Origin of the sequence: uncultured Desulfovibrio sp. (genome assembly GCF_902477725.1) — a bacterium.
Taxonomy (GTDB): domain Bacteria; phylum Desulfobacterota; class Desulfovibrionia; order Desulfovibrionales; family Desulfovibrionaceae; genus Desulfovibrio.
This window is the reverse complement of sequence record NZ_CABSIF010000011.1, coordinates 57,672-114,187: the sequence shown is the minus strand read 5'-3', so window position 1 is coordinate 114,187 and position 56,516 is coordinate 57,672. Positions and strand designations below refer to the sequence as shown.

Here is a 56,516-nt window from a genome sequence, read left to right as displayed (position 1 = left end):
TGTCGTCAATAGCGCCCTGCGAAGCCCCGGCCTTGTCAGGCCCTTTGAGTTCGCTGCGGCCCTGGTTGAATTCCTTGACCGCCTGACGTGCTTCATCCTGCAATTCCTGAACGTTCTTGCTGGGGTCTTTTTCAGCCGCGTCCAGAATAAGGCCCGTGGAAACATAGAGTTCCACCACCATTGCCTCAATCTGGTTCAGGGCAGAAACGACCTTTTTAATGCGCTGGCCTGTGATGTCCTGAAAGCTCAGGGCGGTCAGCACTGACGTGAGGTCATCGCCAAGGAGCTTGTTGTTTGCTTCCAGCTCGGCAATGGGGGTCGCATCCGCGCCGCCGCTAAGCAATCCTGCCAGATGCGCCGCATTCTGTTCTTGAAGATCCAGATGCCGCTCCACAATTTCCATGATGGTCATGGTGGCGCTTTCCGTATCTTTCAGCACTTCATCCAGCTGGCTTGATGCTTCCAGAAATAGCGCATCTGGATTTGGAGGGGGCAGGGGCTGGCCTTTGGAGGCAGTGGAGATGCGCTCAAAAATCTCTCTCAGACCCTGGCGCATTTCCGTGCTGATCTGCTTGTAAACTGCGGCTTCGGGCTTTTCGTCGCTCATGCCCGTCCCCTTTGCGCGCGGCGCGGTTTAATTTGTGCGTTTGAACCTTTGAAGGTGTATGGTCAAAGGTAAAAAATGCAGTAAAAAACTCCGCCGCGCGAGGGCGCGGCGGAGCCGGGATACTTACTTGTTGGTCTTCAGAAACGTCTTGGCCCGCGCAGCTTCTGGCGAGTTGGGATATTTCTTGATCAGCTCTTCCAGGCGGGTTTTGGCAGCCGCAGACTGATTGAGCTTGCTGAAGCTGATGCCCTGCTTGAGGTACGCGCCAGGCGCGCTGGAAGAAGAAGGATACTTTTTGATAACAGCATCGTACGCCAGGGCCGCATCCGCAAACTGGTTGCGCTGGAAATAGCACTCGGCCAGATAATACTGGGCCTCGGGAGCCTGGCTGTGGTCTTTGTAGTTTTTCAGAAAGTCATTGAAAGAACGCTGCGCCTCATCGTACTTGCGGGACTGGTAGGCGTTAACGCCAGCGTCAAAAAGCGCCAGCGAGATGTCCTTTTGGGGAGCCTGAACCTGCGGCTCGGGCTGGGGGCTGGGCTGGCCCCAGGTGCTGGAGCTGGGGTTGATGACGGGCTGTGGGTGTGCCGCTGCTGCGCCCTGATCGCCAGCGGCGGAGGCCGCAGCGTAGCCCACGGAACCAGCGGCCATGCCGCCTGCCGCTGCCTGCCCGTAAGAAGGCTGGCCATAACCCGGCTGGCTGAACGCAGGTGCCGCCTGGGGCGCCGCTTGAGGAGCAGCCTGGGGTGCCGCCTGCGCAAAGGGGGCTGCACCGCTGCCGCCGCTGGTCATGGGGTCGCCAAGGTTCAGGTTCAGCGCCATGCTGCGCTCCACCTGACGCAGAGCTTCATCGTGCGTTCTCACACGGCCCACCAGGGCCTTGGCGCCGCCTGCGTTTTGCAGATCGTCAATCTGGCCCTTGAGCGTGTTGACTTCCTGCCTCAGCGTCTGAATCTGGCTCCAGGCATCAGCCTGAGCAGGCTGCAACTGGCGCAATTGCACGTCTTGCTGTTGCACCTGCTGTTCCAGTGAGATGCTGCCATTACCGCTGCTGGTGCTGCCACCCATGCAGCCGCTCAAAGGCAGCGCCGCGCAAGCCAGAGTCAGGATGTACATAGTACGGAGTGTGCGCATAGTACCCTCTTTCAATTTTGCACTTTTCCCAGAACTTTTTTTCGTCCGGTGAAAATATAGATGATTCCCCCCACACATGGCAGAAAAACTACCAGCACAAGCCACAGGGCGCGCTGTTGCGGGGTTTCAAACTCATGTCCCCATATGTGCAGAATGCTCCACAATGTCGGGATCATGGGGAACATTACCACAAGCACATGCCACCAATGAAAGATCATGCGGTTCCTCCCTTGCCGGGGGTTGGTTTGCCGCCTTTGTCGCTGGCGACAGCCTGGGGCTTGCGCCAGAGAATCAGGCAGGCCAGCACCGCGCCCACAAATATGGCCGAGTCGGCTATATTGAAGGCTGGCCAGTGCCAGTCGCCCCAATAGACATCCAAAAAGTCCACCACGGCGCGAAAGCGCACACGGTCAATCAGATTGCCAAGCGCGCCGCCCATCACAAGCCCAAGGGCCGCGAACAGCCAGGGGTCTTCATCCGAGCTGCGCACCAGCATGACAATGGCCCACACAGCCACAACCGTGGCCGCGAGAAAAAGCCAGAACTGCCACTCAATGTCTGACCGGTTCAAAAAACCAAAGGCCGCGCCGCGATTGCGGATGTTGACCAGATCAAACAGCCCGGCAATGACCGTGATGGGCCTGTGCTCGGGTATGAACTGCATGACAGCCCACTTGCTCACCTGATCGAGAACAAGGGCGACAATGGCCGCTATGCCGAGTATGCAATAACGCCTTGGCATTCCTGTTACGCTTCCATGGCCTTGATAACGGCGGTGCAGCGGGGGCAGAGCGTGGGATGCTCCACATCGGTGCCAAGTTCCGTGCTGTAAATCCAGCAACGTTCGCATTTTTCGCCGTGAGCCTTTTCCACGCCGATGGCAAGCCCGGCGATTTCTTCATCGCAGTACGCGCCTTGCGGTGCGCTTTCAAGGGGCTGCATGGCGATTTGCGAAACAATGCAGAAGGCGCGCAGGTCAGTGTTCAGGCCCTCAAGGCGCTGGCGCAGTTCGTCTGCCACAAAGAGGGTCACGCGGGTGTCGAGTGAGTGGCCGATAACGCCATCGCGCCGCATGGGCTCAATGGCCTTGGTTACTGCCCCGCGCACGGCGGCGAGCACGTTCCAGTCATCGCGCGTGCCTTCGTCAAGCATAAGCGGGGCAGATTCAATGGGCTGAAGGGCAAATACCGTGGGTTCCGCACCGCGCAGGCCTTCGGGCAGATGCGCAAAGATTTCTTCCGCAGTGAAGGAGAGCACCGGGGCCATGTCGCGCAGCAACAGGCCAAGGATGTGCCACAGGGCGGTCTGGGCCGAGCGGCGTTCCGCGCTGGCGGGGCCGGAGGCGTAGAGACGGTCTTTCAGCACGTCCAGATACATGGACGAAAGGTCGGTCACGCAGTAGTTGTGCAGGGTGTGGTAGACCTTGTGGAAGTCAAAATCCATATAGGCCTGCTGCACACGGTCGTGCACCCGGGCCGCAGCGTCAATGGCAAAGCGGTCAAGCGGCATCAACTCGTTCAGTGGCAGCAGATCGTCCTTGCCGAGGCCTTCAAGGTTGCCAAGGATGAAGCGGCAGGTGTTGCGGATGCGGCGGTAGGCATCCACAAGGCGGCCAAGAATTTCATCGGAAATGCGGATGTCCTCGCGGTATTCCACTGAAGAAACCCACAGGCGCACGATTTCTGCACCGAATTTTTCAATGAGTTCTTGCGGTGCGATGACGTTGCCGATGGATTTGGACATCTTGCGTCCTTCGCCGTCCACCACATAGCCGTGCGTGAGCACAGCCTTGTAGGGCGCGCGCTGGCGCGTGCCTTCGCTGACCAGCAGGGAACTGTGGAACCAGCCACGGTGCTGATCCGAACCTTCAAGGTACAGATCGGCGGGGTAGGCAAGCTCGGGCCGCTGTTCCAGCACAGCGGCAAAGCTGGTGCCGGAGTCGAACCAGACGTCAAGGATGTCGGTCTCGCGCTTCCAGTGGTTGCCGCCGCAGTGCGGGCAGGCAAGGCCTTCCGGCACGATTTCCGAAAGTTCGGCCTCGTACCAGTAGTCACAACCGGTGGGGTGCTTGGCAAAGCGGTCGCAGATGTCGCGCATCCAGTTGGGGTCGTTCCATGCTTCGCCGCAGTCTTCGCAGAGCAGGGCCATGATGGGCACGCCCCACTGACGCTGGCGCGAGATGCACCAGTCAGGCCGGAATTCGATCATGTTGTGGATGCGTTCGCGGCCCCAGGCGGGGATCCAGCGCACCTGCTCGTCAATGGCCTTGAGCGCGCGGCCACGCAGGTCGTTCTTTTCCATGCTGATGAACCACTGGGTGGTAGCGCGGAAAATAACCGGCTGCTTGCAGCGCCAGCAGTGCGGGTAGGAATGCTTGATCTTGGCCTGGCGCAACAATGCGCCAACTTCTTCAAGTTTTTCAATAACCTTGGGGTTTGCTTCAAAAACATTCAACCCGGCAAAAAACTGCACCGTGGGCAAAAAGCGACCGGCGTCGTCCATGGGCGAATAGATTTCGAGGCCGTATTTGAGGCCCACTTCGTAGTCTTCGCGGCCATGACCGGGGGCGGTGTGAACGCAGCCCGTGCCAGCTTCAAGGGTGACGTGCTGGCCCAGGATGATGGGCGACACGCGGGCGTAGAAGGGGTGGCGGGCCTTGAGGCCTTCAAGCTGTTCGCCGGTGGCGCGGCCAAGAATTTTGGGTTCGCTCCAGCCGAACTGCTCCGCGCAGGAGGCGAGCAGTTCTTCGGCCAGCACGTACTGCGCGCCGTCCACTTCCACGAGAACATAGGTGAACTCGGGGTGCAGGCACACGGCCATGTTGTCCGGCAGCGTCCAGGGGGTGGTGGTCCAGATGACCACAAAAGCATGGGCGGGATCCGCAGCGGAGAATACCTTTTTCAGGCCATCGTCCTGCAAGGGAAAGCGCACAAAGATGGAAGGGGACGTGTGGTCATAGTACTCCACCTCTGCCTCTGCAAGGGCCGTATGGCAAGAGCAGCACCAGTAGATGGGCTTTTTGGAGCGCATGACGCCGCCCGTTTCCACAAAGTTGGCAAGCTCGCGGGCGGTGGCGGCCTCGTAGGTGGGCCGCATGCTCATGTAGGGATCTTCCCAGTTTCCGAGCACGCCGAGCCGGCGAAATTCCTTGCGCTGCACGTCAATCCACTTGGAGGCGTAGTCGCGGCAGAGCTTGCGCACCACATGGGCGGGCAGGGTCTTTTTCTTTTCTTTCAGTTCCTGCTCGACCTTGTGCTCAATAGGCAGACCGTGACAGTCCCAGCCCGGCACATAGCGCGAGGCAAAACCAGCCATGTTGCGCGATTTAACAATAATGTCCTTGAGAATCTTGTTCAGGGCCGTGCCCATGTGGATGTGCCCGTTGGCATAGGGAGGGCCGTCGTGCAGCACGTAGGTTCCCTTGCTGCCGGAAGCTTCAACCATTGCTTCGTAGCTGTTAATGGCATCCCATTTTTTCAGGGTTTCCGGCTCACGCTGGGCCAGGTTGGCTTTCATGGGAAAGGCGGTCTGAGGCAAGTTCAATGTTTTCTTATAATCGCTCATGCTGGCTCCCGGCACAGTTCAACTCAAGGACTTGGCAATATAGTACGGTGAAAAAATCGCTCTACTGTGGGCAAAGAGCGGGGCAAAGTCAAGAAGAGCAGGGCACTGCGTGCCTGCTGGCGTGGCCTGTATGTGCGCAGGCTGAGCATGAAAATGTCTGGCAGATCGCGCTGATACTGTGTAGCTGCATGGCAACCCGCCTTGCAAAATGCGCCTCTTCATGAACGAAAAAGCTGGCTCATACTCGTGGAGCACCAACAAAAAGGGCGTTTCAGACGCGTTGCGCGCAATAGTGAAACGCCCGGGATATTCTGTTCCGCAGCAATGACCGCACAGTTATGCGGACTAGGCCGTCAGAAGTTTGCCGGAGCGCCATCCATGGCCTGGGCCAGTTCGCGCAGGGCCGACAGACTGTCTTCAGCTTCTTGCGGCGTCATGGTGTGAAGGGCAAAACCGGCGTGTACGATCACATAATCGCCGACCTTGGGTTCTTCGGGCAGCAGCATGATGGAAGCGGTGAGAAAGGTGGAGCTTTCGCCCACGCGCACGCGGGCCATCCCCTCTCCCTGGAGTTCTTCAATTCTGGCTGGTATGGCAAGACACATATTGGGTACCTCTTGAAAGGCAGATAATCACTGAATGCCCGGTTGCAAGGCCGCGACTGTTCCGCAGATTTTCAGCTTATCAGCGCGGCAAGCTTCACGCAAGGTGCCTTGATGAAGTGGCGGCAGGGCACGCAACGGGCGGAACTGTTCGGATATGTGCAGTATCTATGGCTGTCTGCCTGTTGTGCACCCACTGCCAAAGCCGTCAGGGTATGCCGTGCTCTTATGAGCGCGATGCACGCAAACGTTTCCTTCATTCCCCAAGTTCCCTGTACATAGCCTCGGCATTCTGTATGGCGCGGTATGCCCCCTGATGCAGCGGATAGTCCCACGAGCCGCTCCGCAGTTCGATGCGACCGCCAAAGCCGACCTTGAACTGGTGCAACCCGTTGAAGGGGTGGGTGGCATTAGGCGTGGGCGAAACAGCCCCCATTTCATAACTGCGGCAGCCCAGTTGCCGCGCAATGCGTATGCCTGTCCAGTGCATAAGGCTGGATGCCATGTAGTTGCGCTTGATATTGCCCGATGCCCCGTACAGAAAGTTGGCGTGTTGCCCTGAGATGCCGATTATAGCGCCAGAAAGGATATCGCGCCCGTGCCGTGCCAGCAAGAATACAATATCTGCTCCATCCTTTGCGCCGAAATTGCATCGGAACATGGCCGAAAACTGCTTGCAGCTGCATGGGGCAAAGCCGTTTCTTCTGGCTGTCTGTTCGTACAGGCCGTAAAAATCAGCAAGGTTGCTGCTGTCCGCTTTTTCCACAGTCACGCACTTGCGTCTGGCCAGGCCGATATTGTAGCGGGTTTTGGGCTTCATTCTGCCAAGGATGTCGTCTTCGCTGCCGTCAAGATCAACCACCAGCGAACTGGCCACGGTCATGTCTGCGGAAGCCTTTTTGAAGTTCCAGAATCTGGTGCCCATGTTCATACGCATTTCGCGTATGCGCGCTTCAGGAAAGGCGCACCATCCCTGCTCCTGCATTTCGTCCGCATACAGGGATTTCCACGGCAGGTCGTAGCGGATAAAGGCCACGTCCGGTTCAAGCCGGTCTGCCAGGGCAACGGAGAGGTCTTCCAGATACTGTCCGTATGAATCCTCTGAAGGCGCATACTCCGGCCCCTGCGGCACAAGAGCCATCTTGTGCCCGCAATGGTCTTTTATCAGCACCAGCACGTCGCCCCAGGTTTTTGTAGAATGAATGTCAAAAGCCAGGGGGGCCATGCCCATATGCGATTTGACCTGCGCCCAGTAGGGAGTCTGAAACAGTATGTCTGTCGGATTCAGTTCGTTAGTCGCCTTGGCGATCACATCCACCATGATACCTCCTCGCATAGGTGGGGAATAAGGTTGTTCCGTTCCCGCTGGAATCGGCAACGGGTGTTGGAATGAGCTTACAGGTCGTAGTGCCCGGCGCGTTCCGGCTGGTCTTCCACTTCCTGCACCACGAGGTGCAGGGTTCCGCCGTTGGGGTTGGGCCAGCGGATGTCATCACCCTCGGAAAGCCCCAGCAGCGCGCTGCCCACAGGCGCCAGAATGGAAATGGAATCTTCGCTGGCGTCTGATTTGCCGGGGTACACAAGCTTCAGGCGGCGCTCTGTGCCAGAAGGCAGCATGGCAAAACGTACGGTGGAGTTCATGGTCACCACTGAGGGCGGCACTTCTTCTGGGGCAACAACATTTGCGCGGTAGAGCTCTTCTTCCAGAGCCTTGCGCCCAGGAAAGCCGTCGGCGGGCAGGGTCTCCAGCAGGGTTTCCAGCCGCGCTGCATCCTTGCTCGTGATGGTAATATTAGGATATTCTTGCATATTTACCTCCTGTGCGCTGCGTAAGGCAGCGCGCGTTGCATAAAAAAAGAGGGCGTAACCGGTACGCCCTCTTTTTTGTGAATTGTAGTTAAGCGGGCGTTATCAGGTTGCAAAAAAAACGCGAAGTTTTGTCACTTCGCTGGAAATGTTTTTTGCAAAAGAAACGCAGAAACGCATTGTATTATCCTGGCCTAAAAAAACGTTTGGATACAGAAAAAAGGGCAGCTATTCTTTATACGGAAAGCTTGCCGCCACGATTGCGCAATTTGTATCAGCTTAGCCTAACAGTTGGCCTGCGTATGTGCAAGCACAAAAGCAAAACTTCGTTTTAGGTGTGAAATTATCAATTAATATAGTGTGCATGAATTTTTCGGGCAGAGGTTGCCGCAACCAGCAGAACAAAAAACAAGGGCGGAGCCTTGCGGTTCCGCCCTTGTGATTCCGTACCCCGAGCAGGCTAGTGCTTGGAGTTGTTGTTACGTTCTTTCTTTTCGGGGAACAGGACGAAGTTCCAGTACAGCACATAAAGGGGCAGTACCACAAACATCATCACATAAGCCCAGCTCTTCGTGAAGAGAAAATACTGATAGAAAGTATTGAATTCCATGGGATTCTCCTCCTACGCGCGGCTTAGTGCTCGCCCTTGAAGTCTGGGTGTTCGTACAGCACCGGCATGTTGTAGACGATAAAGCGGTAGACCGTGACAATCATGGTCACCACAAACATGGAGATGCAGATTTCCCAGATGCTGGGGAAGTAGCGTTCCGCCGACGGCAAGTTGTAGTTGAAGGCGATCATGGAAACGTTGAAGCGGTTCAGCACGATGCCCAGCACCGTGTTGGTCGCGCCAATGCGGCACAGGGTCAGATTGCGGTCACGCGCGCCCTTGGCGTAGATCAGGGCGGGCATCAGCACAAAGCCCAGCATTTCCACCAGCCACCAGGCCCCGTAACCCGTGAAGAGGTAGGGGAAGTTGGCTTGCACAAGCATGTCGATAAGCTTGAGCATGAAGTAGGCAAAGAGAATGAACGAAGCCGCCCGGGCAAAGCTGAAGGTCACGTCGTCAGCTTCACGCAGGTGGGTTTTGTCCATGTAGTGGTGCACGCCACGGTGGGCCAGCATGCCTTCAAAGATAACCATGGACGCGCCAGCGGCCATGGAACTCACAAAGAAGAACATGGGCATGAAGGGCGAGTACCACAGGGGGAAAACCTTGCCGGGGGAGATCAGATAGAGCGAACCCAGCGAGGACTGGTGCAGGGTGGACAGGGTCACGCCGAAGATGGTCAACGGAATGGTGCACTTGACCACGATCTTGCGGATCTTGATGAGCCAGGGGTAGCGGCAGGACATCCATTCCAGCGGGGCCACCGAAAATTCGATGAGCAGCACGGAAACGTAGGTCGCCACGCACAGACCCACTTCAAACAGAACGGACGTGGTGCCGGGGAAGAAGAACATGAAGGGCAGACGCAGCGGATGGCCCAGATCGTACAGCAGGGCGATAACCACGAAGGCGTAGCCCAAAAAGGCTGTGGTGATGGCCGGACGCACCGCCGAGTGGAAGTGTTTCATGCCCATGATGTAGCAGGCGACAGTGGTGAAATAGCCGCCCGCTGCAAGGCACACGCCGCACAGAAGGTCAAAGCCGATCCACATGCCCCAGGGCTGCACATCGCTGAGGTTGGTGACGGAACCGATGCCCACGGTAAAGCGGATAACGGTGATAACAAAGCCCACGGCCAGAATGATGGCAGAAATGATGTTGCCGGGGGTGGGCGTCAGGAATTCGCTGATATTGAACAGCTTGTCCCTGGTGGGAATAACTATGCTGTGGTGTGCCATTTATTTATCCTCCCCGTGCTCCTTGCAGCACTCCGCTTCCCGAGCCTTCAAGGCATCGGTCATTGCGCGGCGGGCTGTGTCGGCAGCGCCCGGACCCTGGGTTTCCTCAATCTTGCGCACTGCTGCGTCAACGGCTGCGGCCAGATCGTCCTTGGTCTCCTTGACGTGTGCGTCCTTCTCCGCCTTGAAGATGGCGTCGCGGCGTTTGGTCATGGCGTAAGCACCGCCAAACAGCACAGGCCAGAAGGCCACGATCATGGGCACGGTACCCAGCGCGCCGTAGGTCAACTCGCCCATGGGCTGCGAGCCCAGGTTTTTGTCGAGCCCAAGCTGCTTGAGTTCGCTGGTGTCGGCGTGGGGATCATGGGCTTTGGCGTCCTTGGCGGCGGCAGGAGCAGCCACGGCGGGAGAAAGCACCATCCACGCGGTACCGCCGGCATCGTGTTCGCCGTAAACGTAGTTCACGTACTTGCCGGGATTTTCAGTGATCCGCGAGCGGGCAATCCTGATCAGGTCGCTGCGGCGGCCAAAGGTCAGGGCGTCCATGGGGCAGGCTTCCACGCAACCGGGCAGCTTGCCTTCCTTGAGGCGGGGTTCGCAGAAGGTGCACTTCTGCACCAGAGGATCGAACGCCTCGTCGTACTGGAAGCCCGGCACATAGAAGGGGCAGGCAACCATGCAATACCGGCAGCCTACGCACTGCGAACCATCGTAGGCCACGCTGCCATCGGGCAGCTTCTGGAAACATTTGGCAAAACAGGCAGAGGCGCAGGCCGGGTCGTTGCAGTGGAAGCACTGCAATTTGCGGAACACGTCCTTGCCGTTGACGTTGTACTTGTTAACCACTGTCCACTCATAGGCCGAGGTGCGGCGCTTGGTGGCAGTCACCGAAAGGTCGGTGAAGGGTTTTTTGGGCTTGGGCAGGTGGTTCACCGCGTTGCAGGCTTCTTCGCAACGGCGGCAGCCGATGCAGCGCGTGGTGTCATGCAGCACGCCGTAGCTGTCTGCATAGTAGGGGAAGGTGTGTACCCCGGCATTGGCCACCTTGGCAGTGCCCAATGCCGAAACCACGCCCGCGCTTCCCATGATGGCCAGGAATTTTCTGCGATTCATATGCGTTTCTCCGTGCAGTTGGCGCCCTACGGGCGGGCCTTATGACAAGTGGTGCAGTCGGTGTTCTTAGGACGACCCACGTTCATACCCTGGTGGCAGCCCATGCACTGGAGGTGATAGGCAGCTTTGAGGTTGGGACGGTTGGGATTGGCGGGGTCGATTTCCTTCGTGTGACAACTGCCGCACTTGGGAGGCGTAGCCGAAAGCGGGCTTCTGTGGTGGCACGTGGCGCACAGAGTCTCGGGCTTGTTGTGGAAAGCTTCGGCCAGCTTGTCGCCCTTGATGCGTTCCATAAGGGAGGCCATATGGCGGCGGTGCGTGAAGTTGCTGGGCTCGTACTTGTCGGCCAGCGCATCAATGCTCACCTTGTAGGGACCCTGCATGGCGGTAAGGGGCTGCACGGGCTTGTGGTTCAGCACGGTTTCAGCGGCCAGGGCTTCGTTCTGGTCGGGGGGCAGCTTGCCCTTGATGCCCTGCTGCATCTGCTCCGGCGTCATGGAAGACGTAACATTGTGGCAGGTGGCGCACCATGCCTGGTCGCGCTTGGGTGTCACAATGGCGTGACAGCCCGCGCATTCGCGCCGTTCTTTGGTTTGCTGTTCATGACAGCTCACGCAGCTCACAGGGGTGTTTCCCTTGGCGCGTTTGGCGATATTGGTGGCATGCATGGCGCGGTCAAGCGTCACGAAATTGCCTTCCGCCTTGCCTTCTGTAGTGTGGCAGGTGCTACAGGCCACAGGATCGCCGGTGTGGTGGCATGTTTCGCAGTTGGCAATCTTTTTCTCGTGTGCGAGATGATTGAAAACAGCGGGTTTCATGGCCGCGCCCTTGGGATTGGGCTTGGCGCTTACCGGAAACATGACAATGGCCGACGGCGCGCCGCTGTCTGTCGGCTCCAAAGCTGCGGCCGTGGCCGATCCAGCTCCGAGCGCCGTCAGACACGCCGCGCCCGCCAGGGCCAGAGCCGCCAGCAAAAGCAGTGATGTGCCGTTCCTCATGTGCTTGTCCTTTTGCAATCAGACATTACCCCAACGCCCGCCGCATACATTGCAGCGGGTTCCTCCGTACCCCCGATCCCTACGGGGGTGAACACGCAGATATTGCAACGGTATCCCAGCATGCAAGACACGTCAAGGAGGGGCCGTTGTTGTAATTGCTTCTTATGCCTTGGGAACAGGGAGCTTGGGATATTTTTCGCTAAAAAGAGCGTTCTATTGATTGTTCACGCAACCTACAGAAAACACAGATTGTTTGCGAAAAAACATTCGTATCGTGTGATTTTGGCCGAGCAAGGGCGTTCAGCAGAGCACGGAAGAGGCGAATATCTGTGCACCGGCAAACACTTCAAGATGTTTCTGCGTAATGTTCAGCGCATCAGAGACGTGTCCGGCGCCGGAAAAGCCATAAATAACAGTGAGCAGACGCCGGGGCGAAGATGTGTCCGGCCCGTCCTCGGCAATCATGGCCCGGCGGGAATCACTGCAAGGGCAGCCGAACGCGCCCTGATCATCCGCCAGAAGAGGCATGCGGCAGAGGTCGAGTTCGTCCTTGCCAATGCCCGCATAGGATTCGCCTTCTCGCCCCGCACGCAGCACGATATTGCCGCTCAGGCGGGCAAGATCGTAGGTGCCAAGCGAAAAGCCCGTTTCAAGCGAAACCAGATTGTTGGCATCCACTGCGGAGTTTATGCGGTACAGATCCTTGCCCTGCCGTACGCGGCGGTAGAGCGCCTCGGAGGAAATGCGCACCCGGCCCGGATCGCGTCCAAAAGCCTTGAATGCCTGGCGCGAGGCACCTATTTGCGGCATGTCGGCAAGCTCCGTGTGTTCAAGACGTTGGCGCAAACCGGGCAGCACATTCTGGCCGAAAAATTGCCATAGTCGCGGTTCTTCGGCCCGAACAGGAGCAGACCAGAAAACACAGCCGAGGGCGGTATCCGGCCAGAGTGAACGTAAATGAGGATCAATGGAAATGGCGGGCATGAGCATATCCACGGGTACTCCCTTGTAATGGCCTGAAACAGCAATAAAAGTTCCAGGTGGGCCTTGGCAAGCAAAGCATCCAACACCAAAATTTTAGCTGGTGCGCGCCTCCTGCCAGAAGCGGCAGGCGGCCTCCACCACTGCGGCGGGATCGTCGGGCGGCAGCCATTGGGCCTCGGGCCGGGCGCGAAACCACGTGAGTTGCCGCTTGGCATAGGCCCGGGTGTTGCGCAGCCAGAGGGAGCGGCAGTCCTCAAGCGAAAGACGGCCCAGCAAGTACGCCAGCGCTTCGGCACAGCCAATGCCTGACCAGCCCGGCGCGGCAGGGGCGGCGCAATGGCGCATGGCCGCGCGGGCCTCGTCCAGCGCACCGCCTGCAAGCATGAGGTCAAGGCGGCGGGCCAGCCGAGGCTCAAGCCATGCAAGGGGCGCGTCCAGGGTCAGCAGGGGGCCGACGCAGAGCGGCGTACTCATGGAATTGCTGTGCCACCACGTAAAGGGCCGCCCCGTGCTTTGGCAAACCTCCAGCGCGCGGATGATGCGCTGCCGGTCGTTGGGGTGGATTTTGGCGGCATAGGCGGGGTCGGTCTGCGCCAGTTCGGCATGCAGGGAGGGTGCTCCTTGCGCGTCCACGCGGGCGGTGATCGCAGCGGTGAGTTGCGGGTCAACAGGTGGAATTTCCGCCATGCCCCGCAGCAAGGCCTGAAAGTACAGCCCCGTGCCGCCCACCAGCAGGGGCGTTTTGCCCCGTGCAAGGATGTCGCGCACCTTGTCCACGGCGGCCTCTGCCCAGCGGCCTGCGCTGATCTTTTTTTCGGTAGGCAAAAAACCGTACAGGTGGTGGGGGCAGCAGGCGCGTTCTTCCGGCGAGGGCTGGGCCGTAATCAAGGGGAAATCGGCATAGACCTGGCGCGAGTCCGCGTTGATCACTTCGCCGTCAAGAGCTGCGGCCATGGCAAGCGCCGCCGCCGTTTTGCCCGAGCCGGTAGGCCCGGCCAGGCAGATAACCGGCAGCGGCGCAGAAGTCGTTTCAGGCATGATCACTTAACGCGGAAGCCGCCAAAAGGCGGTGCAAGACAGGGCGTGCCCTGACGCACTTCACCTTTGCGGTATTTATCCATAAGGGCCGTGCGCACGTTTTCAGGCACGAGGCCCTTGATGTCCGCGCCGTGGCTGGCGGCTGCCTTGACGATGGTGGAACTGATGAACAGCCACTGGTAGTCGGTCATCAAAAAGACCGTCTGGATGCGGCGTTGCAGGCGGCGGTTCATGAGCGCCAGCTGGAATTCGTACTCAAAGTCCGAGGCGGCGCGCAGCCCGCGCAGCAGGGCGCAGGCCCCGCGTTGGGCCGCGTATTCCACCGTGAGGCCGGAGAAAGGCTCCACCACGGCGCGCGGTTCATCCTTGAGCGCCTCCCGGGCCATTTCCACACGTTCTTCATGGCTGAACAGGGGGAATTTGGGCGTGTTGTCCGCCACGGCCACAACAATTTGGTCAAATACTTCGCAGCCGCGCCGTATAAGGCTCAGGTGCCCGTTGGTCAGCGGATCGAAGGTGCCGGGGTAGAGTGCTATTCTCATGGCAGTGTCCAGATGCATATGCGTGTCTGACCGAACAGGCGTTCGGCCTCAAGAGTCCATTCTGCGGGCAGGTTTACCCGTGCGTCTTTTTCAATTTCAGCCGTTACAAAAGCCCCCGGTGCAAGCCAGCGGCGAGTAGCCAGCAGCTTGAGGGCCGGATTGGCAAGATTTTTGCGGTAAGGCGGATCCATAAAAATAAGCGAATACGGCTCCGCAGGGGGAGTTTTGAGCACACGTAGCACATCGTCGCTCACAATGCGGGCCTCATTTTCCACCCCCAGGGCGGCGATGTTGGCCTTGAGGCAGCGCACGGCCTGGGGGGCCATTTCCACCATCAGGGCGTGTTCCGCGCCCCGGCTGATGGCTTCAAAGGTCAGGCTGCCGCTGCCCGCAAAGAGGTCAAGCACCCGTGCACTGTACCAGTCCATGCCGCGCGCGGCGAGCATGGAAAAAAGCGCCTCGCGCGTTTTGCCCATGGCGGGGCGATAGCCCTCGCCTTCAACAGTCTTAAGGTTGCGTCCGCCAAGACGCCCCGAAATAATCCGCATGACGGCCTACATGCGTGAGAGCAGGCGAGTGAGGGCGTAATCCATCTTTTCCATGGCCTCCTGCAGCTCGGTTTGTTCCACCCACGGGCGGTTTTCAACATCGGCCATCTTGCCTTTGAACATGCCCCATTTGCGTTCCACTTCGTCCGTGAGGAACGTCCAGTTGACGCGGGGATGGGCCTGGGTTTCGTGCTGCACGGTTTCGGTGAGCTGCGGCCCTTCAAGCACCATTTCTTCAAGATAGGTGGCAATAAAGGGGCGCTTGGCGAATTTTTGCTCAATGAGTCCGGCCAGCACGCTCTGGGCCTTTGTCTCGCCGTGGGTCAGCACCACCTGCGCGCCGTTGCCGGTCAGGGGTTTGAGCCATTCAATCAGCTGGCTTTGCCCGGCGTGGCCGGAAAATCCGTTGATGGTGAAAATCCGGGCGGCAACTTCAATATCTTCGCCAAAGAGCGTGATCTTTTTGGCCTTTTCCACCAGCTTGCGGCCCGGCGTGCCCACGCCCTGATAGCCCACAAAAACAATGCTTGCGCCGGGCTTCCAGATATTGTGGCGCAGGTGATGGCGTACACGGCCCGCATTGCACATGCCACTGGCCGAAATGACGATGGCAGGGCCCTTGTAGTCATTGATGGCCTGAGATTCGGCGGCGGAAAGCGTGTAGCGCAGGTTGGGCAGCGAGAAGGGATCATCCCCGCCGTTGAGCATTTTGAGGGCTTCATCGTCAAAAAGCTCACGGTTGCGCTCAAAAACTTCTGTGGCGCGGATGGCCAGGGGGCTGTCCACAAATACGGGCATATCCGTCGGCAGTTTGTTCTGCTTGGTGAGCATGTGCAGGCAATAGAGCACTTCCTGCGTACGCTCCACGGCAAATGCCGGAATAATTACCTTTTCGCCCTTGCCGTAGCTGTAGGCAATGGCTTCGCCCAGTTCGTCCACGCTGAGGTTTTCGTCCTTGTGGTCACGATCGCCGTATGTGGATTCCATGAACACGTAATCGGCCTTGGGCGGGGTTTCGGGGCTGCGTACAATGAGCGACTGCGGGCGGCCAATGTCGCCCGAAAAAATGAGACTGGTGGTTTTGCCGTCTTCATCGGCTTCAAGGCGCAACGAGCCGGAACCAAGGATATGTCCAGCATCATAATAGGTTACGCGAATGCCCGGTGCAGGTTCAAACACCTTGTGGTAATCAACAGTTTGAAAAAGAGTGGTCGTTTTTTGGGCGTCTTCAACATTGTACAGGGCCGTGGGGGGATTTTTAAGCCCGCGCCGCTGGTATTTGCGCGCTTCCCACAGGGCTTCCATTTCCTGAATGTGGGCGCTGTCCTGCAACATGAGGTCCAGCAGCTCGCTGGTGGCCTTGGTGCAGAAAATGGGGCCGGCAAAACCCTCCTTGACCATCTTGGGCAGCAGGCCGGAGTGGTCAATGTGGGCGTGGGTGACAAGAATAAAGTCAATAGCGGTGGGCTGATAAAGTTCAGCTTCGCGGTTGCGGGCTTCTATGGCCTTGTTGCCCTGGTGCATGCCGCAGTCAATGCAAAAGCGCTTGCCAGCTGCCTCAACCATATAACACGAACCGGTCACGGTTTGCGCCGCACCCAGAAATTGTACTTTCATCTGTTCCTCCACTGAGGGTTGGCGGCCTGAAAGACCGCAAGCCCCTTGCTGCCCGCGATACAAGGCGGAAAAGACGCAAGGAGACTTTTTTCCATAGCCGCAAGCGCGCCCCAGCGTCAAGCAAGGGCTCAGCCGACAATGTTCCCGCATTGCCTTTGGCCGAAGGCCCACATATACTGAAAGTTGCTGGCCCGTGCGGCGTCTTTTGCGCGCAGGTCTCCCCCCATACTTCAAGAGGAACAAGGAGCATTCATGCCTGAACTGCAACAGAACATGATTGACGATCTCTCTTCCGTCACCACAGAATCCTGGCGCACCTTCCGCATTATGGCGGAAATGGTGGAGGCGCTTGATGCGCTCAACGCGCTCAAGGTCAAGTGCATATCCCTTTTTGGCACTGCGCGGTGCAAGCCGGATTCGCAGGAATATAAAGATGCTGAAAAAATTTCGCGCCTGCTCGTAGAAGCTGGATTTGGCATCATCAGCGGCGGCGGCCCCGGTATTATGGAAGCCGCCAACAAAGGGGCGTATGACGCAGGCGGTGTATCTGTTGGCCTGCACATCCAGTTGCCGCACGAGCAGGGCTGCAACCAGTATGTAAAAACACGCTGCAATTTCCGCTACTTTTTCATCCGCAAATTCATGTTTGTCAAATATGCCATGGCCTACGTGGTCATGCCCGGCGGCATGGGCACCATAGATGAACTCTCGGAGGCTTTTGTGCTGGCCCAGACCGGGCGCACCCGGCCTTTCCCCATCATTCTGTACGATTCAAGCTACTGGAGCGGCCTGCTGGAATGGATGCGCAAGACCATGGCTGCACGGGGTTTCATCAAAGAAGGCGAAATCGACAAACTCATTACGGTTTGCGACACGCCTGAAGAAGTGGTTGCCCAGTTGTGCAGGGTAATTATTTAGCCGCCGTATGAATACGGAGAGCTCTGACGCGCGGGCCTTTTCTCCTGCCGGGCCGTTAACGCCGCCCCCGCCGGGTCATACCTGGCAGGGGTTGATGTGGCTGGCTCTGGAAAAGGCCCGCGTCAGCGGTGCTGCGGGCGAGGTGCCAGTGGGGGCGCTGGTGGTGGCCCCGGATGGCCGCATCCTTGCCTGTTGCGGCAATGCGCCCATCGGCGGCAATGATCCCACAGCCCACGCCGAAGTGCTGGCGCTGCGGGCCGCCGGGGCTGCGCTTGGCAACTACAGGCTCAACCAGTGTGTGCTGGTGGTGACGCTTGAACCCTGCGCCATGTGCGCCGCCGCCATAATCCATGCGCGCATTGCGGGGCTTGTGTACGGCGCAGCCGACCCTCTGGCCGGAGCTGTTGTTTCCCGCGCCGAATATTTTGACGCCCAGTGCGCCAATCACAGGGTATGGCACATGGGCGGCGTGCTTTCCGAGGAATGCGCCTCCTTGCTCCACGACTTTTTTGGCCAGAGGCGCGAGTAGGCTGGCATGTCGAAATGAAGCCGCGGCGGGGTCTGAGTCCTGCATCCGCCGCACAACCTGCCACAGGAGCAGTATGCTCGAACTGACAGTATTTATGAGCGGCGCGCTGGTCATGGTGCTTGAAATGGTCGGCGCGCGGGTATTGGCCCCGCATGTGGGAACATCTGCCGTCGTGTGGACAAGCCTTATAGGCGTGGTGCTGGCCTGCCTAGCCTTGGGTGCATGGGCGGGAGGACGGATGGCCGACAAGACCCTTTCCCGGCGGGGGTTGGCCCTGGCTCTGGCCGGGGCAGGCCTTGGCAGCGGGCTGACGGCCTTGTGCCATGAGGCCATCGGCCAATGGGTGACGGCTGCCGTGGGTAACCTGTATGTGGCAGCGGTTCTGGCGGCGGTGTGCATTTTTGCCCTGCCCGCCTTTTTTTTCGGCATGGTGACGCCTTATGCCATACGCCTGCGCATCAAGAGCGTGGATTCCTCAGGTGCTACCGTGGGCAGGCTTTACGCCCTCTCCACTGCGGGCAGTATTGTGGGGACCTTTCTGGGCGGCTTTATTCTCATATCCTTTTTGGGCAGCACGAGCATCTTGTGGGGTGTGGCTGCGGCCATGCTTGGGCTTTCGCTGTGCAACGGCGGGGGACAGGTGCGTTTGCGCGTTGTGCTGCTGGCTGTTTGCGGGCTTATGGCTGTGGCGGCGGCAAACTATGGCCGCTGGCAGGATGGCAGGGCCATGAGCCATCTGGTGGAAAGCCCCTATAACAGCATCCGCGTTTTTGAAGGGGTAGACTGGGCGCAGAACGGCAGGCCCGTGCGCCTTATGGCTACTGACCCCGGTTACAGCCAGTCGGGCATGTATCTGGACGCTCCCAATGAACTGTATTTCCGGTACACCCAGTTTTACGCGCTGGGGCCGCATTTTACGCCCCATGCGAGCCGGGTGCTCATGCTGGGCGGCGGCGGGTATTCTGTTCCCAAGTGGCTTCTTGCCGATAATTCCCCTCTGGCAAAGCCCGAAGCCGTGCGTGTGACCGTGGTGGAGCTTGACCCGGCCATGACGGAAACCGCCCGGCGCTGGTTTTCTCTGCGCGACGATCCCCGTCTGACAGTGCGCCACGAGGACGCCAGAGCTTTTCTGAATCGTCAGCGCGATCAGTATGACTTGGTGTTTGTGGATGTTTTCAACTCGCACTACGCCGTACCTTTCCAGATGGGAACACGCGAGGCCGCGGCTGCCCTGCGGCGGGCGGTGGCCCCTGGCGGGGTTGTGCTTATGAACGTTATTTCCGCTGTGGAAGGGCCGGATGGTCGCCTGTTTCAGGGGATTTTCAACGCGTTGCGCCAGTCCTTTGCCGAGGTGCAGGTGTATTGCGCTGGCGGCGAAGCACCCGACAAGCTGCAAAACCTGATGGTTGCGGCCTTTCCCGAACAACGGCCCGACAGCTCCGCGGGCGCGCTGCCATCCCTTGCGGCGGCAGGCACAGAAAATGCCCCGTCAGGCGGCTTGCGCCTTGCCGACATGCTGACAAGCAGGTACACGGGTACAGACCCTTTTGCCACCCCGGCGCTTACGGATGATTTTGCCCCGGTGGAACGCTACACGCTGGTTTTGTTGCGTCAGTAGCGCACAGGCGGCAACGCTTGCAGAGGGCGGAGGAAAAAGCTATTCTGGTGCCCTAACGTGAGGGAGGCGCATATGGACAATAGTGTTGTCAAACCCGTCAATCCCAATGACCTCGTGCTGGATATCGTTGGGAGAAAGTATGTGAGCGGCAGTTCTCTGACCACGGCGGAAGAACTGATGGCTCTTTCCGCATCTGCTGGCGAGATGGCCAAAAATTATGGCCCCGGCCCCGCCGAAATGGTGTTGAAGAAGCCGGAACTGCCGGAAAACGTCAAAGGGATACTGGTCGAACACGCCGGGTAAGTTTTCTGCCAAAAGCGCTGTTGCCCACCTTTGCTGGATGGCCGTAAGGCCCGGAAGGCAGAGCTTGGCCCTTGCTTGCTGTTACTACGTTACTAATGCCTACTTGGGGGGCTTTTTTTGAACGAAACAATTGATGATCTCACAGTGCAGTTTGAGGAAAACGGTCAGGTTATCGTTAACGAACTGGACAAGGTTGTGCTGAGCAAGGGCGCGTGGACCACCATTCTTTTTCGCTATCAGCAGTGGCAACCGGAAAAAGACTGTTTTGGCCCGGACATGTATGTTATCCGGCGCTACAAAAAGGCGGGTGGTGAATACCGCCAGCAGTCCAAATTCAATATTTCCAGTGCGGATCAGGCCCGCAAGATTGTTGACGCCCTGAGTTCCTGGATCAATTAGATAAAGCCTCGGCGGAGCGGGCAGTTGCAGCTTTTGCAAGTACACTCCCGTGTTTGACCGGGCAAATGCATACCTCCTGCGCGTGAAAGTTACACATTGTAACTTGCAGGATATTTAACCAGCTTGCATCTGGCAAAGGCCGGCTCCTTTTGGAGTGTCGGCCTTTTTTTGTGGAGCAGGGCTGAGGTTGGCAGCACAAAAGCTTTTTATGAGCTTTTGTGCTGCCATGCGCAGGAAGCGCCCCGGTTTATCAGGGCGCTTCGCGCAGGAGGAGGGAAGGGGATACGCCCATGTGGCAGCATCGGCGTATCCGCAGCTGTGGCTGCGGAGGCAATGGTTGCGGCGTAGTTGCGGCCTATCCGCTACCATTATGTATGTTGAAACATACCGTGGGCGGCGTTAGCTTTGCGTTAAGGATTATCGGTGGTCTGCTGTTGCAGACGCATGTTGGCTGGCGGGCTGGCAATGCACTGTAAAAACACCCTGCCGGGCTTTGCTGAAAAAATCGGATTGCTGAATGGACATAGCGGTACCGAATTTTAGCGGGTATTCCATATCCAAAAAATACAGTATACCCGCATTTCGTACTAAACAAAATTGAGAAAGCTGAAGTTTGGCAAAAAACACTGTGAACAGGTAGGGAAATGCGGTGCCGCCAGCGGGCAGGCTCAGTTTTTTGCTTGAAAAAAATAATATCTGTTGACATTGAAAATGCCCCAAACTATGTTTGGGCAATCACTGATTGGGTATAGTAAATTTTTTTGCAGAGGCTTTACATGGGTAAGGCTCCAAGCGGAAAGTCTACCTCCCGTAATCTCTGGAGTCCTTATGGCTACTTCTATCTACGTCGGCAATCTGCCCTGGTCCGCCACTCAGGAAAGCGTTGAATCCCTGTTCAACCCCTACGGCGAAGTTCTTTCCGTGAAGCTCGTTTCCGACCGCGAAACCGGCCGCGCCCGTGGCTTTGGCTTTGTGGAAATGGAAGACGCCGACGCCATCAACGCCATTGCCGCTCTTGACGGCAAGGAATTTGACGGCCGCGCCCTTCGCATCAACAAGGCTGAGCCCAAAAAGCCCGCCCCCCGTCGCTGGTAGTCGACCAAATTCGCTTGATATGGAAGGCCGCGAGAAATCGCGGCCTTCTTTTTGTCTTAAAGCCGAATGAATATGGCTTGTTTGCCGGGCTGGTGCGCACAACAAAAGGGCGGTTTGGGATCAATGCCAAGGAACAACGGCCTGCCTGGGTCAGCCATCAGAACGGCTCATGCGGTAGCCAATGCCCACATGGGTGCGGATGCAATCACATTGCGGCGATGCGGCCTCCAGTTTTTTGCGCAAGGTTGCCATGAACACGCGCAATGAAGGAAGCGACTGCGGCAGGGCACTGCCCCACACGGCCTGCAAGATTGTTTTGTGCGTAAGCACCTTGCCCACATTGTTTGCCAGCAGGCACAGCAGCTTGTATTCCATGGGCGCAAGATGCACCTGTTGCCCGGCAACGCTGACGCACCCTGCGGCAAAATCAATATGCAGGTCGCCATTCTCAAAGCTGCTTTCGCTGCGGTCCATGTGCCCGCGTTCATACCGAACGCGGCGCAGGGCGGCGCGCAGCCGGGCCAGCAATTCATCAACGCTGAAAGGTTTGGTAAGGTAGTCGTCCGCGCCTGCGTCCAACGCGGCCACCTTGTCGTCATCTTCGGTGCGGGCGCTCAGCACAATAATGGGCAGCATGGACCATTGGCGCACCGCCCGGATGATATCTACGCCGTCCATGTCCGGCAGGCCCAGGTCAAGCAGTATGACGTCAGGATTGGCCCGCGAAGCCTCTGCAAGGGCCTCGCGCCCGGTGGCGGCGGTCAGAAAGGATATGCCGTGGCTCTCAAGCGTGGTGGTCATAAGCGCGCGGATGACCTTGTCGTCTTCCACCACAAGAATACGCTCTGGGACGCCGTTGGCGTTCTGCGCTGGGGGAGTAGCTGCTGGCGAATATAGCGGCATGGATGCTCCTTCTGTCAGGCCGGGAGGGTAAAATCTTCGGTTTCGCGTGGCAAAGTCATGGAAAAAACCGAGCCTTGCGGCGTGTTGTCAAATACCTCAATACTTCCGCCGTGGGCCTGCACAATGCTGCGGCACAAGGCCAGCCCAAGCCCCATCCCTCTGCGGCCATCGCCATTTTTTATGGCTGCGGAGTGGAACATGTCAAAAATGCGGCCCTGTTCCTCTTTTGAAATCCCCAGGCCGTTGTCGGCAACTTCCAGCCTGACCCACGGCCCGTCAGCCCTCGCCCGTATGCGGATGGCTGTTCCCTCTGGCGTATGTTTGACGGCATTGTCCAGCAGATTGACCAGCACCTGCACCATGAGCCGGGCGTCCATGCGGGCCATGAGCATGCCTTCGGGCATTTCCGCGCGCAGATCGTGGTGTGCTGCTCGGCGGCTGGTGATCTGTACGGCCTCGGCGATGACATCTTCAAGCAGCTCCGGTTCAAGGCGAAGGGTAAAATCCTGCTGCTCAAGCCGGGTGAGGGCCAGCAGGTTTTCCACCATGCCCACAAGATAGCGGGCTTCCTCTTCAATGGAAGAGGCAAGGGCCGCATTGCGTTCCGGCGAGCCGGATCCGTCCTGCCCGGCGAGGATGGCGGCATTGCCGCAGATGCCGGTGAGCGGCGTGCGCAGATCGTGCGAGATGGAGCGCAGCACATCGGCGCGCAGTTTTTCCTGCTGCGCATGTACGGCAATACTGGCGTTGGCCTTCGTGAGTCGCTCTTTTTCCAGAGCAAGCGCGCATTCCCCTGCCAGCGCCAGAACAAGGTTTTTGCTGTTGGCATCGGCAAGCGGAGCCGTGCGCCCCGGCAGAACATGCAGCTCGGCCACGGCGAGCACGGCAGACTGGCTGCTGATGGGGATAAAGCTGTGCCGCGATCCGGGCAGGGAGTCTGTTCCAGCGCCGGCAGGGCGGTTATTCTTGGCAACCCACTGGGCAACGCCCAGTTCGTCTTTTGGCGTGTCCCTGTTATCTCGCGATGCCGCGCGTGCGCTGCCAGAACCCTGCATTTTGTCAGCCCGGTAGGAAAAAACGGGTCGGGTTTCAAGCAACCCTTGCCGCACGGAATAAAGCGTTGTTTCGCACCCCAGCAGGGTGCCGAGCTGGCGGGCAGTTTCCAGCAGGATGGCTGGTTCGTCCTTGGCCTTTTGCAGGCGGCGGCTGTTGCCCAGCAGCAGTTCCGTATGCAGCGCCCGCACCGTGCTTTGCCGCGCCTGCATACGTGCCCGCCCCGTGATGGCGCTGGTGGCGGCAGAAACCAGCAGCATTGCGCAAAAAAGCCCCACATAGTCCGTATCGTAAACCGTAAAGCTGAAGCGCGGCTCAACAAACAGAAAATCGAAGAGGCCCACCCCGGCCACGGAAGACGCCACACCGTACCACGGCCCGGTGGTGAGGATGGAAACGCCCAACACTCCCAGCATGTACAGGCCCGCAATGCCGCCATTGGGCATGCCCAGCGAGAACATGAGCAGACCTGCAACGCTGCACACGGCCATGATCGCAGCAGTGGCGCACCATTGCCGCCACGAGCGGGGGGCTGTGCCCCGCAAGGCTCTGAGCGCCGCAAACAAAGGGCCGGCATGTTCGGGTGCTCTGCCCACGGGCACGACATCGGGGATGATGTAGGTTTCCATCTCCGGCGCAAGTTCGGCAAGGCGCTCCACCAGCGTTTTGCTTTTGCGGAACAGCCACCCGCTGGCCGGGGAGCGCCCCACCACAATCTTGCTTACCCCGCTCATGCGCGCGTATTCCGCTATCTGGGCGGGAACGTCCTCACCGTGCAGGGTCACGATAACCGCGCCCAGGTCTTCCGCCAGTTTCAGGTTGTCGTGCAGGGTGTCGCGGCTTTTGGCGTCACTGCGGCGCGGCGCAGTGTTTTGCACAAAAAGGGCAGTGAAATCAGCACGAAAGGCCTCCACCATGCGCGCGGCGGTGCGGATAACCCGCGCATTGCTGGGCGCGCCTGAAAGGCAGATGAGGATATGCTCCTTGATCTGCCGCCCTGTTTCCTGCCCTCCGCCAGCGGCGGATGCCCGCCGGTTGACGCGGTCGGCCATGCGGCGCAGGGCAATCTCCCGCAGGGCAATGAGGTTGGCTGGCAGAAAAAAGTGTCCCAGCGCCCGTTGCGCCTGCGCCTCGGCGTATATTTTGCCTTCGCGAAGGCGGGATACAAGTTCGTCTGGCTCCAGATCGACCAGTTCCACCTGATCTGCACCGTCAAAAACGCTGTCGGGTATGCGCTCGCGTACCACCACTCCGGTCATGGCGGCTACCACATCGTTAAGGCTTTCCAGATGCTGCACATTAACTGTGGTCCATACGGATATGCCCGCCTGGAGCAGCTCCTCCACGTCCTGAAAACGCTTGAGGTTGCGGCAGCCCTGCGCATTGGAGTGGGCCAGCTCATCCACAAGGGCGATTTCCGGCTTGCGAGCCAGCACGGCATCCACATCCAGCTCGTTGAGCGTGATGGTCCTGTGCTCGATCCGCAGGGGCGGCACGGCCTCCAGACCCGGCAGCAGGGCCGCTGTCTCCGGCCTTGGATGCGGCTCCACATAGCCCACAACAATGCTGTGCCCCTGCTCCTGAGCGGCGTGGGCCGCCCGCAGCATGGAATATGTTTTGCCCACGCCAGCCGCATAGCCGAAAAATATCTTGAGCAATCCTCTGGGCGATGGGCGCACGATTGCGCCCGCCTCGCCAGCGAGGGGCTTGCCGCCCGGAGTCACCTGTTGCAACTGGGCCAGCAGGGCATCGGGGGATGGACGTTTGTAGCTGTCTGTCATGGTTGTTCTCAGGTTCGTATACCGCGCGGCATTCAGCGGGGAGCAGCGGCCGATGCCACTGAAGCAGTGCGTCCGTTGGGCAGCAGGCCTTCCAGCGCCAGATTGACTTCAAGCACGTTGACCCGCGCCTCGCCCAGCAGCCCCAGGGTGCGGCCCTGCGTATACATGGCGATGGTGCGGCGCACTTCCGCAGCCGTAAAACCTGTGGCGCGGGCCAGCCGCTCCACCTGAAATTCTGCTGCGGCTGGCGAAATATGTGGATCAAGCCCGCTGCCTGATTCCGTGAGCATATCCACAGGAATGGGCTGGTCGGATTTTTCCGGATGCGCCAGCCGGATGCGTGCCGCGCGCTCCTGCAACGTTGTAGCGTATGCGGCTGTGGCAGGGCTTTTGTTGCTTGGACCGGCGTAGAGCAGGGGCTTGCCGTTGTCGGTATAGGTGTCGGTATCTGCACTCACGGGGCGACCCCACAGGTGGTTGTCTGCTGTAAAGGGCTGGCCCAGCAAAGAGCTGTAGTGCCTGCCCTTGGCTGTAATGATACTGCCTTCAGCCTGAAAGGGAAACAGCGCCTTGCCCGCAAGGGTGAGCGCGCCGGTATAGGCGCAGGTGAGGGCCGTCATGATGCACAGAAAAACCAGAGAGCGGCGCAGCAATGTTGTGATGGACATGATGTTTCTCCTCAGGCCAGCCCAAGGCCGACCAGGCAGAGGTCAATAAGTTTGATGGCGGCAAAGGGAGCCGCGAGCCCGCCGAGGCCGTAAATAAAGAGGTTGCGGCGCAACAGCAGCTCTGAACTTTCCTCCCTGTAGGGCACGCCGCGCAGGGCCAGCGGAATGAGGGCCACAATGATGAGGGCATTGTATATGGTGGCCGCCAGTATGGCGCTTTGCGGGCTGTGCAGACCCATGATGTTGAGTGCGGCAAGGCCGGGGTACAGCCCCATGAACAGGGCCGGGATGATGGCAAAGTACTTTGCCGCATCGTTGGCGAGAGAAAAGGTTGTGAGGCTGCCGCGCGTCATGAGCAGCTGCTTGCCGATGCGTACGATATCCAGCAACTTGGTGGGCGAGGAATCCAGATCAACCATGTTGCCCGCTTCCTTGGCGGCCTGCGTGCCCGTGTTCATGGCAACCGCCACGTCCGCCTGCGCCAGAGCCGGGGCGTCATTGGTGCCGTCGCCCGTCATGGCAACCAGATGTCCCTTGGCCTGATATTCCCTGATCAGGTTCAGCTTGGTCTCCGGCGTGGCCTCAGCCAGAAAGTCATCCACCCCGGCCTCGGCGGCAATGGCGGCGGCAGTGAGCGGATTGTCGCCCGTGATCATGACGGTCTTGATGCCCATGCGGCGCAGCTCGCCGAATTTTTCACGCACGCCGTCCTTGATGACATCCTTGAGGTGGATCACGCCAAGCACTGCGGCATCGCGGGCAACCACAAGGGGCGTGCCGCCCTGGCGGGCAATGCTCTGCACCACTTCATCGCACTGCGGGCTCAAACGCCCGCCAAGCTGCTCCGCAAAAGCGCGCACGGCGTCTGCCGCGCCTTTACGTATGGACGAACCCAGCGCATCAATCCCGCTCATGCGTGTGTGTGCGGAAAAGGGAACAAAGACTGTATTCGTTTCAGGATGCGCTGCTCCGTCCTGCGGGAACAGGCTGTTTGCCAGTTGCACAATGCTGCGGCCCTCGGGGGTTTCATCCGCAAGCGAGGCAAGGCGAGCGGCCTCCGCCAGCTCCGGTTCGGTGTGTCCGTCCACAGGTATAAAGCTGACGGCCAGCCGGTTGCCAAGGGTTATGGTGCCTGTCTTGTCGAGCAGGAGCACGTCAACATCGCCAGCAGCTTCAATGGCGCGTCCACTCATGGCAAGCACGTTGGCCTGATTGAGGCGGCTCATGCCCGCAATACCTATGGATGAAAGCAGCGCGCCGATGGTGGTCGGGGCCAGGCAGACAAAAAGCGCCACCAGCGAGGTAACATCCGCCGGATTTGCCGCATGGTTCTGATCTGCCGCAAAGCGGGCAAAGCACCACAGTGTGCCCGTGACCAGCAGAAAGATGACCGTAAGCGCCACCAGCAGGATGTTCAGGGCGATCTCATTGGGGGTTTTCTGGCGGGCGGCCCCTTCGACCATGGCGATCATTTTGTCCAGAAAGCTGCGGCCAACCTCGCTGGTAACGCGCAACACCAGCCAGTCGGAAAGCACTGTGGTGCCGCCGGTGACGGCGCTGCGGTCGCCGCCGCTCTCGCGTATGACAGGGGCGGATTCGCCTGTGATGGCGCTTTCGTCCACAGAGGCGGCCCCTTCTACCACGTCGCCGTCGGCGGGGATCATCTCGCCTGCCAGCACAAGCACGTAGTCGCCGGGTTTCAGCTCAGTGGATGAAGTTATGACAAAGGCTTCGTGCTGCGCAGGATCCGGCAGCTTACGGGCGTCAACGCTCTTGCGCGATTTGCGCAAGCTGTCGGCCTGGGCCTTGCCCCGGCCTTCGGCAATGGCTTCCGCAAAGTTGGCAAAGAGCACCGTGAACCAGAGTATGGCGGCAATGGCACAGGCAAAGACGCTTTGGTTTGCAACGGCGGGCATCAATCCCCACGCCCCTGCCAGCGCAAGGCCAGTGGTCATGATGGCGGAAAGATATACGGTGAACATGACAAAATTGCGCGCCTGAATATGCGGGGCCAGCTTGATGAACGAGTCGCCAAGGGCCCGGCGGAGCATCCGGCTGTTGCGCGGGGCATGTGCAGTTTTGGCTGACATGGCTGTATCCTTTATTATTGAGCGCTAATTAGCGCGTCATTTGCAGGTGTTCGGCCACGGGGCCGAGAGCCAGAGCGGGGAAGAAGCTCAATGCGCCCACCAGCAGCACCACAAATATGAGCAGAAAAACAAACATGCCGTTGCTGGTGGAGAGCGTGCCGGAGCTTGCGGCCACGGTCTTTTTGGCCGCCATGCTCTCTGCGGCGGCAAGAATGGCTGCCACGGGCACAAAGCGCCCGGCAAGCATAAGCGCGCTCAGCAGTACATTCAGAAAAGGCGTGTTGGCATTCAGCCCGGCAAAGGCAGAACCGTTGTTGGCCCCGGCAGAGGTGGCGGCATAGAGCAGCTCGCTGAAGCCGTGGGGCAGGGCATTGTTCAGGCTTTCCACAACTTGCGGAACAAGGCACATCAGACCAGCCCCGATCAGGATGACGACTGGCGTGGTCAGGCAGACCACCACGGCCATCTTCATTTCAAAGGGTTCCACTTTTTTGCCCAGATATTCTGGGGTGCGGCCCACCATCAGGCCAGCCATGAAAACGGTCAGCAGCACAAAGGCCAGCATGCCGTACAGGCCGCTGCCAACACCACCAAAGACCACTTCGCCCAACTGCATGAGCACCATGGGAACCATCCCGCCCAACGGCGTGAGGCTGTCGTGCATGGCGTTGACCGAGCCGTTGGAAGCGGCAGTTGTGGCGGCGGCCCAGATGGCACTATTTGTTATGCCGAAGCGCGCTTCCTTGCCTTCCATGTTGCCTCCGGCCTGAGCCAGCAGGCCGCTGCGGGGGGCAAGATCAACCTGCTCGCTCTGGGCCAGTTGCGGAGTGGCGCTCTGTTCGGCCCAGGCGGTGAAGCCAATGGCGCCGGTTAGCAGCAGGGTCATGGTGATGAATATGGCTACGCCCTGGCGCATGTCCTTGATCTGCCTGCCAAAGGTGAAGCACAGCCCTGCGGGAATGAGCAGCAGGGCCAGCATTTCCAGCATATTTGCGAGGGGGGTGGGGTTCTCGTGCGGGTGGGCGGAATTGACGCCGTTGTAGCCGCCACCGTTGGTGCCAAGCTGCTTGGGCGCAACCTGTGAGGCCTGCGGCCCCATGGGAACCATCTGCTCCGTAACGGTGGTCCCGTTTTCGGTTGTAAGCGGTTCAAGCAGGGCAACAGTTTTGTAAGGGGAAAAATTCTGCGGCACACCCTGCCAGATGAGCAGCAGCGAAAGCGCAAGGGAGAGCGGCACAAGAATGTACAAGGTTGCGCGGGTGGCGTCTGCCCAGAAGTTGCCAAGGCCTGAAACGGCTGGCGTGGGGGAAGTATCTGGCCCGCCGGATGTTTCTGTTTTTCGCGCGCGCAGCCCCCGAATCAAGGCGAACAACACCGCAATGCCCACAGCGGCGGAAACAAAGTTCTGCACTGTAAGCCCTGCCATCTGGGCCAGATAGCCCATGGCGCTTTCGCCCGAATAGGCCTGCCAGTTGGTATTGGTGACAAAGCTCACCGCCGTGTTCAGCGCCAGATCCCAGCTTGTACCCGCTATGCCCTGCGGATTCAGGGGTAGGCTGCCCTGCGCCATAAGCAGCAGCATAAGTGCCGCAATGCTCACGGCACTGAAAGCAAGCACGCAGCCGAGGTAACGCTTCCAGCCCATCTGTTCTGCCGGGTTGATGCCCATGACGCGGTACAGGCCGCGCTCGCATGGGCCCAGCATTTTTTGCAGCCAGAACGGCTCTCCGTCCATGACCTTGCCCATGTAGATGCCCAGCGGCCATGCCAGCAGGGCGAGCAGTATGATGTACAGCAGGCATTGCCCGATCATGTTTTCCATAACGTCCTCCTGTGGGGCTTGAACCTTGCCCACGGGAACACGGTATGAAAAAGCACATAAAATGGGTGTTAAACTTGGGGTGGGAGTATAAAATTTGTATTAAGGTTGATGTGGTTTCCGCGTCAGCCACGCTTGACATTGTTCAATTGGTGTTGAATGATTGTCCAATGGAAACAAAAAAAGCTACTCAGGTGTTTGAAGCCCTTACGTCCGAGGCGCGCCTTTGCATTTTTCGCCTGCTGGTCAAGCATGCTCCTGACGGGCTGGTGGCGGGGGAACTTTCCCGCCTGGCGGATATCCCCAAGACCAACCTTTCCTTTCATCTGAAAACTCTTGTTCACAGCGGGCTGGCCAGCGTGGAGCGGGAGGGGCGCAACACGCGCTACCGGGCCAACATCCCCCTGATGCTTGAAACCATTGGCTATCTCACTGCCGAATGCTGCTCTGGCCATCCAGAGCAGTGCAGGGTGTATCGACGTGAGAGTTGCGTGGATGCGACTTTTCTGCCCACCTGCTGCGGGGGCAAAACCTCTGACCCGGAGAGCGGCCATGAGTGATGCTGAAAAAACTGCACACAAGGAACAGGTGCGCGAAACAGTGCGCGCCGGATACGCGGCTATTGCCAGTGGCCAGAGCGCCTGCTGCTGCGGCGGCTCGTGCAATACCCATGACCCTGCACGGCTGGCGCAGGCCATAGGCTACTCGGCTGAAGACCTCGCCAAGCTGCCGAAAGGGGCAAACATGGGGCTTTCGTGCGGCAATCCTGTGGCCATAGCAGCCTTGCGGGAAGGCCAGACCGTGCTTGACCTTGGCAGCGGCGGCGGCTTTGACGTTTTTCAGGCTGGTGAAAGGGTAAAGGCGGGCGGACGTGTCATCGGTGTAGACATGACGCCGGAAATGATCGCCAAGGCCCGCAAAAATACTGATTTTTATCAGCAGCGCACGGGGTTTGCCAATGTGGAGTTCCGCCTTGGCGAAATCGAACATCTGCCCGTGCCGGATGCTTGCGTTGATGTGGTTCTTTCCAATTGCGTCATCAACCTTTCACCAGACAAGGCGCAGGTGTGGCGCGAAGTTTTTCGCGTATTGAAGCCCGGCGGCAAGGTGTCTGTTTCAGATCTTGCGCTGCTGAAGATGCTGCCGGATACAGTTCGGGAAATGGCGGCAGCGCTGGTGGGGTGCGTGGCCGGTGCCGTGTTGGTGAGCGAAACCAGAGGTATGCTTGAAGAAGCGGGCTTTTCCTCCATAGAACTCACGGCAAAGCCCGACTACGTGCGGAACATGCAGAACTGGAACGACCCGCTGTACAGGCAGATTGCCGAGGCCCTGCCCAAGGGCGAGGACATGGCGGATTATATCGTCAGCCTCTCCATTGAAGCCAGAAAGTAGAGGTAGGTATGAACATCCTTTTTTTGTGCACGGGCAATTCCTGCCGCTCAATCATTGCCGAGGCGCTTTTCCGCTCCATGGCCCCAGCGGGGGTAACAGCCCAGAGCGCGGGCAGCAAGCCTGCGGGCTATGTGCACCCCCGTGCTCTTGAGGCGCTGGCCAAGGCCGGAGTTTCAACCGCGGGCCTTGCAAGCAAGTCATGGGATGATCTGCCGGAAAAACCCTCGGTGGTCATAACCCTGTGCGCCGACGCGGCGGGTGAAGCCTGCCCCGTGTACTTCGGCACAGTAATACGCAGTCACTGGGGCATGCCCGATCCAGCCAAGGTGCAGGGCGATGAAGCCACCCTCAGGGCCGCCTTTGACGAAACGCTGTCGGTGCTGCGCAGGCGTATCACGGCTCTGGTGCATGCGCTTGCCGCACAGCCGGGCATGGACGCCAACGCTCTGAAAAACATTCTTGACGGCATTGCCGCGCACTAAGGGGCGCAAATTATGAGTCAGTCAACATTGCAGCGGCTTTCATTCCTTGACAGATTCCTGACCCTGTGGATTTTTCTCGCCATGTTCGCGGGCGTGGGGCTTGGCTGGGCTGCGCCGGGTGTAAAGAACGTCATCAACTTTTTTCAGGTTGGCACCACCAACATTCCCATTGCCATCGGCCTTATCCTGATGATGTATCCGCCGCTGGCGAAAGTGAAATACGAGCAGCTTGGTCAGGTGTTTCGCAATAAAAAGGTCTTGCTGCTTTCGCTGGTGCAAAACTGGGTGATCGGCCCGGTTCTTATGTTTTTGCTGGCGATAGCCTTTCTTTCCGGCAACAACAGCTACATGGTGGGGCTCATACTGATCGGCCTTGCGCGGTGCATTGCCATGGTCATTGTGTGGAACGACCTTGCCGGGGGCGACAGGGAATATTGCGCGGGGCTTGTGGCCTTTAACGCCATATTTCAGGTCTTGTTTTTCTCTGTTTACGCCTATGTGTTCATCACTGTGTTGCCCGGTTGGCTCGGCCTTTCGGGGGCGGTTGTGGATGTGAGCATGGGGCAGATTGCCGAAAGCGTATTCATCTACCTTGGCATCCCCTTTATCGGCGGCATTGTGTCCCGTTTCTATGGACTCAAGGTCAAGGGGCTGGACTGGTACGAGAATGTTTTTATTCCGCGTATCAGCCCCTGGACGTTGCGGGCGCTGCTGTTCACCATTGTTGTGATGTTCTCCCTCAAGGGCGAGTACATTGTGCAGCTGCCCATGGATGTGGTGAAGGTTGCCATCCCCCTGCTCGTTTACTTTCTCATCATGTTTTTGTTGTCGTTCTACCTTTCGTGGCGGGCAGGGGCGAACTACGAGCAGTCGGCAACGTTGTCGTTTACCGCTGCGTCCAACAACTTTGAGCTTGCCATTGCCGTAGCCATTGCCGTGTTCGGTCTCAATTCCGGCGAGGCCTTTGTGGCGGTTATCGGCCCATTGGTGGAAGTTCCGGTGCTGATCGCCCTTGTGAATGTGGCACTGTATATTCGCCGCAGGTATTTTGTCGGGCGGGAAACGGCCTGACCAGCCTTGCCCGGGAATTTCTGCTGATCTGGCTGGTCGAAGCCAAGCCTGTAAGTAAAGTAGGCCGCCTAAAAGGCGGCCTACTTCGTTCAATGCGTATTGCTAATCATCGCTTGATGCGTTCAGGCAGGTTGAAAATAATGGTCAGACCATTGGGGAGAGGTTCTGGCGGCGGGAGCCGAACGCCGCTCCTCTGGGTTCGCACTATGGCGTTCTGGGCGGAGTTGTCAAAATACTTGTTTCCAGAGCTTTTTATAAGCTTGTATGCTACAATTTCTCCGTCTGGCGAGACATTCACATCTATTGTGCAAGCCATGGGTTCATCCTTTGGTGATGAAAATGCCCAATACTGGCGCACAGTCTCCATAAAGCTGTGTATATAATTTTCCATTGGCGACATTTTTCTAGTTATTGCAATAGAAGATTCCTCTCTTTGCGTATATTCAAGATGTTGATTTGAATTTTTTGTGCAGGAACATATGAGCAGTAGAGTTAAGACAATAAAGAATGAAAGCTTGTTGTTATGTGCACGCATTTGAATTTTTCCATAAACCAGGGTTACAAAGAGATTACTCGGTAAAGAACACGCACATTTTTCTTTATCAACTTACGCCAGTCTCTTCTTTTTCGATAGTCCCCAGCGATGTCCAAGCTTGTTGGGGGATTCATGCATCTTCCTAATTTTTCAGCAAAATAGTCACTGCCGCAGGGCGCAGGAGATACGCGTATGTGCGCTAATAAAATACTTAGCTAGTAGGTATTAAATGATATATGTCCATTTTTATTGACATAAATAGTGCAGTTGAAAATTAGCTGTGGTAGTAAGCAAATAATACCATCTTACTAAGGTATCGGCGCGCAATGATTGTGCCTGGTCGTAGTAGGGAAACCTTTTTATGGCGCACTGCTATATACTTAATTTGGGGTTAATTGCATGAAAAAATTGCTTATTCTTGGTGCTGGCGCTGGCGGAACCATGATAGCCACGAAAATGAGAAAGCTCTTGAGTGAAAGAGAGTGGGAAATAACGCTGATTGACCGGGATCCCGTCCATCACTATCAGCCCGGCTGGCTCCTGATTCCGTTCGGAGTTGATACGCCGCAGGGTTGCGTTCGTCCCAAAAAGGATTTTATCAGCCGCGGAGTTAACTTCGTGATTGATACGATCACCGCTGTTGATCCTATCCAGCGCAAGGTTGAATGCAAAAACAGCACGCACACCTATGACTGGATTGTTGTTGCCTCTGGCGCAAGGATCGCTCCTGATGAAGTGCCCGGCCTTCTGGACGACTGGGGCGGCAAGATCCACAACTTCTACACCCATGACGGCGCTGCGGCGCTTGGCAACAAGCTGAAGCACTTCAAGAAGGGTCGTCTTGTTCTCCATATTTGCGAAACCCCCATCAAGTGCCCGGTTGCGCCTCTGGAATTTGTGTACATGGCCGACTGGTATCTGCAAAAAATGGGCGTGCGCAAAGATGTGGAAATTGAGCTTGTCACGCCGCTTACGGGTGCTTTTACCAAGCCTGTGGCAAACAACATTCTTGGCGCGCTGTGCGAGCAGAAGGGCATCAAGGTCACCACAAACTGGACTGTGGACAGCGTGGAAGCCGACCGCGCCGTGATCGCTTCCGTCACGGGCGATGAAATCCCCTACGACCTGCTGGTGAGCATTCCCCCGAACCTTGGGCAGGAATTCCTTATCGAATCTGAAGTCTCCGACGTGACCGGCTTTATTGATACGGACAAGGAACTGCTGAAGTCCAAGAAGTTCGAGAACATGTACATCATCGGCGACGCAACAAACGTCCCCGCGTCAAAAGCCGGGTCTGTGGCCCACTTTGAAGCGGACGTGATCGCCCAGAACCTGATGGCCGACATTGAAGGCACCGACAACTATTACAGGTTTGACGGCCATACCAACTGCTTTATCGTCACAGGCTTTGAAAAAGCCTCGCTCATCGACTTCAGCTACGCTGTGGAACCCCTGCCGGGCATGTTCCCGCTGCCTGGCGTTGGCCCCTTTGAGCTGCTGGGCGAAAGCCACATCAACTATTGGGGTAAGCTCATGTTCAAGTGGGTGTATTACAACCTCATGCTGAAAGGTCATGAGCTCCCGTTTGAACCCAATATGTATCTTGCAGGGAAAGATACCTCCTTGCTGAGAAGCAAGTAGACCGGAGGGATCATATGACACCTGAAGATAAAATTCTTGAGCGGCTGGAAGCCATTGAAGGAAGGCTCAGCGACCTTCAAGCGAGCAAGGAAAGCAGCAGCATGCTGCTGAGCGAGCTGACACCCATTGGGAACCATGCCTTTCGCCTTATTGTTGAAGAGATGGAGACCCTCAACGGCAGGGTTACGCTTGACGACATCCTGGATCTGGGCCGAAAGGGTTTGCTGACTGTTCCCAGGCTTACGTGGCTGCTCGACCAGCTCGAGAACGCCACCGACCTGTGGAAGATTCTGCACCCTGCGTTTGCGCCGACTTTTCCGCACATCATTGAAAAGATGGGCGAGTGGGAAAAGGATGGCGTGTTTGAAAAGATGTCTGCATTCAAAAACGCCGGAGGTAACCTGCTTGGCTCCATGAGCCCGGAAGACATTGCCAAAACAGGCGAAGGCCTGGCCTTTTTGATCAGCCAGTTGCAGCGCCTTGCCGACCCCGACCTGCAAGCCAAGATCACGAACCTGATCGGCATGCTGGGCGAGATCGACACGGCCAACGTGAAGCCCACGGGCGTCTTTGGCCTTATTGGGGCGCTTGGCAGCGCGGAAGGCAAACAGACTCTGGGACTGCTTGCCGAACTGATAAAAGTAGCAGGAAAGTTCACGGGCCAGAACGCGTCCAAATAACCGGATTATGTTTGAAGTAGGCTGTCCATGTGGAAATTATTGCCTGAATCCTCTTTTAGCCTGTAACGTGTCTCAGAGAAGATAACAGGAAGCCGTTTCCTATCATTCCAGCCTTTTCGGCAAGGGCGCAGTCCGCTACGAATACCGGACTGCGCCCTTTTGCCGTTAAAGCTTCCACTGTGCCCATTATTCTCGTGGTCTTCAGACCCGGCTTGCCGCAAGGTCAACAAACTCTGTTCCGCTTTCTTCTTGCGCACCGATGGCAGGAACATATGCTGTGGTGGCCTACCTTGCACGGGCAAACTTGATAGCGACAAACTTGCGGGGTATAGTACCACTGACGGGACGACCCGTCAGCATAGCCAGTTCACGAGGACGACCTCATAAAACGAGGAATTCTTATGAGCTGGCTTATTTTATTTTTTGCAGGTCTGCTTGAAACTGTATGGGCCGTAGGGCTGAAATATACTGAGGGATTTTCACGCCTGTGGCCCAGTGTCATAACCCTTGCGGCCATGGCCGCAAGTTTTTGGCTTTTATCCATCGCCATGAAAACCCTTCCACTGGGCACAGCGTACGCGGTCTGGACAGGCATAGGTACGGTAGGTGCGGTTTTTGTCGGCATTGTGCTGTTTGGAGAACCGATAGCCCTTTTGCGTCTGCTTAGTGTCGCACTGATTGTGGCAGGGATAGCCGGATTAAAGCTGTCTTCATGATGCTCAGGCATTATCCATTTTATCCACACGCATCGCAGCGGCTGTAGCTATCGCTTGCGGATTTGAAAGAGTCGCGGTTTGCCTAAATGCAAAGTCCGCCGAAGTTGTGCAGCTTTGGCGGACTGTTGCTTGAAGAGTACTTGGTGTGCCACCACTTGAAAGCCAAGTTATGCGCTAAGCGATCAGGGATTCATCAAGAGGCAGTATCGGATGTCAAAAAAGGCATAGCTGACAGCGGGTGGGCAACCTGCTATTATCGCCCCAAGAAAAATTATGCGTAATCATCTGACCCGCCAACAACTCGAAGGCCTGACCCTGTGCTGGGAACAGTGGGAGGCCGAGGCCGCAACACGCACGCAAAAAACCATGCGTGCGCGTCTGCACCTGATTTTTTTGCTGATGCGCTACGGCGGCTTGCGGCTGGGCGAAGTGCTGGCGCTGGAGCCTCGTTCCTCCATCGATACCGTTACTGGCATGCTGCGCGTTTCTGGCTCCAACGCTCGCGAAATCTTGCTGCCCATGAGCGCCATGCGCAACATCCGGCGCATTCTTGGTCTGCCGCAGGCGGCGGAGCCGGATTTTTTGCAGTTTGACCAGAGCTTTCTGCGCAAGAAATTTTACGCAGTGGGCAGCTTGATGGGCCTGTCTTCTGCCTGCGTGGGACCTCGCGCCATACGTTATTCGCGCGGGCTTGAACTGCTGGAACTGCATGTGCCCATGCCGCTGGTGCTCAAGTTTTTGGGGCAACAGGACGCTGACCAACTGCTGGCCTTTCTGAACTTTTCTGACGGCGAGGCGCGCAAACTGCTGACCACGCAGGCTCAAGGAAAAGACACCTCGGCAAGCGCCTGCCACGGCGGCGAGGCCGATGACGGAACCAATCTTTTTTGGGGCATTGTTACCCGCATATTTACCGGCATGCGCAAGGTGTATGTGGAGATAACCACTTTTTCTGATTTCAGGCTCGCGGCGGCCTGCACACCGGAAGAAGCCGCCCTGCATGAAGTGCACGAAAATCAGGTGCTGAGCGTGCGGGTAGACCCAGAGCGCATAGTTTTAAGCCCTGAAAAATCGTCCATGAGTCTTGCCAACTGCGTCAAGGGCGTGGTGGACAGTCTGCACTCTGATATGGTGGAAACCTTTGTCTGCGTTGGTTTGCCAGACGGCACAACCCTGCGGGCCACGGTAGACACCTGCACGCTGGACAACATGCATCTGCGTGACGGCAAAAAGGTGTATGCCCATTTTGCCTCCAGCGCCGTTCGGCTGGTGGCCGAGTAGCTTTTGTTTCTGATATCGGCTGCGGCCCGCATGGAGCCGGATTGTTGCCTCCCTGTTTTGGCCTTCTTTTGCAATCTTTTATGTCCCGCTTTTTCATGATAGCGTGATTATTGTCGCGCTGAACTGAGTTGGTCTTTTAAGATTACCTCTTCAAAAGGAGTCTGATCCATGTTCCGTTTACCCCGTTTTCTGCTCCTGGCTTGCGCTGCGGGCTACATGGCCTGCGCCGCGCCAGTTCTGGCCGCCGATACTCTCTTGATGGCAACCACCACCAGCACGCAGGATTCCGGCCTGCTCGAATATCTGGAGCCTGTCTTCAAGCAGGAAACCGGCATTGAGCTTAAGTGGGTTGCCGTGGGTACCGGCAAAGCCCTTGAAATCGCCAAAAATTGCGATGCCGACGTGCTGCTGGTGCATGCGCCTTCGGCTGAGCTTGAATTCGTTAAGGCCGGGCATGGCGTGGACCGCCGTCAGGTCATGTACAATGACTTTGTGATCGTTGGCCCCGTGGCTGACCCCGCTGGCGTGAAAGGGCAGACCACTGCCGAGGCGCTGAAGCGTATTCTGGATACCAAGTCGGGCTTTGTGAGCCGTGGCGACCAGTCCGGCACGCACAAGGCGGAGCAGAAGTTGTGGCAGCAGAGCAATATTGTGCCTGACAAGGATCCCAAATATTTTTCTGCGGGGCAGGGCATGATCTCCACCCTGAACATGGCTGCAGAAAAGCAGGCCTACGCCCTCACAGACCGTGGAACCTGGATCACCTTTGCCGACAAGATGGGCGACAAAAACCCGCTGGCTATCGTGGTTGAAGGCGACAAGGCCCTGTTCAACCAGTACAGCGTCATCACGGTCAATCCCGTCCAGTGCCCCAAGGTCAAGACCGATCTGGCCAAGAAGTTTGAAGACTGGTGGGTTGCCCCGGCCACCCAGCAGAAGATCGCCGGGTACATGCTCAAGGGGAAACAGCTTTTCTTCCCCAATGCCAACAAGTAGCGCACCCCGGTAGCGCAGGCATGTAACACGCATTCGCCCGAGGCCCGTGGTGTGCCCCGGCTTCGGGCGAATGCTGTTTTGACCAGCAACGAGCGGCAACAATGGATTATCTTATCAACGGCTTCAGCAGTGCCTTGTATCTGCTCACGCATATGGATGCGGCCACGCTTTCGGCCATTTACGCAACCATTGCGTCTACCTGCTACGCCATGGCGGCAGCCTTGCTGCTGGGGGTGCCGCTGGGTTTTCTGCTTGGGCATTGCTCCTTTCCCGGTAAAAGGGCGCTGCGGCTGATTTCAGATACCTTGCTGGCCTTTCCCACAGTGCTGATCGGCCTGCTGGTCTACGCCTTTATCACCGCGCGCGGCCCCCTTGGCGAATACGGTCTGCTGTTTACCCTGCCGGGTATGGCCATCGGGCAGGCGGTGCTGGCCCTGCCCATAGTGATTTCGTGGACAGCACAGGCGCTTGAAGACCTTGATCCCCGCTGCCGCGAAACCCTGCTTACGCTGGGTGCCAACGGCAGGCAGCTTGCCATGTACGCGCTGTGGGAGTGCCGTTACGCCGTGGGCATGGTGTGTGTTACGGCCTTTGGCCGTGTCATTACAGAAGTGGGCGTGGCCATGATGCTTGGGGGCAACATTCGTTATGCCACCCGCACCATGACAACGGCCATTGCCCTTGAAACCAGCAAGGGCGATTTTGCCCAGGGGATTGCCCTTGGCCTTGTGCTGCTGCTCATGGCCTTTGTGGTCAATCTGGCGCTTGCATTTTTCAGGCGCAGGGGGCGGGCATGAGCGCCAATCTGTATGAAGCCCGCAACCTTGTGCAACGCTACAATGGGCGCGAGGCGCTCAATGTGCCGCACCTTGCTATTGGGCAGGGCGAGGCGGTCTTTCTCACCGGCCCCAATGGCTGCGGCAAATCGACCCTGTTGCGGCTGCTGGCCTTTCTGGAGCACCAGGCTGCTGGCGAGCTGCGCTATGCCGGTGGTGCGGAAGGGCGCAAGGAGGCAACCCTGCTTTTGCAGGATCCCTACCTGTTGCACATGAGCGTTTTCAACAATGTGGTGCTTGGGCTGAAGTTCCGCAACCAGACGGCTGACCTGCGGCAGACTTTTGAACGCTGCATGCAGGCCGCAGGTTTTGGCGATCCCTGGAATTTTGCGGATCGCGGCCCGCGCGAACTCTCTGGCGGAGAACGCCAGCGGGTTGCCCTGGCATCGCGCCTGGCCCTGCGGCCCAGAGTGCTGCTGCTTGACGAACCAACAGCCAATGTGGATGCCGCAAGCGCACGGGCTATTGCCCTGGCAGTAAGGAACAGCACGGCAGAAGGCATGACTGTTGTCTGCGCCACACATGATCCTGCTCTTTTGCGCGCACTTGATGCAAGGGAAATCAAACTTGGCGCAGCGTGGGACATGGACACTCGCGTTTCGTCATCATAGATCCTGCCTGCATTATCCCGGTTCCCGTTTACAGCATTTCCCCTTATTCCTCCGTATTGCACAAAAACTCCCCTTTCCTCCCCAACTTTTCCTCTTGCGGGAGAAAAGCGAGACGTTTTTTTTACCCGCTTGCACTTTTTTTTCTCACAATGGTATCGAAGGATAAACACAAACAGGCGTAGATGCGCCTTGTTTAAGGAGGCTCCATGTTCCGTTTTTTGCGCGTCAATATGGCAACCAAGACCTGTGTTTTTGAAGAAATCCCTCAAGAATACGCTGGCCTTGGCGGCCGTGCGTTGACTTCTACCATCGTTGCGCGTGAGGTGCCGCCCACCTGTACGCCCATTGGCCCCCACAACAAGCTTGTTTTTGCTCCCGGCCTGCTGGGTGCCACCAATAGCCCCAACGCCAACCGTATTTCCGTGGGCTGCAAAAGCCCGCTGACCGAAGGCATCAAGGAATCCAACGCGGGCGGTCAGCCCGGCGGTCACTTGGCCCGTTTGGGCATTCTGGCTGTTATTGTGGAAGACATGGCCAAGGAAGGCGAGTGGTGGCAGCTTGAAGTGAGCAAGGACCACGCCAAGCTGATTCCCGCCGAAGTAGCCGGAATGAACAACTTTGATGCCGTGGCCAAGCTGGTGGAAAAGTACGGCAAGGATTGCAGCTACATCACCATTGGCCGCGCGGGCGAATTCAAGCTCACGGCGGCTTCCATTGCCTGCACCGACCGCGAACTGCGCCCCATGCGCCATGCCGGGCGCGGCGGCGTTGGCGCGGTAATGGGTTCCAAGGGCCTCAAGGCCATCATTGTGAATCCCGAAGGCGGCAAGAGCCAGCCTCTGGCTGACGAAAAGGCTTTTCGCGAGGCTTCCAAGCGCTTCGCCACGGCGCTTTCCGAACACCCCATCACCAGCAAGGGGCTTGCCGAATACGGCACCGCCGTGCTCGTCAACATCCTGCACGAGGCGGGCGGCCTGCCCACCGCCAACTTTACTGTTGGGCAGTTTGACAAACATGAGGCTGTTTCGGGCGAGCTTTTGAACCAGCTCACCAAGGAACGCGGCGGCGAGGGCAAGGTGGCCCACGGCTGCATGAGCGGCTGCATGATCCGTTGCAGCGGCATTTTGCCCGACAAAAAAGGCAAGTTCCAGAGCAAGTGGCCCGAATACGAAACCCTCTGGTGCTTCGGCCCCCACTCAGGCATTGGCGACCTTGATGCCATCTCCAAGTACGACTACATGTGCGATGATATCGGCGTTGACACCATCGACGTGGGCGTTGCCGTGGGCGTGGCCATGGCTGGCGGCGGTATCCCCTACGGAGATACCAAGGCTGTGCTTGATGTCATGAACGGCATCAGCGAGGGCTCTCCGCTTGGTCGTATTGTTGGTTGCGGCGCGGCCACCACGGGCCGGGTGTTTGGCGTGCGGCGCGTGCCTGCGGTCAAGGGCCAGAGCCTGCCCGCATATGATCCCCGTGCGGTCAAGGGCCAGGGCGTCACCTACGCCACCTCGCCCATGGGCGCGGACCACACCGCCGGTTACGCCGTGACGGCCAACATCCTTAACTGCGGCGGTACGGTTGACCCCCTCAAGAAGGACGGGCAGATCGAGCTTTCACGCAATCTCCAGGTGGCTACCGCCTCTGTGGATTCCGTGGGCCTGTGCCTGTTCACGGCCTTTGCCATCCTTGACGTGCCGGATGCCCTGCCCGCCATTGTGGACATGCTCAATGCCAAGTTTGGCTGGAAGCTCACCGGCGACGACGTTGTGACGTTGGGCCAGCGTATTCTTTCCACAGAAATCGACTTCAACCGCCGCGCGGGCATCACCCAGGCTGCGGACGTGCTGCCCGATTTCTTCACTGACGAAAAGCTGCCCCCGCACAACACCACTTTCGACATCACCCACGAAGAACTCAAGACGGTCTTCAACTGGATTGAGGAAAAGAAGTAGGGTCGCCCTTATTGGTCTCCGCTCCGGCTGGCTCGGAGCGGAGACCAGAAATTTTGTTTTACGGCGGCGCCATAGCGCGCCCCGGCTGGCTTGACTGTTTTCGGACAGGGCGGGCATAACTGGACAAGACCTCATGAGGTCAAGGAGCGTCCATGAAACTGACCGTTAAGCTGAGCACCACCCTGCGTGACTACGTGCCGGACTATGTGCCGGAAACAGGCCTGCAGGTGGAAATGCCGGAAGGAAGCACTGTAGCCCAGTTGGCGCAACATCTGGGTTTGCCGCCGCAAGACATAAAAATTGTCATGGTCAACGGACGCCAGCAGAAGGTGAACGATCCCATGCGCGACGGAGACCGTATTGCCTATTTTCCGGCTGTCGGAGGAGGCTAGGCCCGTTGACCATGACAATATCTGATCTGCATCAGTTCTTCCGCCCCTATATCCGGGCAAGATACCCCACAAAATCTGCTGGCGACGCGCAGGAAACCCTGTTCGTGAGCCTTGAGGGCTTGCGCCTTTGGGCTGCGTCCCAGGCTCTGACGTTACGTGCTGCCATGATTTATCTGTTGGGGCAGGATATCTGGCCGGAGCGCTTTCGCCGGAATTTCGGGCTGGTCACAGCGGAGGAAATGACGCGGCTGCTGCAAAGCCGTGCCCTGGTGCTGGGCTGCGGCGGTCTGGGGGGACATGTGGCCGAGCTGTTGGCCCGCTCCGGCGTGGGGTGCCTCCGGCTGGTGGATAACGATGTGTTTGACGAGAGCAATCTCAACCGCCAGCGATTCTGCTCCGAGCGTATGCTGGGGCAGCGCAAGGTTTGCGTAGTGCGCAATGCTCTGGCGGATATTGCCAGCCACGTGGAAACAGAAGCTCTTGGATTAGTAGCAGATGCGGGCAATCTGCCCGATCTTGTGGCTGGTATGGACGTGGCCCTGGACTGTCTGGATAACATCAGCGCCAAAACAGCTCTGGAGCGGGCAGCCCTTGCTGCTGGCGTGCCCTTTATCCACGGTTCCGTACTGCGCGAAGAAGGTTTTTGCTACGCCAACTCAGGCCCGCAGGCGCGTCTTGAGGAGCTTTACCCGCAGGGGCAGAGCGACAGCGAGCTTGAGCATGCACGGCGCGAAGGCGTTGGGGCGCTGGCCCCGGCTTCGGTTGCCTGCCTCATGGCAAAGCTGGCTCTGCGGGCCATTTTGAGCCGCACCGCCAGCAGCGCGCTGTTCCACCTTGACCTCTCCGTGCCGGAGATGGAGCGCTTTGACTGGGCGGGCAAGGCCTAGCCGTTCATTTCATTTTCTTCCTATTTTCCGGCGTATTCCCAGATAATCTGTCCGGTTTTTTCCGTGCCGTAACCGCCCATGCCCTCCACTGTCTGGCGGAATGCTTCGCTGCGGATAACATCCAGCAGGGCCTGAACCGCATCCCCATCAAAAAAACGCTGGGGAATGACCAGATCATATTCCTCAACACCAACGGGCGTGAATGGCAGGCCCAGTGCGTTGGCTGCCGCCCGCACGGCAAGCCCGGCATCCACCCGGCCGGAAAGCACAGCGGCAGCGACGTTCATGTGGGTATATTCCTCGTCGCGGTAGCCGTTGATGCTTGTGGGCGCGATGCCAAGGCAACTCAGGCGGTAATCAAGCAGCACGCGGGTTCCGCTGCCGCGCTGCCGGTTGATGAAGCGTACCCCCGGCTTGGCGAGGTCTTCAATGCTGTTGATGCCAAGGGGGTTGCCGGGCGCGGTCAGAATTCCCTGTTCCCTGTCCACCAGACGCAGCAGCACTGTGGGCTCTTCCAGATTATCCTCAATGGCCTTGCGGTTGTATACGCCGCTTGCAGGGTCAAGCAGATGGCTGCCCGCCAGATGGCACTGCCCGCGCTTGAGCGCCATGATGCCGCCCAGCGAACCCACATGGGCCGAGGTGAGCCGGTACTGCGGATGCGCCTTGCGCAGCATGCTGTCCAGCAGGTCAAGTGTGTTGTCGTGACTGCCGATGGCAAGCAGTGCGCCCGCAAGAGCCGTGGCGGGGCGCAGCAGTTCAACTGTAACTGGTTCCCCGGCATTGCAGCCTTCGCTGTCGCGCGGAATGCGGATAATGCCGTCGGCCCGGCTGAGGCTGGTTATGGTGCCCGCGCCGCGCGGCAGGGGCACGGCCACAACCGTATCGCCCACGCAGCCCAGTTTGACCCGCAGTCTTTCTTCCATGCCGGGGCGCGAGGGCAGGGGATTGCAGGGAACCGCAGTGATCTTCTGCCGCTCGCTCATGGCTCGTTTCTGCCACAGGGCCAGCAAGGGCAGAACAAATTCTTCCATGGATATGCCAGCAGAAACCGGATACCCCGGCACACCCACCACGGGCTTGCCGTTGACCACCGCAAGCACCGTGGGTTTGCCCGGCATGACTGAAATGCCATGCGTCACCACGGTGCCCATCTGCCCGAGCACATGGGCCGTAAAGTCGTGGCTGCCAGCCGAAGACCCGGCATTGAGAATGACCATGTCGGCAGTTGCAATGGCGCTGGCAATGGCCGCGCGGATAGCCTCTGGGTCGTCAGGAACCACAGGTAGAGTGGCGGCTTCGCCCCCGGCCTCCGCAATCATGGCCGAAAAAATCAGTGAATTGAATTCGGGCAGCACACGGCCTGCGCGCAGGTCTTCCTCGCGCGCATCCACCAGCGGCACAATTTCCGACCCGCTGGGGATGATGGAAACGCGGGGGCGGCGAAATACTGGTACTTCAAGCGCGCCGCCAGCCGCCAGCGCGCCAAGGTCGTAGGGGCCAATGCACGTGCCGGGGGGCAGAATGATCTCTGTAGCCACCATGTCTTCACCCATTTTGCGCACGTGCTGCCAGGGAAAGGCGGCCTTTTCAATGACGGCCCACTGCGATTCGCCCTGAGAACCCTTTTCGGTCTCGGTATTGATGTTCTCCATCATGACCACGGCATTGCAACCCAGCGGCAAGGGGTGCCCGGTATTGATCCAGTGGGCCTGCTCGCCGATTTTGAGGCGCAAGGGGGTACGGGCGGAGGCGGTGAATGTATCCTCCGCATGTACGGCGATGCCGTCCATTGCCGCGCCGTGAAATGCCGGGGATGAGCGCAGGGCAGCTACGGGCCTGCTGAGCACGCGGCGCAGGGCCTGCGCCAGAGGGATGCGTTCTTCGCCAAGGGCGAAGGCTTTGGCGTCAAGGCATGAAAACCAGTTGGCGCGGGCTTCTTCCGGGGGCAGCAGGGTCAGATAGGTGTTGCGCTTCAAGATAATTCTCCCAGCAATAGTGCCAGACGCATACTGGTCTAGCGAAAAAGTTCCACCATTACGGTATCGCCCGCATCGTAGCCTTCGCGATTTTCAGGGCAGACCATGAGTCCGTCTGCCGCAGCAATGCCTGAAATAAGGCCCGATGCGCCCATGATGGGTTCCGCCTCGTACAGCGGTTGCAGGGTTTGGCTTGACTGCGTTTGCGCGGGGGGCTGGCTGGGCAGGGGGCGCAGTTTTACGCGCAGATAGTCGCGCCTGCCCTGTGCAGAAGCTACAGACCGTGCAAGCACTGCGGGAACCTGCGGCTGTTTTGCGGAATCGGCATGCCCTTGCAGATGCTCCAGCAAGGGAGCAAGAAATACGCGGGCGCAGACAAGCGCGCTGGCGACATGACCGGGCAGGCCCACAAGGCAGACTGTGCGCCCGTTTACTATGGCTTTGGCCAGAATAAAGGGTTTGCCGGGGCTGATGGCGACCCCGTGCACAAGCAGCTGCGCCTGAGGCAGGGACTCAAAAATTTCCACGGTGTGGTCGCGCATGCCCGCGGAGGAGCCGCCGGAAACCACCACCACGTCATGCATTTCTGCAAGTTGGGTTACGGCTGTTTTGAGCTTGGCGGCGTCATCGTTGACAATCCCGGCTCTCACGGCCTGCGCGCCAGCCTCTCGGCAGAGGGCTGCAATGCTGTGGGCGTTGATGTCGCGGATTTTGCCCGGCGGCGGAGTCGCGGAGCTGGGGACAACCTCATCGCCTGTGGAGAGTACGGCAACCAGCGGTTTGCGGCGTACCTCCACCTCCACCACGCCAAAAGCCGCCAGCAGGCCGATATCCTGTGGGCGCATGCGGTGCCCGGCTTGCAGCAGCAAAGACCCTGCGGTTGCGTCATCATCGCGAAAAATAACATTGTCGCCCGGAGCCTGACTGCGGGTAATCTCAATGAGGTTGCCGCCCGCAGGGCGGGAGTATTCAACCATCACCACGCAATCTGCACCCTGTGGCAGCATGCCCCCGGTGAGAATGCGCGCGGCCTGTCCTTCTTCAAGCTTGATATCCGGCACTTCGCCCATGCGGCAGTCGGCCACGCATTCCACCAGAGCGGGGTTGCCCTCCTGCGCGCCAAAAACATCGCGGGCGCGGCAGGCAAAACCGTCAACGGTGGAGCGGTCAAATCCCGGCAGGTCTTCTGTTGCCGAAAAGCATTGGGCAAGACCGCAACCAAGGGCGTCGTCCAGCAGGACGCGCTCTTCACCCAAAAGGGGAAAGGCCCGAATATGCTCAAGCACCGATTCAACTGATTGCAATGTCAAAAAAGGCTTCACCCAGCCCTCCGGTTCATGTGCGCGACGGTATGAAATTTATGGTAATACTGGCGCAAACGGGGGTAAAGGGCAATACGATTTGCGCAAGGGATGGTAAGTGCGCAAAGGCCGCCCATCTCAGGGCGGCCTTTGCAGTTAAAGCGCGCGGAAAGTTCAAAGGAATAGGCGACAACTCTTACAAGAGCTCTCCATATTTCCAGACAAATGTCTTTTTGGCGATTGTTGCCAGCACCATGTACAGCAGAATTGTTGCCGCAAGCCAGGCAAAGTACACGGGCGGCAGCGTGCCAAGCCCAATAGATGCCCCAAACGCCGTGAAGGGAATCATGGTGAGTACTGCAATGCCTGTAAACGTAACTAGAGTTACCGATGCCGAAGCGCGGCTTTGGAAAAACGGAATTTTGGGCGTGCGAATCATATGGATAACCAGAGTCTGGCTCCACATGGATTCCACAAACCAGCCCGCCTGAAACACCGCAATGTACTGCGCCTGCACCGCTGGGTCTGCAATCTGGTGAAACAGCTGCCCACCGCACATCATGGGGCAGATGACAAAATACATCAGCAGATAGGTTGTTATGTCAAAAACAGAGCTTGTAGGGCCGATCCACAGCATGAACTTGCCAATGGACGAAGCATCCCATTTCCTTGGAACACTTAGATATTCCTTGTCCACGTTGTCCCATGGTATTGCCGTGCAGCTCAGATCGTAAATGAGATTCAACAGAATCAGGTGGATTGAGAGCATGGGCAAAAATGGCAAAAACGCGCTGGCCGCAAGCACCGAAAACATGTTGCCGAAGTTGGAACTGGCGGTCATCTTTATATATTTGATCATGTTGGCATATGTTTTTCTGCCTTCAATGATGCCTTTCTCCAGAACCATCAAATCTTTTTCGAGCAGGATAACGTCGGCAGATTCCTTGGCGATATCTACAGCGCTGTCCACAGAAATGCCCACATCGGCAGCTTTCATAGCGGCAGCGTCGTTTATTCCATCGCCCATGTAGCCAACACTGTGGCCGTTTGTTCGCAAGGCAGTAATAACCTGCGTTTTCTGCTGGGGAGAAAGCTTGGCAAATACGCTCACATTCTCCACCTGCCGGCAAAGCTCCTCTTCGTTCATGGCCGCAATATCAGACCCCAGCAGCATGTGTTCAACCGGAATCTTCAACTGGCGACATACGCAGCGCGTAACCTTGTCGTTGTCGCCAGTAAGAATTTTTACGCCCACACCGTGCTCATGCAAGGCTTTCAGTGCCCTTTCTGTTGACTCCTTTGGCGGATCAAGAAAGGCCAGATACCCCATCAAAACCATGTCGGATTCATCGGCAACAGAAAAAGCGCCAACCGGTGAAGGATTGGTTTTTTGTGCCACCGCTATAACGCGCATTCCGTCATCGTTAAGGGCCGACACTTTTTTTAAGATGTACTCCCTGATATCATCAGAGAGGGGAAGCACCTCGCCCTTGTATTCAGCATAGCCGCAAACAGAGAGCATTTCTTCTACAGCGCCCTTGGTGATCATCTGGGTTTTGCCATTTGAAACCACAACGCTCATGCGCCTTCTTTCAAAATCAAAAGGAATTTCATCCACCTTGGTGTACTTGTCAGAGAGGTCAACCAGGGATGGGTTTTCTTTTTGCTCTTGAAGAGTGCGCTCGATGATCGCAAAATCAATCAGATTTTTGAGGCCGGTCTGATAGTAGCTGTTCAGAAATGCGTGGCGGAGAACCCTGATGTCTTCCTGCCCATGGATATTCAGGTGGTACTGCAAAACAACTTTGTCGAGGGTAAGCGTGCCCGTCTTGTCAGTGCACAGAATATCCATAGACCCAAGATTCTGTATGGAATTTAGGTTCTTGATGATGGTTTTTTCGCGGGCCATGCTGACCGCGCCCTTGGCAAGGCATGTTGTCACAATCATGGGCAACATTTCGGGGGTCAAACCCACAGCAACCGAGAGCGCAAACAGGGCGGCGTCAACCCAGTCGCCCTTGGTGAAGCCATTGATAAACAGAACCAGGGGCACCATGATCAGCATAAAGCGAATAAGCACCCACGAAACCTGATTGATGCCTTTTTCAAAGCTGGTTTGTGCGGGCTTTGCAGTAATGCTCTTTGCCATTTCGCCGAATATGGTGGAATCGCCGGTTGCGACCACAACTCCCATTGCGCTTCCGCTGACCACGTTTGATCCCATAAAGGCAAGGTTCGGGCACTCCGCCATGCTGTTCAGGCCGCTTTCAACCTCACTGGCGATTTTTTCTATGGCGATGCTTTCGCCAGTCAGGGCAGATTGGCTGACAAAAAGGTCTTTGGCCTGAATTATGCGCATATCTGCGGGTATCATGTCGCCTGCGGCCAGATAAACAATATCGCCGACAACCACTTCTTCAAGCGGAATTTCGGCCCTGCCGACTTCCCGCCGCTGAACGCAGGTGGTTGTCTTGATCATTTTCAGCAGATTTTCGGCAGCCGCACCGCTACGAGCCTCCTGCACAAAGCGCAGAATGCCAGAGATCATGACCATGGTCATGATGATGACTACGGTTTTGGGGTTCGCTTCGCCAGGCTCTGCCCACACAATATCCGTGCAGGCTGAAACTGTGGCCAGGCCAAGAAGAATGGCCGTAAAGGGATTGATGAACGCTCCAACTAACCTGCTGAATAGAGACTGTTTTCTTCCGCGAGTGATGACATTGCTGCCAAACAGGTCACGCGAGGTTTTGACTTGCGCTTCATTAAGGCCATCTCTGGCCGTTTTGAGCTTCTTGAGCAGGGTGTTGGCATCGAGCAATGCTGCAAGTGCAAGGCGGTCGCCAGCTTCTTTATAGTGGCGTTCCCTTGTACGGGCATTTTTGCGCGCAGTGCGAGTAGATTGACGCATGAGTGCACCTCCACAAATGAAAACTGATGGAAGCACAGCCCATAATCTGATGAACCCAGAGCTATCGTGGCGGAACGGACATAAACATCCCTTCCGTCACGCACCTTCGCGGTACGAAATCAGAATTTGGGCTGTATCTACTGTCCGGTTCCATTTTTGTCCTCTGAGTTAGGGAATGTTCCCTGTTTAGGCAGAATTGCCAGCTTTATAAAAAAAGCCCCGGTCATGGCGCACAACGATGACTGGGGCAGCTACCCTGAAGCCCCAATATTGGGCCTCGTGTCATCGTTCAAGTTTTAGCCTCTCAGGGCAGTGAAGTTACATAGTCCATGCCTTTGACGACACCGACTGTTGGCCTTCTCATAGTGTCTCCACTACTCCGCGGCAGTAACCCATATCCCTGAGGTAGCCTCGCCTACCGATAAGCTAGAAGTCACCTACGCCCCTAAGTGCGAGGAGTCAATGGCTGAATGGAAATGTTCAACAAGGCATGGAATAGCAGTGCACAAAGTATTTTTATACGTCTGGCAAACTCCCAGTGATTTTTATGTAACAGGCTTAAATTGTGTGGGATATAGTGAAAAATATGAAAAGGCTGCAATGGGCTAGCCGAGAATATAGATAAGTGGGAAGTAGCAGATATTTTAAAAATAATTAAATAATATCAATGAGTAAAAGAAATCACGAAAGAGAGCCAATGCATAGGACACCCCACAGAGGACCAAAACGTCCCGATTCTCGCAGTTGAGAGCCAGTTACCCCTAAAAGTTACCCCAATAAATTTGCCGCGGCCAACGAACTCACGCGAAACGAAAAGAACCATTGGGGGGCGCAAAACGCAAAGACCGCCGAAGTTGTGCAACTTCGGCGGTCTTTGTCTGAACAGTTCTTGGTGGGCCCACCAGGACTTGAACCTGGGACGGGCCGGTTATGAGCCGGAGGCTCTACCAACTGAGCTATAGGCCCCAAGGAGGGGAAATATAGCTGCAAGGCTGGCTTCGGTCAAGTGCGCGTATCAGGCAGCGTTGGGCGGGCCGCAAAACCAGCCCCTACTACATGGCGTTGCCTGCTTCCAGCAAGGAAATCTGCTCGTCCATGGCCTTTTTCAGCGGGGCGGGCAGGCCCATGATGTCCACGTTCAAAAAGCCCCGCACAATGGTGGCGGCGGCTTCGTCTTCGTCCAGACCGCGCGCCATGAGGTATTCAATTTCCTCCTGCGCGATCTTGCCCACCGCGGCCTCGTGCGAAAGCTCCACGCCGTCCTGGTTGCTGTCCAGCTCGGGGATGGCGTGCATGCGCCCGCCGCCAAGAATCAGCCCCTTGCATTCAAGGTGCCCCTTGGCGGGAGCGGCCGAAGCGCCGATAAAGCCCCGGTTGATGACCGTGCCGCCCGTGGTGACTACGCGCGAGATGATTTCGCCGCGCGTATCGGGGGCCGCAAGGTCGATGCGGTTGCCACAGTCCACATAGGAGCCTGTGGGGGCCACCACAACAGAGTTGAAGCGGGCCACTGCTCCGGCTCCAGCCAGAGTCATGGTGGGGTACATTTGCAGGTCGCCCACAGGCTTGAGCAGAATGTAGTTGTTCTGGAACTCGCCCCCGGCCTCAACAATCCCGGCGGAACGGGGGCGTACAGTCGTGCTGCTGCCCCAGTTGTGAATCATGGTAAAGGTCAGCTTGCCGCCTTTTTCCACATAATATTCGGTCACGCCCAGATGGGCGGCATCGTTGGCATCGTGCGCTGTGGCGCAACCGCCAAGAATATGCAGTTCGGCACCTTCTTCAACAATCACGATATTGTGGATGCTCTGGCCCGCGCCGTGCCCCTTGATGAACATGCAGGACTGCACGGGCTGGGCGATTTTGACGCCCTTGCGCGCCCGCACAAAGTAGCCGCCGTTGCAGTGCTCCTGCGCCATGCGCGTGAACTCGTCCTTTTCGGGATTCAGCAGCTTCCAGTAATACTGGGGCAGGCCGTCGAACTTTTTCAGCGCCGTGCGGATGTCCATGAGGTCGAGCCCCTCATGGCGCGTTTCGCAGTGCACGCCAGCGTGGTTGAGCTGCATGAACGCGCCGCTGGCGGTGCTGTCGTTCACATCGATGCCAGCCAGCACCAGACGTTCCTGATCTTCGCGGGGCAGGGCTGCGAGGTTTTCAATGGGTGCGGCGTTTTCGCCGCCGCTGAACTGAAAGCGGGAAAGATTGACAGAACTCATTTAAGGGGCGCCTCCGCAATTTTGCCAAGCATGTCGCCGGTGAGGCAGCGCAGACATTCCTGATAGCCATGGGTAGCGATGTGATCCAGAATTTCGCGGGGCCGCGCCTCGCAGCACAGCTTGCCCTGATACATGACCTGCCCGCGGTGGGCATTGACGTATTCGAGAATATGACCGGTGTGGGTGATGATAAGACCGCTGGTGGAGCGCACCTTTTCACGCTGCCGCAGCGTGGCGCAACATCGGTCGGGTGTGCCGTCAAGCAGGTAGCGCACGGTTTTGCCCACAAGCGCCATGTTTTCAAGGTCAACGCCGGATTCCGGCTCGTCAAAGAGCAGCAGGTCGGGCCTCTGGGCCATGAGTTGCAGCAGTTCGGAGCGCTTGATTTCGCCGCCGGAAAAGCCCGCGTTCACATCGCGCTTGAGAAAATGGTCAAAATGCACCTTGCGGGCCATGTCCTCTATATCCATTTCGCGCCCGCGCCCGCACAGTTCCACCAGCTTGCCCGTGGGCAGGCCGTGGATGGTGGGGGGCCGCTGAAACGACATGCCAATGCCGAGGCGCGCACGCTCGTACATGGGCGCGTGGGTGATGTCTGTGCCTTTGTAGATGATCTGGCCCTGCGTGACCTCATACCCCGCAAAGCCCATGAGGGTCATGAGCAGGGTGGTTTTGCCGGAGCCGTTGGGGCCAAAAAGAATGAATGTTTCGCCTGGGCAGATGTGCAGATCAATGCCCTTGAGCACGGGCGTGCCCTTGACCGAAACATGCAGGTCACGGATTTCAAGCATCTTCTTCTCCGGTTTCGCCCAGATACTCCAGCACATCATAATGCACGTGATCCAGAATATGGGTCAGTCTGGAAACGCACTCCTCGCCCACGGCGCTGCCAATCAGGGTGACAATAAAGGCCGCGCGCTTGGAATTGACCAGCGCTTCATAGCCAGGATCAGCGGAATACGGAATGGCCCGGATGGAATCGCTGAATTCCTGGAGCTTTGCTTCGTCGAGATATTTGATGGGCTGGGGCTCGTTGTCGAGATAGGCTATGCCGTCCCGCAGCTCCAGCATGATCGGTTTGCCACGCAGATACGCGATGCACACTTCCATGGTAATCCCCTTGGTTTTGTGATGCCGCATAGTGGCAAACTTGCCACCCCCTGTCCAGAGATGCGGCGCATTCAGCTGCCTGTCTTTATTGGAGCGTGGCGAGGTATAGCGGCGCTGTTCAAGTGCTGGCGCGCCTTTGCCGGATATGTGGCATATGTCAAATATGGTGAAAATGCACACGGCAGATCACGCAACACTACGCGGCAGCAGGGTTTAGTTCCCCACTGCCGCGCAGCAGTGCCTGACGGGCAAGAATTATCTGTGCCGGGGCGTCATGCTGGACCCTCAGGCAAGGCCAAAGCGCAGGGCGGCATATCCCACCACCTTGCGGGTATCGCCCGATGCCGTGGCTGATGTGTCGTACAGGCACAGTTCCGCCCACGGTTCGCCCAGGGCGCGGGCGGCAAACAGGGCCAAGGCCATGGGAGCCGCCCCGCACATGGTGATTTTTTCACGCTGCACCATGGTGAGCAGACCTTCCGGGTCGCAGGCCAGCGCCTGCGAAAGGGCGAAGGCGTCCTTGCGCATGGTGGTTTCTTGGTCTTCGTAATGGTTCATGTCGGAGCTGACGATGATGCCGATCCGTTCGCCCTTGTTTTCGTACTGGCGGATGACCTCCGCCAGCGCAAGCCCCGCATCCTGCAGGGCCTTGTGCTGCATGGTGCCCACGCACACAGGTGTGATGCGGCGGGTCGCGCCGGGCGTTCCCTGCGGCGGCATGCATTGCAGAAAAGGCAGCAGGACTTCTATGGAATGCTCGCCAAGGTGCGAGTGCAGGTCAGGCGTAAAACCGCCCTTGCCGCACAGGCTGGCGGTCAGTTCCGCATCCACGTCAACACTGCCCAGCGGGGTACGCCACGTGCCATCCGGCCACACGCCGAGGGGCGCGCCTCTGCCCGTGTGGTTGGGGCAGAGCAGCACGAGCCGCTCCGGCAGGCTGGCTCCGGCTGTTGTTTTGTTCCAGGGGCTCATGAGCGCGGCCCCCAGCACGTTGCCGCAGTATACATAGCCAGCATGGGGAAGCATAAGGCCGCACAGGCTTGCGGACGCCTTGCGCTTTGCGTCAATGGGCGCAGTTGCCGACAAGGCTTTTCCAGCCGTGAGGTATGACCTGATTTCCTTTTGCAGCTCACCGGGCGAAGCGGGATAGAAACGCCCGGCTGCGACTGGTTCACGTTCGGGCATGAGTACTCCTCGCTGGCGCGTCAGTTCAGCCCGCCCAGCAGGGCATAGTGGGTTTCCATGTATTCCTGAAGGCCCTCGCGGCTGCCTTCCCGGCCAATGCCGCTGAATTTCACGCCGCCAAAGGGTGTTTCGGCAGCAGCAAGGCCCGCATCATTAAAGCCAGCCATGCCGTACTGCAATTTGTTGAACAGCCGCCAGATGCGCGGCATATCGCGTGTGCAGATATATGAGGCCAGGCCGAATTCCGTATCATTGGCAAGGGAAATGGCTTCTTCTTCATCGTCAAAAGTCATGAGGGCGGCCACCGGGCCGAATATTTCCTCGCGGAAAATGCGCATCTGCGGGTTCAGGCCCAACAACAGGGTAGGCTCGTAAAAATTGCCGCCAAGGCTGTGCGGCTTGCCGCCAAACAGCAGTTGCGCGCCTTTTTCCACGGCGTCTTTTACCAGGGCATCCGTGTGGGCCACGGCATCGGCATTGATAAGCGGGCCCATGTCGGTCTCCGGCTTGAGGCCGTCGCCCACGCGCAGGGCGCTGATGTGATCGAGCAGATTGGTGGCGAAGGTCTCCGCCATTCCGCTCTGCACCAGAAAACGGTTAGCGCAGATGCAGGTTTGCCCGGCATTGCGGAATTTACAGGCCATGGCCATTGTCACGGCCTTGTCCATGTCCGCATCGTCAAACACAATAAAGGGCGCGTTGCCGCCAAGCTCCATGGAAATGCGCTTGAGCGTAGGCCCGCACTGGGTTGCCAGTTGCAGCCCCACCGCCGTTGAGCCGGTAAAACTGAGCTTGCGCACCAGCGGGTTGGAGGTGATCTCGTTGCCGATGCGCCGCGCGTTGCCCGTAACAACGTTGAAAACCCCGGCTGGGATGCCCACCCGCACGGCCAGTTCCGCCATTGCCAGCGCGCTGTAAGGCGTGGCGCTGGCAGGTTTGACCACCATGGTGCAGCCTGCCGCCAGCGCAGGGGCCACCTTGCGCGGGATCATGGACATGGGGAAGTTCCACGGCGTGATGGCCGCAGCCACACCCACAGGGGCATGACGGGTGAGGGCCTGCACCCCGTGGCGGTATACGGGCGTGACCTCGCCGCTGAAGCGGCGGGCTTCTTCCGCAAACCAGGGAAAGTACGATGCACCCTGAAGGATCTCTGCTCTGGCCTCGGCCAGGGGCTTGCCTTCTTCAAGGGTAAGCAGGCGGGCCAGATCTTCAATGTTATCGGCAATGGCGCGTTCCCAGGCGTGGAGCAGAGCGCCCCGTTCCAGAGGCGTTCTTGCGCTCCAGACAGCAAAGGCAGCCTGCGCGGCCTCAATGGCCTCGCGGGTTTCGGCCTCGCCGCAGTTGGGCACGGTGCCCAACTGTTTGCCGTTGGCGGGATTAATGACTTCAATAACGCTTTTGTCGGCCGCATCGCGCCAGTGCCCATTGATGAGGCACTGGCTGCGGAACAGCTCCTGATCGTGCAGAATACGGTACATAAAACCCCCGTCATGAGCCCCGCAGGGCATCAGAACAGCTGCATGCCGTCTATCCAGTGGTGCTTGACCCTGCCGCGCAGGGGCTGACCCAGAAATGGCGTGTTGCAGCTCTTGGAATAGAGGTTTTCTGGCCCGGGAACCCATGTTTCGTCCGGGTCAAGCAGGAAGAAATCTGCTGGATCGCCGGGGGTAAAGCCGTTGCAGGGCAGGTTGAAAATCTCTGCCGGGCGGCGGCTCCACAGCCGGTGCACATCGGCCTCTGTCAGCACGCCTTCGGCCACCAGCCCCCAGGTGAGGCTGACAGCCAGATCAAGCCCGGTAAAGCCGCACATGGCATCGTCCAGTGTGCCTTCTTTTTCGTGGGCGGCGTGGGGGGCGTGGTCTGTGGCGAGTATGTCGATGGTGCCGTTTTTCACGGCGCGGCGCAAGGCCTCGCGGTCTGCCGAGGTGCGCAGGGGCGGGCTGACCTTGGCCTGGGTGTTGTAGCCCTCAAGGGCGGTTTCATCCAGCAGCAGATAGTGGGGGCAGGTTTCGGCAGTCACCTTGACGCCGCGCGCCTTGCCCCAGGCGATGCAGTCAACGGTCAGCGCAGCGGAAACATGGGCAATATGCACGGATACGCCAAGGTATTCGGCCAGCATGATGTCGCGCATGGCCTGACTGGCCTCGCCAGCGGCGGGCTGTCCTTTGACGCCGAGCAGACCACTGGTCACGCCTTCGTGCATGCGCCAGCCCTTAGCCAGTTGCGGGTCCTCGCAGTGGTCTATGAGCACCAGATCAAGGTCTGCGCCGTATTCCATGATGCGCCGCACAAGCTCCGCATTTTCCAGCGGGCGGCCATCGTTGGAAACAGCCACGCAGCCCGCTTCCTTGAGTTCCGCGAGGGGGGCCATTTCCTCACCCTTGAGGCCCACGGTGGCGGCGGCAATGGGGTGGAGGCGCGGGCCGTTGGGGTGGCTTTTGCGCGCGCTGTCGAGCATGGCACGCGTGATGCTGGCCGTGTCGTTGACGGGCTTGGTGTTGGCCATGCACATCACTGCGCCAAAGCCGCCCCGCGCTGCGGCCTCGAGGCCGGAGGCTATATCTTCCTTGTATTCAAAGCCCGGTTCGCGCAGGTGCACGTGGGCGTCGATGCAACTTGGCATGAGCACAAGGCCGTGGGCGTCAAAAACTTCGCGGCTGTCGTAGGTATGGTGGCCTGCCGGGGTCATGGTGACAATTTTGCCGTGCCGTACCAGCAGGTCTACCGGGGCTTCAAGGTGGCGTGCGTTCTTTATCAAG

At 58.1% G+C, this 56,516-nt stretch carries 52 protein-coding genes, 1 tRNA gene and 1 riboswitch (2 of these 54 cut by a window edge); of the genes, 20 read left to right on the top strand and 33 right to left on the bottom strand.

Going from position 1 to position 56,516, the window contains the following annotated elements; translation table 11 throughout:
• The 17 genes from RDK48_RS11460 to RDK48_RS11380 all read right to left on the bottom strand — a co-directional run.
• Window positions 1–607, bottom strand: partial view of a protein phosphatase CheZ gene (locus RDK48_RS11460; RefSeq protein WP_298992559.1) — the 5' portion only. 23 nt of this gene lie to the left of the window's left edge; only the first 607 of its 630 coding nucleotides appear in the window; its start codon is at window positions 605–607; the stop codon falls past the left edge of the window.
• Window positions 608–730: 123 nt separating this feature from the next.
• A complete protein-coding gene (ybgF, locus tag RDK48_RS11455) occupies window positions 731–1,741 on the bottom strand; it encodes a tol-pal system protein YbgF (RefSeq protein ID WP_298992563.1) in 1,011 nt (336 codons plus the stop codon).
• An 11-nt stretch (window positions 1,742–1,752) separates the two neighbouring features.
• Window positions 1,753–1,917, bottom strand: coding sequence for a PLD nuclease N-terminal domain-containing protein (locus tag RDK48_RS11450; RefSeq protein WP_245559823.1), 165 nt, complete (start codon window positions 1,915–1,917; stop codon window positions 1,753–1,755).
• 38 nt (window positions 1,918–1,955) lie between these two features.
• The gene (gene lspA, locus RDK48_RS11445) at window positions 1,956–2,483 is read right to left on the bottom strand and encodes a signal peptidase II (protein WP_298992566.1); all 528 of its coding nucleotides are present in this window, start codon (window positions 2,481–2,483) and stop codon (window positions 1,956–1,958) included.
• 5 nt (window positions 2,484–2,488) lie between these two features.
• The gene (gene ileS, locus RDK48_RS11440) at window positions 2,489–5,305 is read right to left on the bottom strand and encodes an isoleucine--tRNA ligase (protein ID WP_298992569.1); all 2,817 of its coding nucleotides are present in this window, start codon (window positions 5,303–5,305) and stop codon (window positions 2,489–2,491) included.
• Between the two features lie 353 nt (window positions 5,306–5,658).
• Entirely contained in the window at window positions 5,659–5,910 is a 252-nt protein-coding gene (locus RDK48_RS11435; RefSeq protein ID WP_022657919.1) for a HypC/HybG/HupF family hydrogenase formation chaperone, read from the bottom strand.
• Between the two features lie 253 nt (window positions 5,911–6,163).
• Window positions 6,164–7,228, bottom strand: coding sequence for a peptidoglycan bridge formation glycyltransferase FemA/FemB family protein (locus RDK48_RS11430; protein ID WP_298992571.1), 1,065 nt, complete (start codon window positions 7,226–7,228; stop codon window positions 6,164–6,166).
• 74 nt (window positions 7,229–7,302) lie between these two features.
• Window positions 7,303–7,716 (bottom strand): nucleoside diphosphate kinase regulator, encoded by a 414-nt coding sequence (rnk, locus tag RDK48_RS11425; protein WP_298992574.1) that lies wholly within the window; start codon window positions 7,714–7,716, stop codon window positions 7,303–7,305.
• A 457-nt stretch (window positions 7,717–8,173) separates the two neighbouring features.
• Entirely contained in the window at window positions 8,174–8,323 is a 150-nt protein-coding gene (locus RDK48_RS11420; RefSeq protein ID WP_022657922.1) for a hypothetical protein, read from the bottom strand.
• Window positions 8,324–8,346: 23 nt separating this feature from the next.
• Complete coding sequence (hmcC, locus tag RDK48_RS11415; RefSeq protein ID WP_298992576.1) at window positions 8,347–9,561, bottom strand: sulfate respiration complex protein HmcC; 1,215 nt, start codon at window positions 9,559–9,561, stop codon at window positions 8,347–8,349.
• Window positions 9,562–10,674 (bottom strand): sulfate respiration complex iron-sulfur protein HmcB, encoded by a 1,113-nt coding sequence (gene hmcB, locus RDK48_RS11410; RefSeq protein ID WP_298992578.1) that lies wholly within the window; start codon window positions 10,672–10,674, stop codon window positions 9,562–9,564.
• A 26-nt stretch (window positions 10,675–10,700) separates the two neighbouring features.
• A complete protein-coding gene (locus RDK48_RS11405) occupies window positions 10,701–11,672 on the bottom strand; it encodes a nine-heme cytochrome c (RefSeq protein ID WP_209818767.1) in 972 nt (323 codons plus the stop codon).
• A 300-nt stretch (window positions 11,673–11,972) separates the two neighbouring features.
• Window positions 11,973–12,662, bottom strand: a complete 690-nt coding sequence (locus RDK48_RS11400) for a B3/4 domain-containing protein (RefSeq protein WP_298993240.1) — start codon at window positions 12,660–12,662, stop codon at window positions 11,973–11,975.
• Window positions 12,663–12,749: 87 nt separating this feature from the next.
• Entirely contained in the window at window positions 12,750–13,694 is a 945-nt protein-coding gene (gene miaA / locus RDK48_RS11395; protein WP_298992581.1) for a tRNA (adenosine(37)-N6)-dimethylallyltransferase MiaA, read from the bottom strand.
• Window positions 13,695–13,696: 2 nt separating this feature from the next.
• On the bottom strand, window positions 13,697–14,254 hold the full coding sequence (gene coaD / locus RDK48_RS11390; protein WP_374042275.1) for a pantetheine-phosphate adenylyltransferase: 558 nt from the start codon (window positions 14,252–14,254) through the stop codon (window positions 13,697–13,699).
• Window positions 14,233–14,784 carry a 16S rRNA (guanine(966)-N(2))-methyltransferase RsmD gene (rsmD, locus tag RDK48_RS11385; protein WP_298992586.1) on the bottom strand — a complete coding sequence of 184 codons (552 nt, stop codon included), beginning with the start codon at window positions 14,782–14,784 and terminating at the stop codon, window positions 14,233–14,235. Before rsmD ends, coaD begins: the two co-directional genes overlap by 22 nt.
• Window positions 14,785–14,790: 6 nt before the next feature.
• Entirely contained in the window at window positions 14,791–16,401 is a 1,611-nt protein-coding gene (locus tag RDK48_RS11380; RefSeq protein WP_298992588.1) for an MBL fold metallo-hydrolase RNA specificity domain-containing protein, read from the bottom strand.
• A 252-nt stretch (window positions 16,402–16,653) separates the two neighbouring features.
• Here RDK48_RS11380 and RDK48_RS11375 point away from each other — a divergent pair, with 252 nt between their 5' ends.
• The 6 genes from RDK48_RS11375 (at window position 16,654) to RDK48_RS11350 (ending at window position 21,263) form a co-directional block, all read left to right on the top strand.
• On the top strand, window positions 16,654–17,319 hold the full coding sequence (locus RDK48_RS11375) for a TIGR00730 family Rossman fold protein (protein ID WP_298992591.1): 666 nt from the start codon (window positions 16,654–16,656) through the stop codon (window positions 17,317–17,319).
• A gap of 7 nt (window positions 17,320–17,326) precedes the next feature.
• Window positions 17,327–17,848, top strand: coding sequence for a nucleoside deaminase (locus RDK48_RS11370; protein WP_298992593.1), 522 nt, complete (start codon window positions 17,327–17,329; stop codon window positions 17,846–17,848).
• A 73-nt stretch (window positions 17,849–17,921) separates the two neighbouring features.
• Window positions 17,922–19,466 carry a fused MFS/spermidine synthase gene (locus RDK48_RS11365; RefSeq protein WP_298992594.1) on the top strand — a complete coding sequence of 515 codons (1,545 nt, stop codon included), beginning with the start codon at window positions 17,922–17,924 and terminating at the stop codon, window positions 19,464–19,466.
• A gap of 72 nt (window positions 19,467–19,538) precedes the next feature.
• Window positions 19,539–19,769 carry a hypothetical protein gene (locus RDK48_RS11360; RefSeq protein WP_192112409.1) on the top strand — a complete coding sequence of 77 codons (231 nt, stop codon included), beginning with the start codon at window positions 19,539–19,541 and terminating at the stop codon, window positions 19,767–19,769.
• Between the two features lie 117 nt (window positions 19,770–19,886).
• Window positions 19,887–20,168: a hypothetical protein gene (locus RDK48_RS11355; protein WP_027180673.1), complete on the top strand. Its 282-nt coding sequence runs from the start codon at window positions 19,887–19,889 to the stop codon at window positions 20,166–20,168.
• Between the two features lie 828 nt (window positions 20,169–20,996).
• Window positions 20,997–21,263: an RNA-binding protein gene (locus RDK48_RS11350; protein ID WP_308587958.1), complete on the top strand. Its 267-nt coding sequence runs from the start codon at window positions 20,997–20,999 to the stop codon at window positions 21,261–21,263.
• A 150-nt stretch (window positions 21,264–21,413) separates the two neighbouring features.
• Here the strand turns inward: RDK48_RS11350 and RDK48_RS11345 are convergent, their stop codons facing one another.
• The 5 genes from RDK48_RS11345 to kdpA are packed head-to-tail and all read right to left on the bottom strand — an operon-like array spanning window position 21,414 to window position 29,580.
• Window positions 21,414–22,166, bottom strand: a complete 753-nt coding sequence (locus RDK48_RS11345) for a response regulator (protein WP_298995664.1) — start codon at window positions 22,164–22,166, stop codon at window positions 21,414–21,416.
• Window positions 22,167–22,180: 14 nt separating this feature from the next.
• Window positions 22,181–25,000: a sensor histidine kinase KdpD gene (locus tag RDK48_RS11340; protein WP_298995666.1), complete on the bottom strand. Its 2,820-nt coding sequence runs from the start codon at window positions 24,998–25,000 to the stop codon at window positions 22,181–22,183.
• 32 nt (window positions 25,001–25,032) lie between these two features.
• The gene (locus RDK48_RS11335; protein WP_298995668.1) at window positions 25,033–25,668 is read right to left on the bottom strand and encodes a potassium-transporting ATPase subunit C; all 636 of its coding nucleotides are present in this window, start codon (window positions 25,666–25,668) and stop codon (window positions 25,033–25,035) included.
• Between the two features lie 11 nt (window positions 25,669–25,679).
• Window positions 25,680–27,758, bottom strand: a complete 2,079-nt coding sequence (gene kdpB, locus RDK48_RS11330) for a potassium-transporting ATPase subunit KdpB (RefSeq protein ID WP_298995670.1) — start codon at window positions 27,756–27,758, stop codon at window positions 25,680–25,682.
• A gap of 28 nt (window positions 27,759–27,786) precedes the next feature.
• A complete protein-coding gene (gene kdpA / locus RDK48_RS11325; protein ID WP_298995672.1) occupies window positions 27,787–29,580 on the bottom strand; it encodes a potassium-transporting ATPase subunit KdpA in 1,794 nt (597 codons plus the stop codon).
• Between the two features lie 167 nt (window positions 29,581–29,747).
• Between kdpA and RDK48_RS11320 the strand changes: the two genes are divergently transcribed.
• The 4 genes from RDK48_RS11320 to arsB are packed head-to-tail and all read left to right on the top strand — an operon-like array spanning window position 29,748 to window position 32,522.
• Window positions 29,748–30,137, top strand: coding sequence for a helix-turn-helix transcriptional regulator (locus tag RDK48_RS11320; protein WP_298995674.1), 390 nt, complete (start codon window positions 29,748–29,750; stop codon window positions 30,135–30,137).
• Entirely contained in the window at window positions 30,130–30,969 is an 840-nt protein-coding gene (gene arsM, locus RDK48_RS11315) for an arsenite methyltransferase (RefSeq protein ID WP_298995676.1), read from the top strand. Before RDK48_RS11320 ends, arsM begins: the two co-directional genes overlap by 8 nt.
• Window positions 30,970–30,977: 8 nt before the next feature.
• Window positions 30,978–31,451, top strand: a complete 474-nt coding sequence (locus RDK48_RS11310; protein WP_298995678.1) for an arsenate reductase ArsC — start codon at window positions 30,978–30,980, stop codon at window positions 31,449–31,451.
• A 12-nt stretch (window positions 31,452–31,463) separates the two neighbouring features.
• Window positions 31,464–32,522 (top strand): ACR3 family arsenite efflux transporter, encoded by a 1,059-nt coding sequence (gene arsB / locus RDK48_RS11305; protein WP_298995680.1) that lies wholly within the window; start codon window positions 31,464–31,466, stop codon window positions 32,520–32,522.
• A gap of 106 nt (window positions 32,523–32,628) precedes the next feature.
• Here arsB and RDK48_RS11300 read toward each other — a convergent pair whose 3' ends face one another.
• Window positions 32,629–33,057 carry an energy transducer TonB gene (locus tag RDK48_RS11300; RefSeq protein ID WP_298995682.1) on the bottom strand — a complete coding sequence of 143 codons (429 nt, stop codon included), beginning with the start codon at window positions 33,055–33,057 and terminating at the stop codon, window positions 32,629–32,631.
• Window positions 33,058–33,456: 399 nt separating this feature from the next.
• Here RDK48_RS11300 and RDK48_RS11295 point away from each other — a divergent pair, with 399 nt between their 5' ends.
• From RDK48_RS11295 to RDK48_RS11250, 10 genes are all read left to right on the top strand, one after another.
• Complete coding sequence (locus RDK48_RS11295) at window positions 33,457–34,698, top strand: NAD(P)/FAD-dependent oxidoreductase (RefSeq protein ID WP_027180675.1); 1,242 nt, start codon at window positions 33,457–33,459, stop codon at window positions 34,696–34,698.
• A gap of 14 nt (window positions 34,699–34,712) precedes the next feature.
• Window positions 34,713–35,378, top strand: coding sequence for a DUF1641 domain-containing protein (locus RDK48_RS11290; RefSeq protein WP_298995688.1), 666 nt, complete (start codon window positions 34,713–34,715; stop codon window positions 35,376–35,378).
• 401 nt (window positions 35,379–35,779) lie between these two features.
• Entirely contained in the window at window positions 35,780–36,094 is a 315-nt protein-coding gene (gene sugE, locus RDK48_RS11285) for a quaternary ammonium compound efflux SMR transporter SugE (RefSeq protein WP_298995690.1), read from the top strand.
• 273 nt (window positions 36,095–36,367) lie between these two features.
• A complete protein-coding gene (locus tag RDK48_RS11280; RefSeq protein ID WP_298995692.1) occupies window positions 36,368–37,375 on the top strand; it encodes a TOBE domain-containing protein in 1,008 nt (335 codons plus the stop codon).
• A gap of 168 nt (window positions 37,376–37,543) precedes the next feature.
• A complete protein-coding gene (locus tag RDK48_RS11275; RefSeq protein ID WP_298995694.1) occupies window positions 37,544–38,371 on the top strand; it encodes a substrate-binding domain-containing protein in 828 nt (275 codons plus the stop codon).
• Window positions 38,372–38,472: 101 nt separating this feature from the next.
• On the top strand, window positions 38,473–39,168 hold the full coding sequence (locus tag RDK48_RS11270; RefSeq protein WP_298995697.1) for an ABC transporter permease: 696 nt from the start codon (window positions 38,473–38,475) through the stop codon (window positions 39,166–39,168).
• Window positions 39,165–39,818, top strand: coding sequence for an ATP-binding cassette domain-containing protein (locus RDK48_RS11265; RefSeq protein WP_298995699.1), 654 nt, complete (start codon window positions 39,165–39,167; stop codon window positions 39,816–39,818). The genes RDK48_RS11270 and RDK48_RS11265 overlap by 4 nt, the downstream gene beginning before the upstream one ends.
• 206 nt (window positions 39,819–40,024) lie before the next feature.
• Window positions 40,025–41,773 (top strand): aldehyde ferredoxin oxidoreductase C-terminal domain-containing protein, encoded by a 1,749-nt coding sequence (locus RDK48_RS11260; RefSeq protein WP_298995701.1) that lies wholly within the window; start codon window positions 40,025–40,027, stop codon window positions 41,771–41,773.
• Between the two features lie 152 nt (window positions 41,774–41,925).
• On the top strand, window positions 41,926–42,165 hold the full coding sequence (locus RDK48_RS11255; RefSeq protein WP_298995703.1) for a MoaD/ThiS family protein: 240 nt from the start codon (window positions 41,926–41,928) through the stop codon (window positions 42,163–42,165).
• Between the two features lie 11 nt (window positions 42,166–42,176).
• On the top strand, window positions 42,177–43,052 hold the full coding sequence (locus tag RDK48_RS11250) for a ThiF family adenylyltransferase (protein WP_298995705.1): 876 nt from the start codon (window positions 42,177–42,179) through the stop codon (window positions 43,050–43,052).
• A 20-nt stretch (window positions 43,053–43,072) separates the two neighbouring features.
• On the opposite strand, the gene RDK48_RS11245 is transcribed toward RDK48_RS11250, so the two are convergent.
• The 10 genes from RDK48_RS11245 to RDK48_RS11200 form a co-directional block, all read right to left on the bottom strand.
• Window positions 43,073–45,031, bottom strand: a complete 1,959-nt coding sequence (locus tag RDK48_RS11245) for a molybdopterin biosynthesis protein (protein ID WP_298995707.1) — start codon at window positions 45,029–45,031, stop codon at window positions 43,073–43,075.
• Between the two features lie 38 nt (window positions 45,032–45,069).
• A complete protein-coding gene (glp, locus tag RDK48_RS11240) occupies window positions 45,070–46,353 on the bottom strand; it encodes a gephyrin-like molybdotransferase Glp (RefSeq protein ID WP_298995709.1) in 1,284 nt (427 codons plus the stop codon).
• A gap of 175 nt (window positions 46,354–46,528) precedes the next feature.
• The gene (gene mgtA / locus RDK48_RS11235; protein WP_298995711.1) at window positions 46,529–49,243 is read right to left on the bottom strand and encodes a magnesium-translocating P-type ATPase; all 2,715 of its coding nucleotides are present in this window, start codon (window positions 49,241–49,243) and stop codon (window positions 46,529–46,531) included.
• Window positions 49,244–49,517: 274 nt separating this feature from the next.
• A riboswitch (M-box (ykoK) riboswitch) is annotated at window positions 49,518–49,673 on the bottom strand.
• A gap of 460 nt (window positions 49,674–50,133) precedes the next feature.
• A tRNA-Ile gene (locus RDK48_RS11230) sits at window positions 50,134–50,209 on the bottom strand.
• Window positions 50,210–50,295: 86 nt separating this feature from the next.
• On the bottom strand, window positions 50,296–51,459 hold the full coding sequence (locus tag RDK48_RS11225) for a SufD family Fe-S cluster assembly protein (RefSeq protein ID WP_298995713.1): 1,164 nt from the start codon (window positions 51,457–51,459) through the stop codon (window positions 50,296–50,298).
• A complete protein-coding gene (locus RDK48_RS11220; protein WP_298995715.1) occupies window positions 51,456–52,250 on the bottom strand; it encodes an ABC transporter ATP-binding protein in 795 nt (264 codons plus the stop codon). Before RDK48_RS11220 ends, RDK48_RS11225 begins: the two co-directional genes overlap by 4 nt.
• The gene (locus tag RDK48_RS11215; protein WP_240823902.1) at window positions 52,243–52,569 is read right to left on the bottom strand and encodes a hypothetical protein; all 327 of its coding nucleotides are present in this window, start codon (window positions 52,567–52,569) and stop codon (window positions 52,243–52,245) included. Before RDK48_RS11215 ends, RDK48_RS11220 begins: the two co-directional genes overlap by 8 nt.
• 285 nt (window positions 52,570–52,854) lie before the next feature.
• Window positions 52,855–53,754 carry an AmmeMemoRadiSam system protein B gene (gene amrB, locus RDK48_RS11210; protein WP_298995719.1) on the bottom strand — a complete coding sequence of 300 codons (900 nt, stop codon included), beginning with the start codon at window positions 53,752–53,754 and terminating at the stop codon, window positions 52,855–52,857.
• Between the two features lie 20 nt (window positions 53,755–53,774).
• Window positions 53,775–55,235, bottom strand: coding sequence for an NAD-dependent succinate-semialdehyde dehydrogenase (locus tag RDK48_RS11205; protein ID WP_298995721.1), 1,461 nt, complete (start codon window positions 55,233–55,235; stop codon window positions 53,775–53,777).
• Between the two features lie 29 nt (window positions 55,236–55,264).
• Window positions 55,265–56,516: the 3' portion of a dihydroorotase gene (locus tag RDK48_RS11200; RefSeq protein ID WP_298995722.1), read on the bottom strand. 8 nt of this gene lie beyond the right edge of the window; the window shows 1,252 of its 1,260 coding nt (coding positions 9–1,260); the start codon falls outside the window, past its right edge — the gene reads right to left on this strand; the stop codon is at window positions 55,265–55,267.

Coding starts and splice junctions, on each gene's coding strand:
- ybgF (WP_298992563.1), bottom strand. CDS start 1,741: ATGCGCACACTCCGTACTATGTACATCCTGACTCTGGCTTGCGCGGCG.
- RDK48_RS11450 (WP_245559823.1), bottom strand. CDS start 1,917: ATGATCCCGACATTGTGGAGCATTCTGCACATATGGGGACATGAGTTT.
- lspA (WP_298992566.1), bottom strand. CDS start 2,483: ATGCCAAGGCGTTATTGCATACTCGGCATAGCGGCCATTGTCGCCCTT.
- ileS (WP_298992569.1), bottom strand. CDS start 5,305: ATGAGCGATTATAAGAAAACATTGAACTTGCCTCAGACCGCCTTTCCC.
- RDK48_RS11435 (WP_022657919.1), bottom strand. CDS start 5,910: ATGTGTCTTGCCATACCAGCCAGAATTGAAGAACTCCAGGGAGAGGGG.
- RDK48_RS11430 (WP_298992571.1), bottom strand. CDS start 7,228: ATGGTGGATGTGATCGCCAAGGCGACTAACGAACTGAATCCGACAGAC.
- rnk (WP_298992574.1), bottom strand. CDS start 7,716: ATGCAAGAATATCCTAATATTACCATCACGAGCAAGGATGCAGCGCGG.
- RDK48_RS11420 (WP_022657922.1), bottom strand. CDS start 8,323: ATGGAATTCAATACTTTCTATCAGTATTTTCTCTTCACGAAGAGCTGG.
- hmcC (WP_298992576.1), bottom strand. CDS start 9,561: ATGGCACACCACAGCATAGTTATTCCCACCAGGGACAAGCTGTTCAAT.
- hmcB (WP_298992578.1), bottom strand. CDS start 10,674: ATGAATCGCAGAAAATTCCTGGCCATCATGGGAAGCGCGGGCGTGGTT.
- RDK48_RS11405 (WP_209818767.1), bottom strand. CDS start 11,672: ATGAGGAACGGCACATCACTGCTTTTGCTGGCGGCTCTGGCCCTGGCG.
- RDK48_RS11400 (WP_298993240.1), bottom strand. CDS start 12,662: ATGCTCATGCCCGCCATTTCCATTGATCCTCATTTACGTTCACTCTGG.
- miaA (WP_298992581.1), bottom strand. CDS start 13,694: ATGCCTGAAACGACTTCTGCGCCGCTGCCGGTTATCTGCCTGGCCGGG.
- coaD (WP_374042275.1), bottom strand. CDS start 14,254: ATGCATCTGGACACTGCCATGAGAATAGCACTCTACCCCGGCACCTTC.
- rsmD (WP_298992586.1), bottom strand. CDS start 14,784: ATGCGGATTATTTCGGGGCGTCTTGGCGGACGCAACCTTAAGACTGTT.
- RDK48_RS11380 (WP_298992588.1), bottom strand. CDS start 16,401: ATGAAAGTACAATTTCTGGGTGCGGCGCAAACCGTGACCGGTTCGTGT.
- RDK48_RS11375 (WP_298992591.1), top strand. CDS start 16,654: ATGCCTGAACTGCAACAGAACATGATTGACGATCTCTCTTCCGTCACC.
- RDK48_RS11370 (WP_298992593.1), top strand. CDS start 17,327: ATGAATACGGAGAGCTCTGACGCGCGGGCCTTTTCTCCTGCCGGGCCG.
- RDK48_RS11365 (WP_298992594.1), top strand. CDS start 17,922: ATGCTCGAACTGACAGTATTTATGAGCGGCGCGCTGGTCATGGTGCTT.
- RDK48_RS11360 (WP_192112409.1), top strand. CDS start 19,539: ATGGACAATAGTGTTGTCAAACCCGTCAATCCCAATGACCTCGTGCTG.
- RDK48_RS11350 (WP_308587958.1), top strand. CDS start 20,997: ATGGCTACTTCTATCTACGTCGGCAATCTGCCCTGGTCCGCCACTCAG.
- RDK48_RS11345 (WP_298995664.1), bottom strand. CDS start 22,166: ATGCCGCTATATTCGCCAGCAGCTACTCCCCCAGCGCAGAACGCCAAC.
- RDK48_RS11340 (WP_298995666.1), bottom strand. CDS start 25,000: ATGACAGACAGCTACAAACGTCCATCCCCCGATGCCCTGCTGGCCCAG.
- RDK48_RS11335 (WP_298995668.1), bottom strand. CDS start 25,668: ATGTCCATCACAACATTGCTGCGCCGCTCTCTGGTTTTTCTGTGCATC.
- kdpB (WP_298995670.1), bottom strand. CDS start 27,758: ATGTCAGCCAAAACTGCACATGCCCCGCGCAACAGCCGGATGCTCCGC.
- kdpA (WP_298995672.1), bottom strand. CDS start 29,580: ATGGAAAACATGATCGGGCAATGCCTGCTGTACATCATACTGCTCGCC.
- RDK48_RS11320 (WP_298995674.1), top strand. CDS start 29,748: ATGGAAACAAAAAAAGCTACTCAGGTGTTTGAAGCCCTTACGTCCGAG.
- arsM (WP_298995676.1), top strand. CDS start 30,130: ATGAGTGATGCTGAAAAAACTGCACACAAGGAACAGGTGCGCGAAACA.
- RDK48_RS11310 (WP_298995678.1), top strand. CDS start 30,978: ATGAACATCCTTTTTTTGTGCACGGGCAATTCCTGCCGCTCAATCATT.
- arsB (WP_298995680.1), top strand. CDS start 31,464: ATGAGTCAGTCAACATTGCAGCGGCTTTCATTCCTTGACAGATTCCTG.
- RDK48_RS11300 (WP_298995682.1), bottom strand. CDS start 33,057: ATGCGTGCACATAACAACAAGCTTTCATTCTTTATTGTCTTAACTCTA.
- RDK48_RS11295 (WP_027180675.1), top strand. CDS start 33,457: ATGAAAAAATTGCTTATTCTTGGTGCTGGCGCTGGCGGAACCATGATA.
- RDK48_RS11290 (WP_298995688.1), top strand. CDS start 34,713: ATGACACCTGAAGATAAAATTCTTGAGCGGCTGGAAGCCATTGAAGGA.
- sugE (WP_298995690.1), top strand. CDS start 35,780: ATGAGCTGGCTTATTTTATTTTTTGCAGGTCTGCTTGAAACTGTATGG.
- RDK48_RS11280 (WP_298995692.1), top strand. CDS start 36,368: ATGCGTAATCATCTGACCCGCCAACAACTCGAAGGCCTGACCCTGTGC.
- RDK48_RS11275 (WP_298995694.1), top strand. CDS start 37,544: ATGTTCCGTTTACCCCGTTTTCTGCTCCTGGCTTGCGCTGCGGGCTAC.
- RDK48_RS11270 (WP_298995697.1), top strand. CDS start 38,473: ATGGATTATCTTATCAACGGCTTCAGCAGTGCCTTGTATCTGCTCACG.
- RDK48_RS11265 (WP_298995699.1), top strand. CDS start 39,165: ATGAGCGCCAATCTGTATGAAGCCCGCAACCTTGTGCAACGCTACAAT.
- RDK48_RS11260 (WP_298995701.1), top strand. CDS start 40,025: ATGTTCCGTTTTTTGCGCGTCAATATGGCAACCAAGACCTGTGTTTTT.
- RDK48_RS11255 (WP_298995703.1), top strand. CDS start 41,926: ATGAAACTGACCGTTAAGCTGAGCACCACCCTGCGTGACTACGTGCCG.
- RDK48_RS11250 (WP_298995705.1), top strand. CDS start 42,177: ATGACAATATCTGATCTGCATCAGTTCTTCCGCCCCTATATCCGGGCA.
- mgtA (WP_298995711.1), bottom strand. CDS start 49,243: ATGCGTCAATCTACTCGCACTGCGCGCAAAAATGCCCGTACAAGGGAA.
- RDK48_RS11225 (WP_298995713.1), bottom strand. CDS start 51,459: ATGAGTTCTGTCAATCTTTCCCGCTTTCAGTTCAGCGGCGGCGAAAAC.
- RDK48_RS11220 (WP_298995715.1), bottom strand. CDS start 52,250: ATGCTTGAAATCCGTGACCTGCATGTTTCGGTCAAGGGCACGCCCGTG.
- RDK48_RS11215 (WP_240823902.1), bottom strand. CDS start 52,569: ATGGAAGTGTGCATCGCGTATCTGCGTGGCAAACCGATCATGCTGGAG.
- amrB (WP_298995719.1), bottom strand. CDS start 53,754: ATGCCCGAACGTGAACCAGTCGCAGCCGGGCGTTTCTATCCCGCTTCG.
- RDK48_RS11205 (WP_298995721.1), bottom strand. CDS start 55,235: ATGTACCGTATTCTGCACGATCAGGAGCTGTTCCGCAGCCAGTGCCTC.